Origin of the sequence: Gordonia malaquae (assembly GCF_037148075.1) — a bacterium.
GTDB lineage: Bacteria > Actinomycetota > Actinomycetes > Mycobacteriales > Mycobacteriaceae > Gordonia > Gordonia malaquae.
This window is the reverse complement of sequence record NZ_JBBCUB010000001.1, coordinates 110,698-166,351: the sequence shown is the minus strand read 5'-3', so window position 1 is coordinate 166,351 and position 55,654 is coordinate 110,698. Positions and strand designations below refer to the sequence as shown.

63 protein-coding genes (2 of these 63 running past the window's edge) are annotated in these 55,654 nt (G+C 66.2%); 27 read left to right on the top strand and 36 right to left on the bottom strand.

The window, feature by feature from the left end; genetic code table 11:
- Positions 1-443, bottom strand: partial view of a PaaI family thioesterase gene (locus tag WFK36_RS00880; protein ID WP_336788897.1) — the 5' portion only. 76 nt of this gene lie to the left of the window's left edge; the window shows 443 of its 519 coding nt (coding positions 1-443); the start codon lies at positions 441-443; its stop codon lies beyond the left edge, outside the window.
- Between the two features lie 66 nt (positions 444-509).
- On the opposite strand from WFK36_RS00880, the gene disA reads away from it, so the two are divergent.
- Entirely contained in the window at positions 510-1,607 is a 1,098-nt protein-coding gene (gene disA, locus WFK36_RS00875) for a DNA integrity scanning diadenylate cyclase DisA (RefSeq protein ID WP_008377443.1), read from the top strand.
- Positions 1,608-1,614: 7 nt separating this feature from the next.
- Here the strand turns inward: disA and WFK36_RS00870 are convergent, their stop codons facing one another.
- Positions 1,615-2,346, bottom strand: coding sequence for a hypothetical protein (locus tag WFK36_RS00870; RefSeq protein WP_336788895.1), 732 nt, complete (start codon positions 2,344-2,346; stop codon positions 1,615-1,617).
- A gap of 81 nt (positions 2,347-2,427) precedes the next feature.
- A complete protein-coding gene (locus WFK36_RS00865) occupies positions 2,428-3,084 on the bottom strand; it encodes a carbonic anhydrase (RefSeq protein ID WP_336788893.1) in 657 nt (218 codons plus the stop codon).
- Here WFK36_RS00865 and WFK36_RS00860 point away from each other — a divergent pair.
- Positions 3,083-3,979, top strand: a complete 897-nt coding sequence (locus tag WFK36_RS00860; RefSeq protein ID WP_008377440.1) for an HhH-GPD family protein — start codon at positions 3,083-3,085, stop codon at positions 3,977-3,979. The genes WFK36_RS00865 and WFK36_RS00860 overlap by 2 nt on opposite strands.
- A gap of 3 nt (positions 3,980-3,982) precedes the next feature.
- Here WFK36_RS00860 and WFK36_RS00855 read toward each other — a convergent pair whose 3' ends face one another.
- A complete protein-coding gene (locus WFK36_RS00855; RefSeq protein ID WP_336788890.1) occupies positions 3,983-4,783 on the bottom strand; it encodes an alpha/beta fold hydrolase in 801 nt (266 codons plus the stop codon).
- 48 nt (positions 4,784-4,831) lie between these two features.
- On the opposite strand from WFK36_RS00855, the gene WFK36_RS00850 reads away from it, so the two are divergent.
- From WFK36_RS00850 to WFK36_RS00830, 5 genes are all read left to right on the top strand, one after another.
- Positions 4,832-5,137: an antibiotic biosynthesis monooxygenase family protein gene (locus WFK36_RS00850; RefSeq protein WP_008377438.1), complete on the top strand. Its 306-nt coding sequence runs from the start codon at positions 4,832-4,834 to the stop codon at positions 5,135-5,137.
- A gap of 84 nt (positions 5,138-5,221) precedes the next feature.
- Positions 5,222-6,679, top strand: a complete 1,458-nt coding sequence (locus WFK36_RS00845; RefSeq protein WP_336788888.1) for an aldehyde dehydrogenase — start codon at positions 5,222-5,224, stop codon at positions 6,677-6,679.
- Positions 6,680-6,776: 97 nt separating this feature from the next.
- Positions 6,777-7,460 (top strand): response regulator transcription factor, encoded by a 684-nt coding sequence (locus WFK36_RS00840; RefSeq protein ID WP_336788886.1) that lies wholly within the window; start codon positions 6,777-6,779, stop codon positions 7,458-7,460.
- A complete protein-coding gene (locus WFK36_RS00835) occupies positions 7,457-8,758 on the top strand; it encodes a sensor histidine kinase (RefSeq protein ID WP_336788884.1) in 1,302 nt (433 codons plus the stop codon). The genes WFK36_RS00840 and WFK36_RS00835 overlap by 4 nt, the downstream gene beginning before the upstream one ends.
- Positions 8,759-8,814: 56 nt before the next feature.
- On the top strand, positions 8,815-9,501 hold the full coding sequence (locus tag WFK36_RS00830; protein WP_336788882.1) for a hypothetical protein: 687 nt from the start codon (positions 8,815-8,817) through the stop codon (positions 9,499-9,501).
- A gap of 83 nt (positions 9,502-9,584) precedes the next feature.
- Here the strand turns inward: WFK36_RS00830 and WFK36_RS00825 are convergent, their stop codons facing one another.
- From WFK36_RS00825 to WFK36_RS00770, 12 genes are all read right to left on the bottom strand, one after another.
- Positions 9,585-10,181, bottom strand: a complete 597-nt coding sequence (locus WFK36_RS00825; protein ID WP_008377433.1) for a hypothetical protein — start codon at positions 10,179-10,181, stop codon at positions 9,585-9,587.
- Positions 10,181-11,071, bottom strand: coding sequence for a hypothetical protein (locus tag WFK36_RS00820; RefSeq protein ID WP_336788879.1), 891 nt, complete (start codon positions 11,069-11,071; stop codon positions 10,181-10,183). Before WFK36_RS00820 ends, WFK36_RS00825 begins: the two co-directional genes overlap by 1 nt.
- Entirely contained in the window at positions 11,035-12,459 is a 1,425-nt protein-coding gene (locus WFK36_RS00815; protein WP_008377431.1) for an MCE family protein, read from the bottom strand. The genes WFK36_RS00820 and WFK36_RS00815 overlap by 37 nt, the downstream gene beginning before the upstream one ends.
- Positions 12,459-13,736 (bottom strand): MlaD family protein, encoded by a 1,278-nt coding sequence (locus WFK36_RS00810; protein ID WP_336788877.1) that lies wholly within the window; start codon positions 13,734-13,736, stop codon positions 12,459-12,461. The genes WFK36_RS00815 and WFK36_RS00810 overlap by 1 nt, the downstream gene beginning before the upstream one ends.
- Positions 13,733-14,989, bottom strand: coding sequence for an MCE family protein (locus tag WFK36_RS00805; RefSeq protein WP_336788875.1), 1,257 nt, complete (start codon positions 14,987-14,989; stop codon positions 13,733-13,735). The genes WFK36_RS00810 and WFK36_RS00805 overlap by 4 nt, the downstream gene beginning before the upstream one ends.
- Position 14,990: 1 nt before the next feature.
- Positions 14,991-16,166, bottom strand: coding sequence for an MCE family protein (locus WFK36_RS00800; RefSeq protein ID WP_336788873.1), 1,176 nt, complete (start codon positions 16,164-16,166; stop codon positions 14,991-14,993).
- Positions 16,154-17,209, bottom strand: a complete 1,056-nt coding sequence (locus WFK36_RS00795) for an MCE family protein (RefSeq protein WP_008377427.1) — start codon at positions 17,207-17,209, stop codon at positions 16,154-16,156. The genes WFK36_RS00800 and WFK36_RS00795 overlap by 13 nt, the downstream gene beginning before the upstream one ends.
- Positions 17,202-18,377, bottom strand: coding sequence for an MCE family protein (locus WFK36_RS00790; RefSeq protein WP_336788871.1), 1,176 nt, complete (start codon positions 18,375-18,377; stop codon positions 17,202-17,204). The genes WFK36_RS00795 and WFK36_RS00790 overlap by 8 nt, the downstream gene beginning before the upstream one ends.
- A 3-nt stretch (positions 18,378-18,380) precedes the next feature.
- Complete coding sequence (locus tag WFK36_RS00785; protein ID WP_008377425.1) at positions 18,381-19,232, bottom strand: MlaE family ABC transporter permease; 852 nt, start codon at positions 19,230-19,232, stop codon at positions 18,381-18,383.
- Position 19,233: 1 nt separating this feature from the next.
- Positions 19,234-19,998 carry an MlaE family ABC transporter permease gene (locus tag WFK36_RS00780; RefSeq protein WP_008377424.1) on the bottom strand — a complete coding sequence of 255 codons (765 nt, stop codon included), beginning with the start codon at positions 19,996-19,998 and terminating at the stop codon, positions 19,234-19,236.
- 94 nt (positions 19,999-20,092) lie between these two features.
- Positions 20,093-20,983 carry a 3-oxoacyl-ACP reductase gene (locus WFK36_RS00775; protein ID WP_336788866.1) on the bottom strand — a complete coding sequence of 297 codons (891 nt, stop codon included), beginning with the start codon at positions 20,981-20,983 and terminating at the stop codon, positions 20,093-20,095.
- 125 nt (positions 20,984-21,108) lie between these two features.
- Positions 21,109-21,297 carry a ferredoxin gene (locus WFK36_RS00770; RefSeq protein WP_008377422.1) on the bottom strand — a complete coding sequence of 63 codons (189 nt, stop codon included), beginning with the start codon at positions 21,295-21,297 and terminating at the stop codon, positions 21,109-21,111.
- A 123-nt stretch (positions 21,298-21,420) separates the two neighbouring features.
- Between WFK36_RS00770 and WFK36_RS00765 the strand changes: the two genes are divergently transcribed.
- Genes WFK36_RS00765 through WFK36_RS00755 form a run of 3 tightly spaced genes read left to right on the top strand, consistent with a single transcriptional unit; the run spans position 21,421 to position 25,241 of the window.
- Entirely contained in the window at positions 21,421-22,605 is a 1,185-nt protein-coding gene (locus WFK36_RS00765; protein WP_008377421.1) for an acyl-CoA dehydrogenase family protein, read from the top strand.
- A 33-nt stretch (positions 22,606-22,638) separates the two neighbouring features.
- Positions 22,639-23,742, top strand: a complete 1,104-nt coding sequence (locus tag WFK36_RS00760; RefSeq protein ID WP_336788862.1) for an acyl-CoA dehydrogenase family protein — start codon at positions 22,639-22,641, stop codon at positions 23,740-23,742.
- The gene (locus WFK36_RS00755; RefSeq protein WP_336788860.1) at positions 23,739-25,241 is read left to right on the top strand and encodes an AMP-binding protein; all 1,503 of its coding nucleotides are present in this window, start codon (positions 23,739-23,741) and stop codon (positions 25,239-25,241) included. The genes WFK36_RS00760 and WFK36_RS00755 overlap by 4 nt, the downstream gene beginning before the upstream one ends.
- On the opposite strand, the gene rpsR is transcribed toward WFK36_RS00755, so the two are convergent.
- The 4 genes from rpsR to rpmB are packed head-to-tail and all read right to left on the bottom strand — an operon-like array spanning position 25,238 to position 26,170.
- The gene (gene rpsR / locus WFK36_RS00750) at positions 25,238-25,438 is read right to left on the bottom strand and encodes a 30S ribosomal protein S18 (RefSeq protein WP_052005335.1); all 201 of its coding nucleotides are present in this window, start codon (positions 25,436-25,438) and stop codon (positions 25,238-25,240) included. The genes WFK36_RS00755 and rpsR overlap by 4 nt on opposite strands.
- Positions 25,439-25,464: 26 nt before the next feature.
- Positions 25,465-25,770 carry a 30S ribosomal protein S14 gene (gene rpsN, locus WFK36_RS00745; protein WP_336788858.1) on the bottom strand — a complete coding sequence of 102 codons (306 nt, stop codon included), beginning with the start codon at positions 25,768-25,770 and terminating at the stop codon, positions 25,465-25,467.
- Entirely contained in the window at positions 25,770-25,937 is a 168-nt protein-coding gene (gene rpmG / locus WFK36_RS00740) for a 50S ribosomal protein L33 (RefSeq protein ID WP_008377416.1), read from the bottom strand. The genes rpsN and rpmG overlap by 1 nt, the downstream gene beginning before the upstream one ends.
- Positions 25,934-26,170, bottom strand: a complete 237-nt coding sequence (gene rpmB, locus WFK36_RS00735; protein WP_336788855.1) for a 50S ribosomal protein L28 — start codon at positions 26,168-26,170, stop codon at positions 25,934-25,936. The genes rpmG and rpmB overlap by 4 nt, the downstream gene beginning before the upstream one ends.
- A 107-nt stretch (positions 26,171-26,277) precedes the next feature.
- Here rpmB and mrf point away from each other — a divergent pair, with 107 nt between their 5' ends.
- The gene (mrf, locus tag WFK36_RS00730) at positions 26,278-27,591 is read left to right on the top strand and encodes a ribosome hibernation factor-recruiting GTPase MRF (protein ID WP_336788853.1); all 1,314 of its coding nucleotides are present in this window, start codon (positions 26,278-26,280) and stop codon (positions 27,589-27,591) included.
- 1 nt (position 27,592) lies between these two features.
- Positions 27,593-27,847 carry a type B 50S ribosomal protein L31 gene (locus WFK36_RS00725; protein ID WP_008377411.1) on the top strand — a complete coding sequence of 85 codons (255 nt, stop codon included), beginning with the start codon at positions 27,593-27,595 and terminating at the stop codon, positions 27,845-27,847.
- A 111-nt stretch (positions 27,848-27,958) separates the two neighbouring features.
- Here the strand turns inward: WFK36_RS00725 and WFK36_RS00720 are convergent, their stop codons facing one another.
- Positions 27,959-29,092 (bottom strand): NAD(P)H-dependent flavin oxidoreductase, encoded by a 1,134-nt coding sequence (locus WFK36_RS00720; protein ID WP_008377410.1) that lies wholly within the window; start codon positions 29,090-29,092, stop codon positions 27,959-27,961.
- 32 nt (positions 29,093-29,124) lie between these two features.
- A complete protein-coding gene (locus WFK36_RS00715) occupies positions 29,125-30,813 on the bottom strand; it encodes an acyl-CoA synthetase (protein ID WP_336788848.1) in 1,689 nt (562 codons plus the stop codon).
- 85 nt (positions 30,814-30,898) lie between these two features.
- Between WFK36_RS00715 and WFK36_RS00710 the strand changes: the two genes are divergently transcribed.
- From WFK36_RS00710 to WFK36_RS00700, 3 genes are all read left to right on the top strand, one after another.
- Complete coding sequence (locus WFK36_RS00710) at positions 30,899-31,702, top strand: crotonase/enoyl-CoA hydratase family protein (RefSeq protein WP_008377407.1); 804 nt, start codon at positions 30,899-30,901, stop codon at positions 31,700-31,702.
- 65 nt (positions 31,703-31,767) lie between these two features.
- Positions 31,768-32,682, top strand: a complete 915-nt coding sequence (locus tag WFK36_RS00705; protein WP_336788845.1) for an RNase H family protein — start codon at positions 31,768-31,770, stop codon at positions 32,680-32,682.
- 84 nt (positions 32,683-32,766) lie between these two features.
- Positions 32,767-33,234: a hypothetical protein gene (locus tag WFK36_RS00700; protein ID WP_008377403.1), complete on the top strand. Its 468-nt coding sequence runs from the start codon at positions 32,767-32,769 to the stop codon at positions 33,232-33,234.
- A gap of 285 nt (positions 33,235-33,519) precedes the next feature.
- Here the strand turns inward: WFK36_RS00700 and WFK36_RS00695 are convergent, their stop codons facing one another.
- The gene (locus WFK36_RS00695) at positions 33,520-34,554 is read right to left on the bottom strand and encodes an LLM class F420-dependent oxidoreductase (protein ID WP_336788842.1); all 1,035 of its coding nucleotides are present in this window, start codon (positions 34,552-34,554) and stop codon (positions 33,520-33,522) included.
- A gap of 62 nt (positions 34,555-34,616) precedes the next feature.
- On the opposite strand from WFK36_RS00695, the gene WFK36_RS00690 reads away from it, so the two are divergent.
- From WFK36_RS00690 to WFK36_RS00680, 3 genes are read left to right on the top strand one after another with little or no spacing between them, the layout of a single operon-like run.
- Complete coding sequence (locus WFK36_RS00690; protein ID WP_336788840.1) at positions 34,617-35,648, top strand: Zn-ribbon domain-containing OB-fold protein; 1,032 nt, start codon at positions 34,617-34,619, stop codon at positions 35,646-35,648.
- 23 nt (positions 35,649-35,671) lie between these two features.
- Positions 35,672-36,712 carry a thiolase domain-containing protein gene (locus WFK36_RS00685; RefSeq protein ID WP_336788838.1) on the top strand — a complete coding sequence of 347 codons (1,041 nt, stop codon included), beginning with the start codon at positions 35,672-35,674 and terminating at the stop codon, positions 36,710-36,712.
- Positions 36,712-37,887 (top strand): thiolase domain-containing protein, encoded by a 1,176-nt coding sequence (locus WFK36_RS00680; RefSeq protein ID WP_336788836.1) that lies wholly within the window; start codon positions 36,712-36,714, stop codon positions 37,885-37,887. Before WFK36_RS00685 ends, WFK36_RS00680 begins: the two co-directional genes overlap by 1 nt.
- Positions 37,888-37,968: 81 nt before the next feature.
- On the opposite strand, the gene WFK36_RS00675 is transcribed toward WFK36_RS00680, so the two are convergent.
- Positions 37,969-38,319, bottom strand: coding sequence for a winged helix-turn-helix transcriptional regulator (locus WFK36_RS00675; protein ID WP_336788834.1), 351 nt, complete (start codon positions 38,317-38,319; stop codon positions 37,969-37,971).
- Between the two features lie 58 nt (positions 38,320-38,377).
- On the opposite strand from WFK36_RS00675, the gene WFK36_RS00670 reads away from it, so the two are divergent.
- Positions 38,378-38,806 (top strand): DoxX family protein, encoded by a 429-nt coding sequence (locus WFK36_RS00670; RefSeq protein ID WP_008377395.1) that lies wholly within the window; start codon positions 38,378-38,380, stop codon positions 38,804-38,806.
- Between the two features lie 70 nt (positions 38,807-38,876).
- Here the strand turns inward: WFK36_RS00670 and WFK36_RS00665 are convergent, their stop codons facing one another.
- The 3 genes from WFK36_RS00665 to WFK36_RS00655 form a co-directional block, all read right to left on the bottom strand.
- On the bottom strand, positions 38,877-39,362 hold the full coding sequence (locus WFK36_RS00665; protein WP_336788831.1) for a DUF1877 family protein: 486 nt from the start codon (positions 39,360-39,362) through the stop codon (positions 38,877-38,879).
- 92 nt (positions 39,363-39,454) lie between these two features.
- Complete coding sequence (locus tag WFK36_RS00660) at positions 39,455-39,895, bottom strand: nuclear transport factor 2 family protein (protein ID WP_008377392.1); 441 nt, start codon at positions 39,893-39,895, stop codon at positions 39,455-39,457.
- Positions 39,892-41,184, bottom strand: a complete 1,293-nt coding sequence (locus WFK36_RS00655) for a cytochrome P450 (protein ID WP_419717211.1) — start codon at positions 41,182-41,184, stop codon at positions 39,892-39,894. Before WFK36_RS00655 ends, WFK36_RS00660 begins: the two co-directional genes overlap by 4 nt.
- A 154-nt stretch (positions 41,185-41,338) precedes the next feature.
- Here WFK36_RS00655 and WFK36_RS00650 point away from each other — a divergent pair, with 154 nt between their 5' ends.
- Positions 41,339-42,502, top strand: a complete 1,164-nt coding sequence (locus WFK36_RS00650) for a steroid 3-ketoacyl-CoA thiolase (protein ID WP_336788829.1) — start codon at positions 41,339-41,341, stop codon at positions 42,500-42,502.
- 4 nt (positions 42,503-42,506) lie between these two features.
- On the top strand, positions 42,507-42,986 hold the full coding sequence (locus tag WFK36_RS00645; RefSeq protein ID WP_336788827.1) for a nitroreductase family deazaflavin-dependent oxidoreductase: 480 nt from the start codon (positions 42,507-42,509) through the stop codon (positions 42,984-42,986).
- A 15-nt stretch (positions 42,987-43,001) separates the two neighbouring features.
- Here WFK36_RS00645 and WFK36_RS00640 read toward each other — a convergent pair whose 3' ends face one another.
- Both WFK36_RS00640 and WFK36_RS00635 read right to left on the bottom strand, forming a co-directional pair.
- Complete coding sequence (locus WFK36_RS00640; RefSeq protein ID WP_008377384.1) at positions 43,002-43,421, bottom strand: MepB family protein; 420 nt, start codon at positions 43,419-43,421, stop codon at positions 43,002-43,004.
- Positions 43,418-44,344 (bottom strand): hypothetical protein, encoded by a 927-nt coding sequence (locus WFK36_RS00635; RefSeq protein WP_336788825.1) that lies wholly within the window; start codon positions 44,342-44,344, stop codon positions 43,418-43,420. The genes WFK36_RS00640 and WFK36_RS00635 overlap by 4 nt, the downstream gene beginning before the upstream one ends.
- Positions 44,345-44,464: 120 nt before the next feature.
- Here WFK36_RS00635 and WFK36_RS00630 point away from each other — a divergent pair, with 120 nt between their 5' ends.
- Positions 44,465-44,878, top strand: coding sequence for a hypothetical protein (locus tag WFK36_RS00630; protein WP_008377380.1), 414 nt, complete (start codon positions 44,465-44,467; stop codon positions 44,876-44,878).
- Between the two features lie 79 nt (positions 44,879-44,957).
- Here the strand turns inward: WFK36_RS00630 and fadD8 are convergent, their stop codons facing one another.
- Positions 44,958-46,583, bottom strand: a complete 1,626-nt coding sequence (fadD8, locus tag WFK36_RS00625) for a fatty-acid--CoA ligase FadD8 (protein ID WP_336788823.1) — start codon at positions 46,581-46,583, stop codon at positions 44,958-44,960.
- Positions 46,584-46,732: 149 nt separating this feature from the next.
- On the opposite strand from fadD8, the gene WFK36_RS00620 reads away from it, so the two are divergent.
- Entirely contained in the window at positions 46,733-47,395 is a 663-nt protein-coding gene (locus tag WFK36_RS00620) for a GNAT family N-acetyltransferase (protein ID WP_336788821.1), read from the top strand.
- Positions 47,396-47,636: 241 nt separating this feature from the next.
- Here WFK36_RS00620 and WFK36_RS00615 read toward each other — a convergent pair whose 3' ends face one another.
- Both WFK36_RS00615 and WFK36_RS00610 read right to left on the bottom strand, forming a co-directional pair.
- Positions 47,637-48,530 carry an SDR family oxidoreductase gene (locus WFK36_RS00615; protein ID WP_336788819.1) on the bottom strand — a complete coding sequence of 298 codons (894 nt, stop codon included), beginning with the start codon at positions 48,528-48,530 and terminating at the stop codon, positions 47,637-47,639.
- Positions 48,531-48,550: 20 nt separating this feature from the next.
- The gene (locus tag WFK36_RS00610) at positions 48,551-49,333 is read right to left on the bottom strand and encodes an SDR family oxidoreductase (protein WP_336788817.1); all 783 of its coding nucleotides are present in this window, start codon (positions 49,331-49,333) and stop codon (positions 48,551-48,553) included.
- Between the two features lie 60 nt (positions 49,334-49,393).
- Here WFK36_RS00610 and echA20 point away from each other — a divergent pair, with 60 nt between their 5' ends.
- The 4 genes from echA20 to WFK36_RS00590 are packed head-to-tail and all read left to right on the top strand — an operon-like array spanning position 49,394 to position 52,909.
- Entirely contained in the window at positions 49,394-50,155 is a 762-nt protein-coding gene (gene echA20, locus WFK36_RS00605) for a (7aS)-7a-methyl-1,5-dioxo-2,3,5,6,7,7a-hexahydro-1H-indene-carboxyl-CoA hydrolase (protein WP_336788815.1), read from the top strand.
- Between the two features lie 2 nt (positions 50,156-50,157).
- Complete coding sequence (locus WFK36_RS00600; RefSeq protein ID WP_008377370.1) at positions 50,158-51,048, top strand: CoA transferase subunit A; 891 nt, start codon at positions 50,158-50,160, stop codon at positions 51,046-51,048.
- Positions 51,045-51,830 carry a CoA-transferase subunit beta gene (locus WFK36_RS00595; RefSeq protein WP_336788813.1) on the top strand — a complete coding sequence of 262 codons (786 nt, stop codon included), beginning with the start codon at positions 51,045-51,047 and terminating at the stop codon, positions 51,828-51,830. Before WFK36_RS00600 ends, WFK36_RS00595 begins: the two co-directional genes overlap by 4 nt.
- Positions 51,827-52,909, top strand: a complete 1,083-nt coding sequence (locus WFK36_RS00590) for an NAD(P)H-dependent flavin oxidoreductase (RefSeq protein ID WP_008377366.1) — start codon at positions 51,827-51,829, stop codon at positions 52,907-52,909. The genes WFK36_RS00595 and WFK36_RS00590 overlap by 4 nt, the downstream gene beginning before the upstream one ends.
- Before the next feature lie 197 nt (positions 52,910-53,106).
- Here WFK36_RS00590 and WFK36_RS00585 read toward each other — a convergent pair whose 3' ends face one another.
- The 4 genes from WFK36_RS00585 to WFK36_RS00570 all read right to left on the bottom strand — a co-directional run.
- Complete coding sequence (locus tag WFK36_RS00585) at positions 53,107-54,105, bottom strand: sigma-70 family RNA polymerase sigma factor (protein WP_336790902.1); 999 nt, start codon at positions 54,103-54,105, stop codon at positions 53,107-53,109.
- Between the two features lie 26 nt (positions 54,106-54,131).
- Entirely contained in the window at positions 54,132-54,566 is a 435-nt protein-coding gene (locus WFK36_RS00580; protein WP_336788810.1) for a VOC family protein, read from the bottom strand.
- Positions 54,567-54,668: 102 nt separating this feature from the next.
- Positions 54,669-55,211, bottom strand: coding sequence for an MOSC domain-containing protein (locus tag WFK36_RS00575; RefSeq protein ID WP_336788808.1), 543 nt, complete (start codon positions 55,209-55,211; stop codon positions 54,669-54,671).
- A gap of 26 nt (positions 55,212-55,237) precedes the next feature.
- On the bottom strand, positions 55,238-55,654 hold the 3' end of the coding sequence (locus WFK36_RS00570; protein WP_336788806.1) for a LacI family DNA-binding transcriptional regulator. It continues 588 nt past the right edge of the window; 417 of the gene's 1,005 nt are visible here — the last part of the coding sequence; the start codon falls outside the window, past its right edge; the stop codon is at positions 55,238-55,240.

The window sequence follows — 55,654 nt, the reverse complement described above, 5'->3', positions numbered from 1 at the left end:
CTGGCCACGACCTGCTCGGGATCTCCCAGATGCGCCGATGCGGCGAGGTAGATCTTGCGGCCCTGTTTGCCGAGGATCCGAGCCTCGAAGTGGAGAGTGCTTCCGAGCGGAATCGGCTTGGCGAAGTCCACTTCGAGATGGACTGTGACGACCGGCGCGCCGATCAGCAGCGGCGCGGTCCCCGTGACCTCATCGAACGCGGCGGACAGCACGCCCCCGTGGATCACCCCTGGTCCACCTTGCATCCAGTCGACAACGGGCATCTGCGCGGTCACCGACAGGTCGTCGCCCGCGATCACCTTGAGGTGCAGGCCGAGCGGGGTGTCGTCGCCGCAGCCGAAGCACGTGCTGTGGTGCAGCCCGATGTGCTGCCCGGGCCCGGTGGCCTTCGGGTGGCGGACAAGTGGCTCGAGGTCTGCGGGCGGAACAAAAGCATGCTTCACGTCCAGTTACGCTAGTACGGTCCCGGCGTTCGCCGGAACCTCAAGTCCCACGATTGCCGAGGTGCGATGAACGACACGTCAAATGCCGACGCCGACCGCGCCGATCTGACGCGCGAGACGCTGCGTCGGGTGGCGCCGGGAACCGCACTGCGCGACGGCCTCGAACGCATTCTGCGCGGCGGGACCGGCGCCCTGATCGTCGTCGGATACGACGACGACATGGAACGCATCTGCGACGGAGGATTTCACCTCGACGTCGAGTTCGCTCCCACCCGACTTCGTGAGTTGGCGAAGATGGACGGCGCGGTAGTGCTGTCCGCCGACGGCCGCCGCATCGTCCGCGCGAACGTCCAGCTGGTGCCCGATCCGTCGATCCCGACCGAAGAGTCCGGCACCCGCCATCGTGCCGCCGAGCGGACCGCGATCCAGATGCGGGTACCGGTCATCTCGGTGAGTTCGTCGATGTCGATCGTCAGCGTGTACGCCGACGGGCAGCGTCGAGTCGTGGAGAACCCCGACGCCATCCTGTCGCGTGCAAACGTCGCACTGTCGACGTTGGAACGGTACAAGTCCCGCCTCGACGAGGTGTCTTCTCAGTTGTCTCGCGCGGAGATCGAGGACTACGTCCTGCTTCGCGACGCGATGAGCGCCGCGCAACGCATGGAGATGGTCCGGCGCGTGTCGGTCGAGATCGAGGAGTACGTGCTCGAGCTCGGCGTCAACGGTCGCCAGGTGGCGCTGCAGCTCGAAGAGTTGATCAGCGACAACGACACGATGCGTGAGCTGCTGGTCCGCGACTACCACGCATCACCGGAAGCTGCGGGCACCGAACAGGTGCGCCAGATCCTCGAATCGGTGGAGTCGTTGTCGGATGTCGATCTCCTCGACCTGACCATGGTGGCGGGCGCTTTCGGCTACCCCACGACTCTCGAAGCGCAAGACACTGCGATGAGTCCGCGCGGCTACCGCCTGCTCGCACGCATCTCGCGACTCCAGTTCGCGCACATCGATCGCCTGGTCCGTCACTTCGGCACCCTGCAGGCGCTCCTCGCGAGCAGTGCCGCCGACCTGGAAGCAGTCGAAGGCATCGGCAGCATCTGGGCCAGGCACATCCGAGAAGGTCTCTCACGCCTCGCTGAGAGCTCGCTCGAGCGGTTCGACTAGAACTTCCCTACTGCTGGGCGGGTTTGACGACGTTGAACGTGATCGGCGCGGACTCCTTCTCGCCGATCTTGGCGACGGCCTGGTAGCCGCCTGCGGGGATCTGAACGCGGGGCTTCTTGCAGCCCGCGCTGCTCGTCGTGCCCGACCAGGTGATGGTGTCGCTGAACTGCTGGCCCGGCTGCAGAAGCTGGTTGTTCACCGTCTTGTCCGGGGCGCAGTCTTGTGCCGCCCACAAAGTCCGCGCACCGTCCAGTGAGCGGACGACCACGTTCTGTGCGTTCTTTCCCAGATCGCGCGAGCATTCGCTGAGTCCGCCGTTGGTCACGACGACGGTGAACACCGGCTGATCCCCGACGGTGTACGTCGGCTTGTCGGTGTACAGGACCACCGAGAGACTCTGATCGGCGCACACGTTCTGCAGCGCCGGGTCCGCGGGCGGAGGCGGCGCGGGTGCAGTGCTGCTCGGGCCCCCGTCAGAACCGTGGTCTCCACCGCCGGAGACCGGCTCACTCGTTGTCGGTCCCGGAGTGCTCGACGCAGGCGGCGGCAGTGGCGCCACCGCGCTCGACGACGTCGACGATGCGGCGGCCGCGTTCTTCGGCGCCGAATCGTCGGAGGAGCTGCCCGCCCAGATGATCAAGGCGATGACTACGACGATCGCCACCACTCCAGCGGCGACCGCCACGAGGCGGCGACGCCAATACACCTCGGAAGGCAGGGGTCCCTGTGGTTCGATCACGATTGCAACGGTATCGCCGCCGAGCCTCGCACGGCGGCGTCGAACTTCGGCGTGTCGCGGATTCGTCGACGCCGCGGCGGGTTATTCTCCCGCGCCGGCCTTCCGCGGGTCGGTCTCGGGCTGTTCGCCGATGTCGCCGATGACCTCGACGAGGTGCACCTGGCCGTCTTCGAGACGGTAGCTGAGACCGACGATGGCGAGGTCGCCGTCCTTGACCCGCTTGGCGATGATGCGGCTGCGCTGCATGAGGACACGGCTGGTCTCCTGCACGTGGCGGGTGACGAACTCGAAGTACTCGGTGAGCCCTTCGCTGCGGCCGACGAGGATGCTCGGCGCGACCTTCTCGACGACGTCGCGGACGTAGCCGCCGGGCAGATTGAGGTTGTCGAGGGCGTCGAGGGTCGCACCGACCGCGCCGCAGCTGTCGTGACCGAGCACGATGATCAGCGGCACGTTCAAGATGTCGGCCCCGTACTCGATGGTGCCGAGCACCGCCGAGTCGAGGACGTGACCCGCAGTTCGGACGACGAACATGTCGCCGAGTCCCTGATCGAAAATGATCTCGGCGGCCAGGCGCGAGTCGCCGCAGCCGAAGAGCACCACGTGCGGCGACTGGCCGTCGACGAGCGCCTCACGGTCGGCGATACCCTGGCTCGGGTGGATGGGGCGACTCTCGACGAATCGCTGGTTCCCTTCCTTGAGAACTGTCCAAGCCTGCGCGGGGGTGAGATCCTTCATGACATCGAGTGTGCCACCGGCCACAGTCCTGGATTGGTTCGGGTCCGCCGAACGCGACCTTCCGTGGCGTTCGACGGATCTGACCGGTTGGCACGTCCTGATCAGCGAGATCATGCTTCAGCAGACCCCCGCCGCACGGGTGATCGAACCGTGGACGCGATGGGTGGAGCGCTGGCCGACGCCGTCGGCCATGGCTGCCGAGTCGACGGGCGAAGTGGTCCGCGCGTGGGGGAAGCTCGGCTACCCGCGCCGCGCGATGCGACTCCACGAATGCTCGAAGGTCCTCGCCGACCAGTACGACGACGTGGTTCCGTCCGACGTCGACACCCTTCTGGCGCTCCCCGGCATCGGTGACTACACGGCACGTGCCGTCGCCTGTTTCGCGTACGGGCAGTCGGTGCCGGTGGTCGACGTGAATGTGCGCCGCGTGATCGCCCGCGCCGTCCACGGCAGACAGCATCCCGGCAACCCCGGGCGACGCGACCTCACCGACGCAGAGGCACTGTTCCCGCGGACCGCGGACGGCGACCCCGCACCCGAGACTCCACGGTTCTCGGCCGCGCTGATGGAATTGGGCGCTCTGGTGTGCACCGCACGTGAAGCTCGCTGCGACGAGTGCCCGCTCGAACCGACATGCGAGTGGGTTCGGCTCGGTCGCCCCGAGCACGAAGGCCCCGCACGGAAGGTCCAGAAGTTCGAGGGCACCGACCGCCAGGCGCGTGGACGACTCCTCGACGTGCTCCGCGGAACGTCCGGACCGGTGGAACGAGCAGCGCTCGACCTCGCGTGGGAGCGTGACCCCGGCCAACGCGCTCGCGCCCTCGACTCCCTGCTCGTCGACGGTCTCATCGAGTTGACCGACGACGGCCTGTTCGCCCTCGCAGGCGAGGGCTGAGACTCAGCCGAGGTCGCTCAGGAACGCCTCCACAGCGCCTCGGTACACGCCGGGCGCGTCATCGTGGACCAGGTGACCCGCTCCATCAACCCGGACGTACGACGCCGACGGCTTACGCGCGGCCATTTCCGCCATCTGCCCCGGCGGCGTCACCGAGAAGCCAGCTTCGAGGAGGAGCGTCGGAACTGCGAGATCATCCCATTGATCCCAGAAGTGCCTCGTCCCCCACTCCTCGGCGATGTCGGCCCAGACCGGGATCGAGCCGTGCAGTCGTCCGTCGTCGAAGGCCTCGTAGAAGTAGCGACCCGCGACGTCCCCGAACATGTCCACGGCCGACTGCAGATCGGGAAACCTGTCGGGCCAGCTGTTGAACCACGGCTGCCAGGTGCCGGTGGTACGTCCGCGGAAATCGGGCGCCATGTCCTCGACGACGAGCGCCGACACGAGCTCCGGGTAGCCCGCTGCCGTGCACCAGGCGTGCAAGCCGCCCATGGAGTGCCCGATCAGCACTGCGGGGCCACGATCGATCCACGTGATCACTTCGGCGAGATCGGTGACGAACCGCTCGGTCGAGATGTCTGACGCGTCGATCGAATCGGCGCCTTGGTGGTTCGCCGAGTCGAACGTGAACACCCGCCCGTAGTCGCGCAGCCACGGGATCTGACGTCGCCACGTGCGGCCGCGTCCCATCAGACCGTGGACCAGGACTATTGCTCCGAAGCCTCCGTCAGCGACGTCGAGGCCGCCGTGATCGAGCAGGCCGGTGTCGGCGATCGCGGGCGCATCGAGCGAGTCGGGGTTCACAGCGTTCGACCCTATCGGCCCGCAGCGGCTGCGCGTAGCGTCGGCTGCATGGCAATTGTGAAGATCAACGCGATCAGCGTCCCCGAAGGTGCAGGCCCCGAGTTGGAGAAGCGCTTCGCCGCGCGTGCCGGCACCGTCGACGGCGCGGCAGGTTTCCTGGGGTTCCAGCTCCTCCGGCCGGTGAACGGTGAGGACCGCTACTTCGTCGTCACCCAGTGGGAGGACGAGGCGAGTTTCCAAGCGTGGGCCGGCGGCGACGCACGCGCTGCACATTCCGGTGATCGCAAGCCCGTCGCGACCGGCGCGAGCCTGCTCGAGTTCGAGGTTGTCATCGACGTCGAACCGACTGCCTGAATCGACCTCACCAAGATTTTTCTAGAACGTGTTCTAACTGTGCTCTAGTATCGGAGGAAACCCCTCGCGATCCCAGGAGCACGCATGATCGACCCGATCGAGACCACACAGCTGTACATCGGCGGAAAGTGGGTGGACCCGCACTCCACCGAAGTGCTGGAGGTGTTCTCGCCCGCAACCGGCGAGAAGGTCGGGTCGGTCCCGTCCGCGGATGCGACGGACGTCGACAACGCCGTCCGCGCAGCGCGCGAATCGTTCGACGCGGGCGTTTGGCGAAACACCCCTCCGGCCGAGCGAGCTGCCGTTATCCGTCGTGCAGTCGAGCTGATCAACGAGCGCGGCGCAGAGATCGGCGCACTCGTCTCGGCGGAGATGGGCGCCACCCCCGGCGACGTCGCCACCCTCCAGCAGCTCGCCGGAACCGGCTGCCTCGCGGCGTATGCAGACGCCGCGGAGTCGTACCAGTGGGAAGAGACCCGCACCGGCATGTTCGGCGAGACCCTGGTGGTTCGCGAGGCCGTCGGCGTGGTCGGCGCGATCATCGCGTGGAACGTTCCGCTGTTCCTTTTCTGCAACAAGTTCGGCCCGGCCCTCGCCGCGGGTTGCTCGGTGGTCCTCAAGCCCGCCCCGGAGACCCCGCTGAATGCGAACATGCTCGCCGAGATCTTCACCGAAGCCGGCGTTCCCGAGGGAGTCATCTCGATCGTCCCCGGCGGCGTCGAGACCGGCAAGGCCCTCGTCGACCATCCGGACGTCGACAAGATCACCTTCACCGGCTCAACGCTCGCCGGACAGTCGATCGCCGCGCGCTGTGGCGAACAGCTCAAGCGTGTCTCACTGGAACTCGGCGGCAAGTCGGCCGCCATCGTCCTGGAGGACGCCGACGCGGCCGCCAGCGCCCCGATGCTCGTCTTCTCCGGCATCCTCAACTCGGGACAGGCCTGTGTCGCCCAGACCCGCGTCCTGGTCCCCCGTTCGCGTCACGACGAGATCGTCGACGCGATGGTCGCCGTGGCATCGACCTTCACTCCCGGCCTGCCCACCGATCCGGAGACCAAGCTCGGCCCGATCATCAACGAGAAGCAGCACGCGAAGGTGACCGGCTACATCGCGAAGGGCAAGGAAGAGGGCGCGACCGCAGTCCTCGAAGTCGACGCTCCCACCGTCGGGACCGGAAACTTCGTCGGCCCGACCATCTTCACCGGCGTCACCAACGACATGACGATCGCTCGTGAGGAGATCTTCGGCCCGGTCATCAGCGTCATCGCGTACGACGACGTCGACGAGGCCATCAAGATCGCCAACGACTCCGACTACGGACTCGCGGGTTCGGTCTGGACTTCCGACGTCGCGAAGGGCGTCGAGGTCGCCAAGCAGGTTCGCACCGGCACCATGGGCATCAACTGGTACGCGATCGACCCGTCGTCGCCGTTCGGCGGTTACAAGAAGTCCGGCATCGGCCGCGAGAACGGCAAGGAAGGGCTTGAGAGCTACCTCGAGCACAAGGCCATCCTCATGCCGATGGGCTACACCTCGGCGTAAGCCTCACGCACAGGAATCGCTGCGCGGCACACCACCCGGTGTGCCGCGCAGCGTTCGTTCAGGCTCGCTTCAGGCGTTCTCGGTCAGACTGGTGATCATGCGGATCCTTCTCGTCGACGACGAAGTCCGGCTCGCCGACGGGATCCGTCGCGGCCTCGAGGCAGAGGGGATGGTCGTCGACGTCGCACACAACGGACTCGACGGTGTCCGCCGCGCGACCGACGGCGACTACGACGCGATCGTTCTCGACGTGATGATGCCCGGCATGAGCGGCTATCGGGTGTGCCAGACGCTCAGGGCAGACGACGTGTGGACTCCCGTCCTGTTCCTCACTGCGAAGGACGGCGAGTGGGACGAAGTCGAGGGACTCGACACCGGCGGAGACGACTGGCTGACCAAACCCTTCTCCCATCCCGTACTGGTCGCCCGGCTCCGCGCGCTCGTGCGCCGCGGCGGCCGAGAGAGGCCACCGATCCTCACGGCTGGTGATCTGCGGCTCGATCCGGCTGCGAGACGCGTCTTTCGGGGCAAGGTCGAGCTGTCGCTCACCGCCCGTGAGCTGTCTGTGCTCGACTACCTCCTCCGACGCCGCGGCGAAGCCGTGTCCAGGCGCGAAGTGATCGCGAACGTGTGGGGCGGCGACTTCGACGGTGACGAGAACATCGTCGAGGTCTACGTCGCCCATCTGCGGGCGAAGATCGACAGGCCGTTCGGCCGCGAGTCGATCGAGACGGTCCGCGGAACCGGCTACCGATTGTCAGCGAACGGGGGCCAGAAGTGAAAGCCCGTCCGCGGATCACCCGATCGATCCGCGCGAGGGTGACCGCCGGCGCGTTCGCGGTGACCGCCGTTGTACTCGGCGTCGCAGCCGTCTCGACTGTCATCATCGTCCGGGACGCGTTGACGGACGGCGTGGCCGTCGCGCTGGAGCAGGATCTCGACTCCATCGGCGACCGCGCAGAGGCAGATCCCGACACCGTCCGGTCGATCGACGACGATCTCCTGGTCAGGCTGGACGGCCCGACTCCAGTGGCTAACGACGACGACGCCTCGTCGATTCCCTCCGTCAGCGAGACACCGTCCCGAGTGACTGTCGACGGAGATTCGTTCCTCGCCGCATCCGACGACACCGAACGCGGACGCCTGACCGTCGCACGGCCGCTCGATCACGTGGACGATTCCGTCAGCACGACCACCGTCCTGTTGGCGGCAGGCGTCCCGGCGGTCGTCGTATTGATCTGCATCGTGGTCTGGGTGGTCAGCGGGCGTGCACTCGCCCCCGTCGAGCGCCTCCGCAGGGAAGTCGACGCCATCGGCGCCGACGATCTGGCGGATCGTGTCGAGGCGGGGCGAGACGACGAACTGGGCGAACTCGCGTCGACCATGAACCGACTCCTCGACCGGATCGAGCAGGCTCGGCTGACACAACGGAGGTTCGTCAGCGACGCGTCGCACGAACTGCGGTCTCCGCTGGCCACGATTCGACAGCACGCAGAGGTCGCTGATGTTCACCCGTCGTCGACGTCCCTCTCCGAACTCAGCGGAGTGGTGCTGGCGGAGGGCGCCCGGATGCAGGATCTCGTCGAGGGACTCCTGATTCTCGCGAGACTCGACGAACATCGAGGTCACACGGTCAACGCGGTCGACCTCGACGACATCGTACTCACCGAAGCGCGTCGGCTCCGGGGCATCGGCGTCGATGTGGACACGCGAGGTGTCGGGGCCGCGCGGGTCGAGGGAAACGAAGCTCTGCTCAGTCGTGTCGTGCGCAACCTCGCCGACAACGCCGCCCGCCACGCGTCACAGACGGTCACGCTCCGGCTGAGCGCAGGCCCCGGGAACGTACGTCTCGAAGTCGAGGACGACGGCGCCGGCATCCCGCTCGAACACCGAGAGCGGGTCTTCGACCGGTTCACTCGTCTGGACGAGGCACGAGCTCGCGATTCCGGCGGCAGCGGTCTCGGCCTCGCGATGACCAGGGAGATCGTCCGCAGTCACGGCGGCGACGTCGTGGTCTCCGACGGTTCCGGCGGAGGCGCGCTCCTCACGGTGACGCTTCCCGGCGACGGTCGACCCTGAAAAGACCTTCAGGTCGCTTCAGAACTCGTTAAGCGCGTCGACGCGAGGATGGACGCATGAACGAGAACGAAGACACCCGCCCTCTGCCCGAAGCAGACCCCACGACGACTCCGAACCCAAGCGGCCCGGGACCGACGTCGCCCGCATCGGGATCGACTCGACGACGCACTGCGCTGATCGGCTCGGCAGTGGTCGTCGTGCTCCTGGCCGGTGGCGGTGTGGCGTATGCGCTGTCCTCCGACTCGGACGACACCGCGGTCACCGTCTCCGAGACGTCGAGCATCGCCGACGACGTTGATCCAGATGACGTCGACGACGGATCGGCGCATCAGGAGAAGGCCACGACAAGTGTCGCCGCGTTGCGGGACGCCGCGCGGGCTGCGGTCGCCGCGACCGGCGCCGACGGCGCCACATCCGTTGACGTCGAGAGGAACGGATTCGACGTCGAAGTGCGCCTGCCGGACGGCCGTGAGCAGGACGTGCACGTCCGCGCGGACGGCGGTGTCGCGAAGGAGCCGCTCGACTCGACCGACGACCCCGGCGACGTGCTCGACCTCGACCGCTTCGATGCAGTCGCCGCGGCCGCGACGGCCGCCGTCGGACGTGGCAGCGTGGAGTCGATCTCGTCGAGCGACGACCGAGGAGTCCGGTACGAGGTCGGTGTGCGACTCGCTGACGGACGCGACGCCGATGTGGAACTCGCGGACGACCTCAGAGTCGTCAGCAGCGACATGGACGATTAGTCGGAACGCGGTATCCGACGACAAACGAGGCATGCATGCATGCCTCGTTTGTCATTGAATGCTGCGGGAACGCCTGCCAAGAGTCAGGACGTCGGAGCGGGCGACGCCGGTGCGCTCGGCGCCGCGGACGGGATGGGAACAGCGCCCGACGGCGGCTCGTCCGTCTTCTGGACCCGCGAACTGAGCGAATCGTCGCTCAGGATGTCCATGCTCGTGATCAGCCACTTCCCGTCACGGCGGACCATGTCGTACACGATACGACTCGGGTCGATCTGGACGTCTTCGACAGTGTTCCGGGTACTCGACTGGTTGATGAAGACCAGGACCTTCGCAGTGTCACGAGTGTTGGTCATCACGGCGGCGCCCTGCACGGTCACCGTGGTGACGATCTTCTGCGCCTTGACGGTCGTCGCGATGTCGTTCTCGACGACCTGCTTCTGGTACTCATCTTTCGCGGTACCGGTCATGAAGCCCATGGCCTCGTTGATGTTTCCGGACACTGTCTTCGAATCCCACGAGAACATCGTCACCGAATACTCGGTGGCCGCGGACAGTGCGGTCTCGCGCGCCTTCTCCTCGGCGTTCAAGCTCCAGTAGCGGACACCGGTGAAGACCGCCGAGGCGACGAAGATCAGCGTGAGGACCACTCCGCCGATGATGAACATCTTGGACTTCGACATCAGTTGACCCACTCGATGTTCGTCATTTTCAGCGCGTCGTTGATTCGGGTGATGGAGACACGCGAGCGGAACGACTGCATTTCGGGCTTCTCGGGCGCTTCGGGGGCAGTGCCCTCCCAGACGAACACCACAAGCACCGAGCCGGAATCTTGGTCGGCCTTCTCAACCGCCGATGCAACGATGGTGGTCGTCGTCTTCATGTTGTCTTCGCGAATCAGGTCGGTTGCCTGTTTCATCGACTCACGGAACTGTTGCTGCGCACGGCCGCTCGTGTTGTCCTTCATGAACTGGAGCATCTCGTCGGCGTTGTCTTTGGTGAGCGTCGTCATCTTGACGATCACCTCCTGCGCGAACTGGTCGTAGCTCGCGCGGAGTTCACGCTCATCGTTGATCTTCGACGACTCGTTCAGGAACACCGCCGTCAGCACGATCGACACCACGACGAGAACCGCGGCCACGGCCATTCCGATGGCCGGAAGCCACCCGCCCTTGATGGACGGTGCCGCGACCGAGGACTTCGTCGATGCACGACGAGCCCGGTACGACACGCCCTGCGCGGGAGTGAACGCAGCATCGTCGCCGTCCTCATCGGACGCCACGTCCTCCGACGTGTCCGGGCCCGCCTTCTCCAGGCTCGGCTTCTCGACGACCTCCGCTGCGGCGTCATCTGCCACCACGTCGTCGTCGGAGACCTGATCAGACACGTCGTCGTCGCCAGAGGGTTCAACGAGGTCAGTCGTCTCCTCGGGGACTGCCGGAGCCCCCTTGCCGGACGACTTGCGTCGCCGCGAGACAGGGCTTGACTTGCGGACCGTTCCCGCAGTCTTCTTGGCGACGCCGTCGGATTCCGGCTTCAGGACTTCACCGTCTTCGTGATCAGTTCGTACCATTTCGTCTTCTGGTTGCTGTTGTCAGCTGCGGACTGCGTCTTGTACTTCTTGCCGTCCGGGCCGATGAACTCCCCCGTCTCCGGATCGTACGTGGTCGCGTACGTGGCAGGCGAAGCGTCGTAGTCGGACGGCGTCGCAGGCACCACGTGACCGGCGGGCTGACGCGGCAGGTCGGTTCCCGGGAACCCGTTCGGAAGCGCGACGTTGTCGCGCTTGGACGGAACAAATCCGGTCCGGCACTCCGCGGGCGTCGGAGCACGACGTCCGGGGAACTCGACACACGGGAAGTTGCGGGCGCCGCGAACCGAGCTCTGTGCGTCCTGCGGGAGACGGCACAGGAGTCCCGGCGGAAGGTCCTGCGGTGTCGTCGCCGACGGGAAGCGCCACTGGTCGGCAGGAAGGAAGCCGACAGTACAGGTCGGCGGGTCCTGGAAGCCGAGCGTGAAGTTCACGTTGGCGCCGTGCCGGTTCGAACCGGTGTTGATGGCCGTGATCAGCGCCGACAGCACCCGCGGGTACAGGACGATCGTCTGACGAAGGTTCGGCAGATACACCGCCATCGTCTTCGCTGCGACGCGCAGATTCGACATGCCGAGTTCAAATCCCGGCCCCATGTCGTCGAACAGACTCTTGGCCTGATTCGCGACACCCGGGCCCTTCTGCAGGATGTCGGTGATATCGGGGTTGTTCGCGCGGAGCTGATCGGTGACCTTGGTCAGATCGGCCGTCCAACTGCGGATCGCGTCTGCAGTCTGGTTCTGCGTCGCGAGGATCGGACCCGCCTGGCGCACCAAGTCGAGGGTGACGTCGACGTTGTCGTTCATCGCGCCGACGAACAGGACCATCGAGTCCATCAGCCGCTGCAGCTCGTCCGCGGTGCCGTTGAACGCTGCGAAAGCCTCGTCCATCACCGCCCGAACCTTCGAATTGTCCACGTCGGCCAACAGGTTGTCGGCCTGGTCGAGCATCGCGGAGATCTCAACCGGGACGTCTTCGGTCGACACCTTCGCGCCGTCGGACAGCATCGATCCGGACGGGTCGGCCGGCGGCGTGAAATCGACGAACTGCTCGCCGACAGCGGAGACGCTGCGGATCGCGACGGCCGAGTCGGCTGGAATGTCGGTACCCGAGTCGATGGTCAGGTCTGCGACCACGCCGTCAGAGGTGAGACGCACCCCGGAGACCTTGCCGACGTTGACACCGCGGAAGCTCACGTTGGCGTTCTGGTACAGCCCACCGGTGCTCGGCATGGCCACCTGAACGGAGTAGCTTCCGACACCGAACATCTGCGGGATGCGGATGTAGAACACGGCCATCACGATCAGCGAGATGACGGTGACGACGCTGAAGATCGCCAACTGCATGCGGACGAAACGAGTGATCTTCATCAGTTGCCACCGCTCTTCTTCGTGGTGGACGGCGTCTTCGACGACTTCGGCGTCAGTTCACCCGGTGTGGGATTCGCCGGGTCCTTGATCTTCGGCTGTGTGATGCCCGGGATCAGCGGCGCCTTGAACGGATCACTGCCACGCTTTGCGCCGTTCGCAGGCTTGCCGGTGACACCCTCCGGGTTCGTGACCGAGGCGACCATCGTCTTGTTCAGGCGGCTCCACGTCAGGTCGAGAACGAGGTCGGAGTTCACATAGTCGCCCTTGACGATGGTCGGGATCTTGTCTTCGAGGAACGGGAACGTGAGCAGGATCCGCAGTGAATTCGCGAGCGCGGGCCCGGTCATCGACAGCTGCTGCATGAGCTTGCGCATGTTCGGGACGATCGTCTTGATGTCGTCGCCGTTCTCACGAAGCACGTCGTTCACCGTCGCCGACAGGTCGCCGACGTTGTCGAGCGCAGTCGTGAGGTTCGTCCGCTGGTCGACGAGCAACTGCAGGATCTCCGGACCCGCATCGAGCGCACGCTGGACGGTCGGCGTCTGATCGTTGATCGCCTGCGTGAGCCGGTCCATCCCCTCCATCGCGGAGATGATGTTGTCGGTCTGACCGTTCAGATCGTTGACGAGCGTGTTGATCCTCGGGATGAGGGAACGGATCTGCTCGTCGTTGCCGCCGAGCGCATTGCTCAACTCATGGACGATGTCGCCGACCTGCGAGAGGCCGCCACCGTTCAGCACCACCGACAGCGAGCTGAGAACCTGCTCGGTCGTGGGGTACATGCACGGGTCCACCTGCTGGGCCGAGTTGATGTCGGCGACCGGCTTCGTGGCGGGCTTGGTGATGTTTCCCTGCTTCGGGCAGTTCGGCAGCGAGAGGCTGCCACCGGCCGACAAGTACTGTCCGGTCTTCTTCTCCGGCGGCACGATCGCGATATGCGACGAGCCGAGCACACTCGTCATGCCGATCATTGCGTGCGAACCCGTCGGGATCTTCACACCCTCGTTGAGGCGGAGCGTGATCTCAGCACTCCAGTCCTTGATGGCGATGTCACCGACACTGCCGATGGTCGCGTCGCTCATCATCACCGGGGCGTTGCGGACGAGACCCGCGGCGGACGGGATCCGCGCGCTGATCGTGTACGCGCCCGCACCGGTGCCCTCGGCGCCGATCGACGACAAGGACGTGACGGGATTGCCGCTGCACGCTGTGGCAACCGGTGCGAGGAGCAGGAGTCCGGCAGCCAGAGCGACGACGCGAGTACGTCTGCGCATCATCCTTCACCTCCGAACGGGACGAGCAGCTTGGTCAACGGGTCGGGCATCGCGGCACGACTCGCCTTGTCTCGCTCCACCACACCCTGGCGAGCGCGCGCCCGCACATCGGCGTTCTGATAGGTGATCTGGTCGGGCCTCGCGGTCCGGCCGATCACCGGATTCGCCATGAACGGCGGGTAGTTGACGACGATGTCCTTCATGATCGGCCCAAGCAGGTCGACGCACTGCTCCACATCGACCTTGGTGTCGCCGGGGCGCGCAGTCGACTGGAACGTGCCGCAGAGCAGCGAGATCAGGTTGTTGCCCATGCCGAGCCCGAACACGCCGTCGAGAGAGCCCGTCAGCGGGTTGTAGATGTTGAAGAAGTTCGCCAGCTGAGTGGGCGCCGAATGCAGCAGGCCTCGCAGCTGTTCGTCCTTCTTCTTCAGGGTTCCGGTGAGCTGCGCGAGCTTGTCGACAGTGGAGACGACCGTTGAGCTGTTCTCCCCGAGGAAGCCCTCGAGGTCGCTGATCGCGCCGTTCAGATTTGTCATCGCGTCACCGAGTTCGGTGCTGCTGCCCGCGAGGACGGAGCTGACCGACGCCATCCGACCGTTGAACTGAACGAGCTGCTCGTGACTCGTCGACAGTTGCTCGGTGAGCTTCTGCAGGCTCTTGACCGCACCGAACACGTCGTCGCGGTTGTCCGAGAGTGTGCCGACGACCGTCGACATCTGACGGATCGACTCTGCGATCGCCTCGCCGTTGCCCGAGAGATTCTTGTCGAACACGTCGACGGCGCGCGAAGCGGCACCACGATCGGCGCCCTTCGGACCGAGTGCGGTGCTCAACTCCGACAACTGCTTCTTGACGTCGTCCCACTCCATGGGGACGGCAGTCCGCTCCATCGGAATGTCGGCGTCGCCTTCGAGTTCCGGCCCTTTCGTGTAGCCGGGGGTCAGCTGGACGAATCGTCCGGACACCAGCGACTGCGCGACGACCACGGCTCGGACGTCTGCGGGAATGGGAGTGCTGCGATCGATCCGCATCGTCACCTTGACATCACCCGAGCGGGGTTCGATCGACGTGACCTTGCCGATCGGCACACCGATGACACGGACCGAGTCGCCCTCGAAGAGGCTGGCCGCGGTCGCGAAGTACGCGGTGATCGTGCGGGTGGTGGCGCGTTGGACGCCGAACCACACACCACCGGCGACGAGAGCTAGAACGACGACTGCTGCGACGGTCGCCCATACACGGCGAGAGATCCGCATGTCAGTTCCCTCCGTTCTGCGGTGTCGGGTAGGTGCGCTTGGGCTTGGGGCGGCTCACGTCCGGAGCGCCTGCGTTCGGTCCCTGGTTCCAGTTGTTCGGGAACAGCGGGTTTCCGGAGAACTCGTAGAAGTACTTCCACGCCTCGGGGTACTTGCGCTGCAGCACCTTCTGGAACGCTCCGAAGTAGTCGCCGAAAGTGGCGACGCCGACGAGCGAGCTGAAGTACGGTCCCGAGCTGACGGCCTCGCCGAGGATGTTCGCGTAAGGACCGAGGTTGTCGATGGCCTTGCTGAAGTTGTCCTCGTTGTCGTTGAGGATGTCCATGACCCTGTTGAACTTGTCCAGTACCGGGCGCAGCTGTTCGCCGTTGTCGTCGATGAATCCGCTCACCTCCGCCGTGAGGTCACGGGTCCCGGAGATCACCTGACGGACGGCGGCACGACGCATCTCGAGTTCGCCGAGCAGCGCGTTCGCATCGATCAGCATCGTCCGGATCTGCTCGCTGCGCTTGCCGACGACGTCGCTGACGCCTTTGGCGCGCTCCAGCAGGTCGTTGAGCGCGTTGTCGCGGTCGGCGATCGCCTTCGACACCCGGCCGACGCCCTCGACAGCGCCGCGGACGTTCGCGGGTGTCTTCGAGAACGTGTCGGTCATCGTCTCGAGGGCCTTGTTGAGCTGATCGGTGTCGGTCTCGCCCAGAGTGGTGGTCGCCTGATCGAGCGCGTCGGTCAACGAGTACGGCGACGCCGTGGACTCGACCGGAATAGATTGCCCCGGCTTGATCCGGCCGTCGCCGATCGGCGTGAGCGTCAGATTCCGGCGTCCGAGAACCGTCTCAGTCTTGATGGCCGCACGAGTCCGGTCACCGAGGGCGACGGTGTCGTCGATGCGGAAGCCGACCTTGGCCTGCAGACCGCCGTCGTTCTGCGCGATCGAGATGTTCTCGACCGTGCCGACCTTGACGCCCGCGACCATCACGACGTCGCCCGCGACGAGGCCGCCGGCATCGTCGAAGTATGCGTCGTACGTGCTGACCTGCGTGAAGAACGGCAGGCGATCCATGTTGAGTGCGCTGATCACGAGCATCGCGGTCAGCAGGAAGCCGATGACACCGACCGATGCCTTCGACCGCTTGGTCTTGCGGTCCGGAGTCTGTTCGCCGCTCACGTCGCGCACCTCCCGCCTGCGGTCGTCTTGTCGCCCATCACGTCGATGGCCGTGAAGTAGTACTGCGTGTTGCCCGGTCCGGGGAGGAGCAGGCGGATGCGGCAGAAGTAGATCTGCAGCCAGGAGCCGTAACTGCCCAGGTTGGAGAGCGTCTTGAAGTCCCCCGGGAGCCGTCCCAGCAGATCGCGGATGAACGGCTCGGCTTTGAGCGCTTCCTCCGACGTCTTGCCCAGTCCGGTGAGCGCCTTCTTCATATCGGGGCGGACGGTGCTCATCAGGTCGGCGAGGCCGGTGGTGGCCTTCGCGCTCTCGCTGATGGCGCGTCCGATGACGTCCTTGTCGCCCGCCAGGCCGCTGATCAGCTGCTGGAGTCGGTCGACGCTCTGGTCGAGTCCCTTGTGGTCGGCCTGCAGGGTGCCGAGCGTGGTGTTCAGGTTGTCGATGACCGAGCCGATCAGCGCGTCGCGGTCGGCGATCGTGTTCGTGAACTCAGCAGTGTTCGCGAGCAGCTTGTTCAGTGAACCGCCCTGCCCCTGGAACACCGCGATGAGAGCCGACGAGAGTTGATTGACCTCGTCGCCGCTCATGGTGCGGAACAGCGGCTTGAAGCCGCCGAGGAGCTTGTCCAGGTCGAGTGCTGGCTCGGTCTGCGAGATCGGGATCTCGTCTCCCGGCGACAGGGTGTCGCTCAGGGATCCATTGCCCGGCTGCAACTCCAGATAACGGTCGCCGGTGAGGTTCTGGTAGCGGATGAGAGCCACCGCGGTCTTCGGCAGACGGTAGTCGTCGTTGACGTTGAACTCGATCCGCGCCTGGTTGTCGCGTGTCAGTTCGATCTTGTCGACGGTTCCGACGTCGACGCCTGCGATCTGGACGACGCTTCCCGACTTCATCGCCGACGCACTGGCGAACATCGCCGAGTACGACTCCGAGCTGCCGCCTTGGTAGCGGCTGAACACCAGCACCAGTCCGGTGAGGACCAGCAGCATGGCGACGGCGAACGTCGTGAGCTTGATGACGGTGGCGCGGAAGGCGCGTGCGCGGCTATCCACGTGGCGTACCTCCGAACAGCAGATTGAAGAGCTTGCGCGACTCCACCTTCGGGGTGGTGCGCGGCTGGTAGGGCTGGTCCGCGTTGTCGATCACGTAGAACGGGATCTTCTCCTTGGACTGGATGTCCGACAGACCTGCCTGGCAGGTCGGCGGACCGTCGCCGCGGACCTCGGGGAGGTCCTGGGGGTACCGGTACGGGTCCTGGCCGGGGATGAGGCCTGCGTCGAGCAGAAGCATGCCGTTGCGATCTCCGAGAAGCGGTCCGGCGATGTCGACTGCGTCGCTGGCTGCGGTGATGAAACACCGCAGGCCGGGCGCCTGGTACCCGAGAAGCGACGTGACCGGGCTGAGGTCGCTCAGCGTCGAGATCAGGTCCTTCTTGCTCTTGGACAGCACACCGTTTCCACTGCGCGCCATGCCCGTGACGTTGATCAGCAGGCTGTCGAGGTTCGACGCGTTGTCGACGAGCGTGTCGCCGAGCACGGTCGCGTTGTCGACGGTCCGCATGAGATTCGGCATCGCGTCGGCGAAGACGTCAGTGGCCGACGCTGCTTCGGTGAACAGCCGATTCAGTTCGGGCAGGCTCTTGTTCGTCTTACCGAGGACGTTGTTCAGCTGGACGAGGGCGGTGCCGATCTTCTCGCCGCGTCCGGACAGCGCGTCGTTGACGGCGCCGAGGACCACGTTGAGACGATCGGGCTGCACCTGGGCCAGCACGTTGACCAGCTGCTGGTACACGGTGTTGAGTTCCACCACGACGTGATCGGTGTCGATCACCGCGCCCTTGCTCAAGGAGCCCTTCGGCCCCTCCTTCGGGACGACGAAGTTGACGGCTTTAGCTCCGAACACCGTGTTCGACTTGATGTCCGCGCGGACGTTTCCGGGAATCTTCGACAGTTGGTCGGTGTCCATGTCGAGGACCAGTCGCGCGGTGTCGCCGTTGTTCTCGACGCTTGCCACACGTCCGACGGTGACGCCGCGGAGTTTGACCTTCGCGTCCGGGTTCATCACCAGGCCGGCCCGCGGTGCGTTCAGGGTGACGGTGGTGGTGCTGTCGAACCAGCCGAGGAACTGACCGGATGCGAGTGCGACGATGCCGACGAGCCCGCCGACCATGATGGTGGCCGCGAGCTTGCGCACGCCGTTGCCACGAGTCTGCTTAGCCATGTCTCACCCGGCCAGGTTGAAGTTGCCGTCGGCGCCGTAGATGGCGAGCGACGTGAGGAGGGTGATGACGACGACCACGACCAGCGACGCGCGGACGGCGTTGCCGACGGCGACGCCCACGCCGACGGGGCCGCCGGAGGCGTTGAAGCCGTAGTAGGTGTGGATGAGCATCACGGCGACGGCCATGCAGATCGCCTGGACGAACGACCACAGGATGTCCGACGGGATGAGGAACGTCGAGAAGTAGTGGTCGTAGACGCCCGACGACTGCCCGTACAGCACCACGGTGGCGAATCGGCTGGCGATGAACGACGCGAGCGCGGCCAACGAGTACAGCGGGATGATCGCCACCAGGCCTGCGATGATGCGCGTGCTGACGAGGTACGGGATCGACGAGATGGCCATGACCTCGAGGGCGTCGATCTCCTCGCTCACGCGCATGGCGCCGAGCTGAGCCGTCGCACCTGCGCCGATGGTCGCCGCCAAGGCGATGCCCGCGATCACCGGGACCGCGATGCGGACGTTGATGAATGCGGAGAAGAAGCCGGTGAGGGCCTCGACGCCGATGTTGGCGAGCGAGCTGTAGCCCTGGACGGCGATGGTGCCGCCGGTGAACAGCGTCAAGAAGCCCACGACGACAACCGTGCCGCCGATCATCGCGAGGGCGCCGGTGCCCATGGAGATCTCTGCGATCAGACGCAGGGTCTCCTTCTTGTACAGACGGAGTGCACGTGGGATGGACGCGATCGAGTCCCAGTAGAAGAGCGCCTGGTCGCCGATCTTGTTCCAGTCGTCACCCGCACGCTTGAGTGCGACACGGGCGGTGAGAAGTCGTGTTGTGCCTGGAAGAACCATGTCAGCCCATCGTCGCTTTCAGTCCGACCGCGGTCACGACGACGTTCACCACGAACAGTGCCATGAAGGAGTAGACGACAGTCTCATTCACCGCGTCGCCGACGCCCTTGGCGCCGCCCTTGACGTTGAGTCCGCGGTAGCAGCCGACGAGGCCGGCGAAGAGTCCGAACAACGCGGCCTTGATCATCGAGATGACGAGCTCGCCGAGGCCGGTCAACAGGGTGAGGTTGGCGATGAACGCGCCGGGGTTCACGTCCTGCAGATATACGGAGAAGACGAACCCGCCCGCGATGCCGATGGTGCAGACGAGGCTGTTCAACAGAAGTGCGACGCCCGTCGACGCGATGACGCGCGGCACGACGAGTCGGTGGATCGGATTGATGCCGAGCACCCGCAGCGCGTCGATCTCCTCACGAATGGTTCGGGCGCCCAAGTCGGCGCAGATCGCCGTGGCACCCGCACCCGCGACGATCAGCACTGTCACGATCGGACCGATCTGGGTGATCGTACCGAGTGCTGCGCCTGCGCCGGAGAGGTCCTGCGCACCGATCTCGCGCAGCAAGATGTTCAATGTGAAACTGACAAGAACGGTGAACGGAATCGCGACGAGCAGCGTCGGGACGAGGGAGACGCGGGCGATGGCCCACGACTGCTCTATCGTCTCGCGCCACTGAAAGGGACGGCGGAACAGCTCCCTGGCTGATTCGACACCCAGTGCGACGAAGTCCCCCACACCGTTCATCGGGGCAGCAAGCTTGGTGAGCAAGTCCCCTCCTCCCACTTGTGCACGCAATCTAACACGCGTACCGGGCACGTCTGTGCCACTAATCGACATAGTTCCTGTTGACGCGTACTTCGGTTCAGCCGGTCAAGTCCGACGCCGAGAACGAGCCGCTACTTGTCGGTAGCGAGAAGTACTCGGACAGTGAACCGGACAATGCGTCGACAGTCCAGTCGTCTCCGTCGGCCTCGAACACCTCGCGAATGCGCGGTGCGGCCATCAGGGTGACCTTCGGGCCGTAGACGACGAACACCTGGCCGTTGACGGCCGCGGCCGCGGGGCTGGCGAGGTAGCGGACGAGCGTCACGACGTGCTCGGGCGACAGCGGATCGACGGTGCCCTCCGGAGCGTCGCCGAAGACGTCGGCAGTCATCGCGGTGCGTGCACGAGGGCAGATCGCATTCGCTGTGACCCCGTACCGGGACAACGCACGGGACGCCGACAGTGTCAGCGCGGTGATGCCGGCCTTGGCGGCGGCGTAGTTCGCCTGTCCTGCGGGGCCGAGCAGTCCGGCTTCCGACGACGTGTTGATGAGGCGGCCGTACACAGGTTGGCCTGCGGCCTTCGATGCTGCGCGCCAGTGCGCCGCGGCGTTGCGGTTGAGCAGGAAGTGGCCGCGCAGATGCACGTTGACCACGAGATCCCACTCGTCGTCGCTCATGTTGAAGAGCATGGTGTCGCGGGTGATGCCCGCATTGCTCATGACGATGTCGAGGCCGCCGAGGTCTTCGGTGGCGGTGCGCATGATCTCGCGCGCGGTCGCGGCGTCGGAGATGTCACCCGCCACCGGAACGGCCCTGCCGCCTGCCGAGGAGATGACGTCGAAGACGTCGCTGGACTGCAACGACCGATCCAGATCGTTGACGATCACGGTGGCGCCGTCGGCCGCAAGACCGATCGCCTCCGCACGTCCCAGACCTGCACCGGCACCGGTGACTACGGCGACTTTGCCTTCAAGCGACTTACCCACGGCGGACTCCTACTCTCCGGCGTCGCCCCGCGACGCTCGGTCTCTGACCCGAACAAGATTAGAACACGTTCTAACACTTCAGGTCGAGAAGTGAAGAAAGTACAACGCCCCGGACTAGTCGGGGATCATTCGATCGACAGCGCCGACCGAGGGCAGGAGGCGACCACCTGGCGCATCTCCTCGACCCGCTCGTCAGGGACGTCTTCACTGAGAATCACCAGGTAGTCGTTGTCGTCGAGCTCGAAGACGTCGGGAGCCATCCCGACGCAGACGGCGTTCGACTCGCACAGATCGAAATCGGCCTTGATTCGCATTGCATCCTCCTCGCGTCGCGTGCCCGGCGGTTGACGGACTCGGTGATTACACGTTAGAACGTGTTTCAGAAGTAGCCAAGCACACCGACGCCACGAGCGCCGGAAGATCGCAGGAGACACCGCATGCGGATCGCATACACCACCGAGCAGGAGGAGTTGCGCCGCGAACTGCGCAACTACTTCACCGGGCTCATGACCACCGAGCGCCGCGCCGCCCTGACCGGCGGAGACGGTGAACTCGGCGAGGGCGACGCGTACCGCGACGTGGTCCGCCAGATGGGCCGCGACGGCTGGCTCGCACTGGGTTGGCCGACCGAGTTCGGCGGTGCCAACCGGTCGATGATGGATCAGTTGATCTTCACCGACGAGGCGGCCATCGCAGGCGCACCGGTGCCGTTCTTGACGATCAACTCGGTCGCGCCGACGATCATGCACTACGGCACCCCGGAGCAGAAGGACTTCTTCCTCCCGAAGATTGCGGCAGGCGATCTGCACTTCTCGATCGGATACTCCGAGCCCGGAGCGGGCACAGATTTGGCGTCGTTGCGCACAACTGCGGTCCGCGAAGGCGACGAATACGTTATCAACGGCCAGAAGATGTGGACGAGCCTCATCCCCTACGCCGACTACGTCTGGCTCGCGTGCCGCACCGACCCGGAAGCCACCAAGCACAAGGGCATCTCGATGCTCATCATGCCGACGACTGCGGACGGCTTCTCGTACACGCCGGTCCACACGATGTCGGGTGTCGACACCAGTGCCACCTACTACCAGGATGTCCGTGTGCCCACCAGCGCACTGATCGGCGAGGAGGGCGGCGGCTGGTCGCTCGTCACCAACCAGCTCAACAATGAGCGCGTGGCGCTGTGCAGTGCGGCGCCCATTCAGACCGCGTTCAACGAGACGCTCGCATTCGCCCGTGAACAGAGCTACGGCGGCGGACGACTCATCGACGTCCCGTGGGTCCAGGCGAATCTCGCCCGCGTGCACGCCAAGGTGGAGTTCCTCAAGCTCGTGAACTGGAAGATCGCATCGATCGCAGCGTCCGGCGGGTCGCCGTCGCCCGCCGACGCCTCTGCCACCAAGGTGTTCGGCACCGAGTTCGCGACCGAGGCCTACCGCCTCCTCATGGAGGTCGCCGGGCCCGCAGCGACGCTGCGGCAAGGCACACCGGGCGCGCATCTCCAGGGTCGCCTCGAGCGGTTCGCCCGTACCTCGCTGATCCTCACCTTCGGCGGCGGAACCAACGAGATCCAGCGCGACATCATCGGCATGCTCGCTCTGAAGCTGCCCCCGGCCCGGCGCTGACCCCCGAACTTCCCCTCGACCAAGGAGCACTCCATGGACTTCACTCCCACCGAGGCGTCGGGCGATCTGACCGGCCTCACCACAGACATCGTCACCCGCCTCGCCACGCCGGAACGGACCGCGCAGCTCGAGGCGGACAACGCCCCGATCGATCGTGATCTGTGGCGCGAGATCGCGGCGTCGGGCTTGCTCGGCCTCGCCGCATCGTCCGCCACCGCCGGCGATTCCGCAGCAGACCTGACCACGCTGGAGACCACCGCGGTCGCGACCGCACTCGGTCGGGCGCTGGCTCGCGTGCCCTATCCGCAGCACGCCGTCGCCGCGGTTCCGCTGATCGACGCACACGGCCCGGCCGAGCTGACCGAGCTGTTGGTGCGTGCGGCCTCCGGCGACGCGGTGCTGACCGCGGCTGTCGAGGAGGACCTCAATTACGACCTGCTCTCACCGGCGACAACGATCACCGACGGCCGGGTGTCTGGCGTCAAGGTGAACGTGCCGTTCGCGTCAGCCGCCGACGCGTTCCTCGTCATCGCAGCGGGCGCCGACGGTCCGGTCGCCGCAGTCGTGACCGCCGGTGACGGTGTGGACCTCGTCGAAGTCCGCTCGACGGGCCTTGCTCCGACGTTCACCGTCAAGTTCGCCTCAGCCGAGGCCGTTGTCCTCGACGGCGGCGCCGCCACCGCCGAACTGGCGCGCGATCTGCTGCGTCTCGGCGTGGCCGCGGATCAGGCAGGTGTTGTCGCAGGTGCGCTCGATGCAACGGCCGAATACGCCCGCGACCGCGAGCAGTTCGGCCGCAAGATCGGCTCGTTCCAGGCGGTCGCGCAGCGTCTCGCCGACGACTACATCGATGCGCAGGCACTGGCACTGACCGTCGCGCAGGCCGCTTGGCTGCTGTCCGGTTCGGACGACGCCGACGCGGCCGCGGCATCGGATGCCGTCGGTACGGCCGCGTTCTGGACTGCTGAGGCCGGCCACCGCGTCGCCCACACCACGGTGCACGTGCACGGCGGCGTCGGCCTCGACACCTCGCATCCGGTGCACCGCTTCTTCCTTCGCGCCAAGCAGAACGAGTTCACCTACGGCTCAGCGCCCGTCGTCCTCGCCGAACTGGGCGGAGCTCTGGCGTCACGATGACCGGTCCGGCCGTCACTGATCCACGCACCATCGGCGAACTCCTCGAACCGCTGGCCGAGGTCGACGACCGCGGTGTCTGGTTCGAGGGCGAGTTCACCTCGTGGCGGGATCATCTGCTCGACGCCCGGCGTCGAGCAGCGGCCGTGCGGTCGATGCTCGATTCGTCGAAGCCGACTCACGTCGGCATCCTCCTGCCGAACTCTGTCGAGTTCTCCAGCCTCTTCGCGGCGGCTGCGCTCGGCGGGTTCGTGCTGGTCGGACTCAATTCGACGCGCCGCGGCGCCGCGCTGACGGCGGATGCGGTCCGGTCCGACTGCCAGTTGGTCCTCGTCGACTCGGTATCATCGGACCTGTTCGACCCCGCGCCCGGAATGACGGTGATCAACGTCGACTCTCCCGAGTGGTCCGACCTCGTCGCCGCGACGTCGGGGGCGGATTTCGTTCCCGCACGCACCTCGCCCGACGACCTGGTGATGCTCATCTTCACCTCCGGAACGACGGGCGATCCGAAGGCTGTCAGGTGCAGTCAGCGCAAGTTCGCCGCGGCCGGGGTGATGCTCGCCGATCGGTTCGGCATCGGGCCGTCGGACGTCGCCTATCTCGCGATGCCCATGTTCCATTCCAACGCGCTGATCGCGGGCTGGTCGGTCGCCGCCGCGGGCGGCGCGTCGATCGCGATCCGGCGGAGTTTCTCGGCCCGAGGGTTCGGCGACGACGTGCGCCGCTACGGCGTCACCTACGCGAACTACGTCGGCAAACCGCTCCACTACATCCTCGCGACCGAGGAACGTCCCGACGACCACGACGTGCCGCTGCGCATCATGTACGGCAACGAGGCGTCGGCGTCCGACCGCGCCGAGTTCAATCGCCGCTTCGGCGCACGGGTGATCGACGGGTTCGGTTCCACCGAGGGCGGCGTCTCGATCTCCCGGAGCCCCGAGACTCCGAACGATGCGCTCGGTCCGCTGGCCGCGCCGAACGCGATCGTGGATCCCGACACCGGCGAAGCGGTGCCGCCCGGTGTGGTCGGGGAGATCGTCAACACCTCCGGCCCCGGACTGTTCGACGGCTACTACGGCGACCAAGCCGCGACCGACGAACGTCTCCGCGGCGGGATGTACCGAACCGGAGACCTCGGATGGGTCGACGACGGCGGGTTTATACACTTCGCCGGCCGCATCGGCGACTGGCTGCGGGTGGACGGTGAGAACCTCGGAACTCGTCCCATCGAGACTGTGCTGCGCCGGCATCCCGCAATCCGCGAGGTGGTGGTCGTCGGCGTCCCGACCGAGATCGGCGACGCAGTCGGCGCGGTGCTGGTCGCACCGGGACTCGACCGTCCGGCACTGGACGAGTTCCTCGACGCCCAGTCCGATCTCGGACCGAAACAGCGCCCCACCCGTGTCTGGTTGGTGGAGGCGCTTCCCGAGACCGCGACGTTCAAGACCGCACGCGCCGCGCTCACCGCCTCGCTCGGCGCTCCCTCCTGGGTCGTTTAGAGCGCGCGACCGAACGGAAGCAGCGCCATCTCGCGCGCATTCCGGACCGCTGTCGCGAGTTGCCTCTGCTGCTGTGGAGACAATCCCGTGACATCGCGACGCCGGATCCGTCCGCGGTCGTTGAGGAAGCGCCTGAGCGTTTCGGTGTCTTTGTAGTCGAACGTCAATCGGGGATCGGCTCTGCGCCGGGCCTTGATCGACTTCGGAGTGGTCCTGGTCTTCTTCACCAGCTCGCCTTCCTGATTCCGGGGAGTTCACCGCGGTGCGCCATCTCGCGGAACCGGACCCGCGAGATGCCCGCCTTGCCGATGTAGCCGCGCGGCCTCCCGTCGACGGCGTCGCGGTTCCGCAGCCGAGTGGCACTGGCATCGCGCGGCTGACGCGCGAGTTCGGCGCGTGCGGCCTCCTTCTCCTCTGTCGACGCCGCGGCGTCTGCCATCAGCGCCTTCAGCTCGGCGCGCCGGGCCGCATACCGCTCGACGATCACCCTTCGCCGTTGTTCTTTGACGATCTTCGACTTCTTCGCCATCAGCGGCTCTCCTTGAACTCGACGTGCCGTTTCACGATCGGGTCGTACTTCCGCAGCGTGAGACGGTCGGGATTGTTCCGGCGATTCTTGCGGGTGACGTAGGTGTATCCGGTACCGGCGGACGACGTGAGTTTGACGATCGGACGAAGGTCGGTAGCGCGACTCATCGAAGCCTCCCCGCAGCAGCGATGCGCCCGACGACGGCGTCGATGCCGTCTCGGTCGATGATCTTGATCCCCGTCGCGCTGACCCGGAGCGTCACCCGGCGCCCCAGCGAAGGAACCCAGTAGGTCTTGCGCTGCACGTTCGGTCGCCACTGGCGCGACGTCCGACGATGCGAGTGCGACACCTGCTTTCCGAAGCCCGGGACCTTACCCGTGACCTGACATACGGCCGACACATTCACTCCTTCTTATTGGTAACGATTCGCATTAGCACTGGGAGCGAGGCTACAGTCGGAATGAAATAAATGGAAATCGTGTTCATTAACACGTGAGGAGGAACCACATGGCAGACGCACTGCAGCGCACCCCGGTGACGCTGGTGACCGGCCTGCACCGAACGACGAATGCGCGTATCGCGTACACCCTGCTGAGACCGGGCACCACCGTCGTCTCTCACGACCTCCGCGACGTCGCCACTGGACGCGTCACGCGGATCGAACATCGGATGGCGCCAGACGGCGTCGACAGCCTGATGATCGACGACATAGAACTCGAGCACGGCTGCGTGTCGTGCACTCTGCGGCTCGACCTGTTGCCGATGCTCAGGGCGCTGCACCGCGATCCCGATGTGGAGTGGATCGTGGTCCTTCTCGATCCGGCTATCGAACCCGAGACGCTGAGTGTCGAGATCCGGCACACGATCGTCGAGGCTCATGGAGCCGTGCCCGCACCCGCGGGGACCGACGTCGAGATCGTCGCCACCGTGTGCGGGATCGACGCACCGACCTGGCTCGCCGATGCGACCGGCGACCTGACGCTGCACGAGTCCGACCTCGTCGCGTCTGAGGACGAGCGCACCATCGCCCAGGTGACCGTCGGACAGACTCGCTTCGCCGACGCGATCATCGTCGACAATGCGGACAGCTCAGACAGCGCATACGACCTCGCCCGCCTGCACGCGACACTGCTCCGGCTGGCACCGGCGGCCGGTATGCGGACTCTCAACAGTCAGCAGTCGTTGACCCGGGACATCGTCGAATCGTCGATCAGCACGGCGCAGCCGGAGTCGCCCCGAGGACGTCCGACTCACCCGTTCGACCCACTGCTCGCAGGCAGCCCGGAACTCGACTCGGACTGCGGGGTCGCACTGGTGCCGTTCGAGGCAGACCGACCGTTCCACCCGACACGACTGCACGACGCGCTAGACGTCCTGTTGGACGGAGTCGTCACAGCACGAGGCCGACTGTGGCTCGCGTCGGACCCGGACGACGTCATGTGGGTGGACTCGGCAGGAGGGGCACTCGGGATCCGGCACGTCGGAACGTGGATCGCATGCGCCGACGACTCGGCGCGCGTTGCGCCCGAGCACCGCGCGCTGGCCGCTCTCCGTTGGGACCCGGAGTACGGCGACCGGCACACGTCATTGACGGTGCTCTGCCACCGCGCCGATCCCGACACCATCGTCCGCACGCTGTCCGCAGCCCTCGTCACCGACGACGAGATGGCGCGCGGCCCGGGCTTCCTCGCTGCGTTGCCGTCCCCTTTCGGGCATGCGCACCGCGACCCGTGCGACGACCTGGACCGCCCCGGCGACTCGGCGGCCGACCCGATGACCACGACTCGAACCGAGTCGAGAACCGATCGAGAAGGAGAATGAAATGAAGACCGGAATCCACCCCGCATACGGCCCCGTCGTGTTCCGCGACGCCGCCACCGGCAAGGAGTTCCTGACCCGTTCCACCGCGACCTCGGAGAACACCGTCGTCTGGTCGGACGGCAACACCTACCCGGTGATCACCGTCGACGTGACGAGCGATTCGCACCCGTTCTGGACCGGCGCGCAGCGGGTCATGGACACCGAGGGCCGCGTCGAGCGGTTCCGTCGCCGGTACGGGCTCCCCACTGCTCCTTGAGCGCCTTTCGACTCGCAAGCTCGCTCAAGGAGCAGGGAAGCGAGTCGAAGCGCAGACGGCCGGACGATCGCCCTGTTCGATCGTCCGGCCGTCTGCGTGCGCTCGGTCGAATTACTCGACGGTCGCGTTCATGCGGGCCACCGCGTCCTTGTACTCGGAGACGAGCCCGTCGATGAGCTCGGCCACCGGAGTGATCTCATTGCACCGCCCGACGATCTGACCGGCAGGCATCGCGACTACACCGGGATCGTCGGCGAGCGAGATCCGGGCGTGCGCCTCACCGACGAGCAGGTTCTGCAGCGGCATGGGCAGAGCGTCCGGCGCACCCGGGGCGTCCCACGCGTCGGTCCACTTGGTCTTGAGCAGTCGTGCCGGCTTCCCCGAGTAGATGCGGCGTCGAACGGTGTCGCGCGAGGTCGCCGCGAGCAGCGCTTTCTGCACCGTGGACGGGCCGTCACCCGTCGCACCGAGGTTGTACTCGGCTGCGGTCAGCCAGTAGGTGCCCATCCAGACGCCCTGCGCACCCATGGCGATCGCCGCGGCGATCTGCCTGCCGCTGCCCACACCGCCTGCCGCGAGCACCGGCGCCGAGTCGCCGAGGGCGTCGACGAGCTCCGGCCACAGGATCATCGACGTGACCTCACCCGTGTGGCCGCCGCCTTCGTAGCCCTGGGCGATCACGATGTCGACACCTGCGTCGACGTGGCTCAGTGCGTGCTCTTTGGCCCCAGCGAGGGCCGCGACCTGAACGCCGTTCTCGTGCGCGAGGTCGATGACGTCCTTCGGCGGTGAGCCGAGAGCATTGGCGATCAGCTTGATCTGGCCGTACTTGCGGGTGTGCTCCATCGCGACGTCGACGTGCGAGCGAGCCACCGAGTGCAGCCAGCCGAGAACACCCGTGTTGATGCGATCGCCGCCGTCTGGCAGTGCCGGAACGCCGAGATCGTCGAGCGTCCGCTCGACGAATGCGCGGTGCTCCGGCGGAATCATGGTGTCGAGGTCGACTTTGGAGCCCTCGGTCGGAATCTTGGCGGGCATCACCACGTCGACGCCGAACGGCTTGCCGTCGGTGTTCTCGTGCATCCATTCGAGGACGGCGTCGAGCTCTTCGGGCTCGTTGAACCGCACGCAGCCCAGCACGCCGAGCCCACCCGCGCGGCTGATCGCCGCTGCGACGTGCTCACTGGGCGTGAAGCCGAAGATCGGGTATTCGATGCCGAACTTCTCGGCGAGATCAGTCTTCATGAAAGTCCTTCGTTGTCGGGGCACTGCGGGGTCTAGAGAGCTTCGTCTGCGGGACGCGACGTGGTGACGCTCGACGCCCAGCGGTAGTCGGGCTTGCCCGCGGGCGAACGCTTGAAGTCGTCGACGAACCACACGCTGCGCGGGGTCTTGTACCCGGCGAGTTCGGCGCGGACCACCTCGTTCAGCGCGGTCAACGAGGGGCGAGCCCCTTCGCGCGTGGCGATCACCGCAGCGACGCGCTGCCCGAAACGGTCGTCCGGGACGCCGACGACGCTGACATCGAACACCTCCGGATGGGCTTTCAGAGCCGCCTCGACCTCTTCGGGGAACACCTTCTCGCCGCCGGTGTTGATCGACATCGAACCGCGGCCCAGCATCGTGATGGTGCCGTCGGCCTCCACTCGGGCGTGGTCGCCGGGAAGGGAGTACCGGACGCCGTTGAACTCGACGAACGTGCCGGCGCTCTTCACCGGATCGTTGTGGTAGCGGAGCGGGATGTGCCCGGTCCGGGCCAACATGCCGGTCTCGTCGCTGCCGGGCTCGATCTGGGTGCCGTCCTCGCGGAGCACGTGGGTGTTGGGGTCGGCCTTGACCGTCGGCGCGCCGACCCTGCTCTGGCCCTTGACCGCCATTCCCATGCCGCCGAAGCCCGTCTCCGATGAGCCGATGGCGTCGACGATCACCGCGTTCGGGAACGCCTCGAGGTAGCGATCCTTGACCGACGGCGAGAACAACGCCGCCGACGACGCCACGGAGAACACCGACGACGTGTTGTACTCACCGGCTTCGAGCGCGTCGATCATCGGACGACCCATCGCGTCTCCGGTGATGAAGACGACGTTCACCTGGTGCTTCTCGACAGCCCGCCAGACGGCTTCGGCGTCGAAGTCGGGGTAGACCACGGCCTTGCCGCCGGCGAACAGCGACTGGAAGATGGCCCACTGGCTACCACCGTGGATGAACGGCGGAATCGGGAAACGCACCAGCTGGCCGCCGTCGGCTCCGGTCTTCGCGTGTTCCCACTCGTCTTCGATCGGGCGGCCCGAGTACCAGTCGATGCCGCCGCCCAGCACGCGCCACACGTCTTCCTGCCGCCAGACGACACCCTTGGGCTTACCCGTGGTGCCGCCGGTGTACAGCATGTACAGGTCGTCGTTGCTGCGCTCCTCGAAGTCGCGTTCGCTGGACGACGACGCGATCGCATCCTCGTAGTCGAGGACGGTCACCCCCGCTTCTGTTCCTTGAGCGGAGTCGTCCTCTGCTCCTTGAGCGGATTCGTCTGCTCCTTGAGCGGAGTCGTCCTCTGCTCCTTGAGCGGAGTCGAAAGGGATCACGATGCGAGCAGTGATGTCGTAGCTCGAATTCGAGAACACGTTGCAGACGCGGTCGGAGTACAGCCCCTCGTGGATGAGCACCTTCATGCCGGAGTCGGCGAAGATGTGCTCCAGTTCGGCTTCCACGTAGCGGTAGTTGACGTTCACCATCACCGCGCGCGCCTTGAAGATGGCGATCATCGCCTCGACCGACTCGATCGTGTTTCTGCTGTACAGACCCACTGCGTCGCCGGGCTGCACACCCAGCTCTCGAAGCTTGTGGGCGAGCGCGTTCGAACGCGCCTCCATCTCGGCGTACGTGCGCTGCTGGTCGCCGGATTCGAGCGCGATGCGGTCGGGCATCAAGTCGACGGCGTGCTCGATCAAGTCGGCAATCGTGAAGGCCATACGTCAAAACTAGAACGTGTTATCGTTCGCGGCAAGGATTTCGTGACACTCGGCGCATCCCGCCCAGTCGACCACAGGAGCAACCATGACCACCGAGACCCAGACCGCGCCGGAATGCCTCGTCGAGAAGCGCGGGCACGTCCTGATCGTCACGATGAACCGCCCGCAGGCGCGCAACGCGCTGTCGGGCGAGATGATGCGCATCATGGAAGACGCCTGGGATCAGGTGGACGCCGATCCGGACATCCGCGTCGCGATTCTGACCGGAGCAGGTGGGTACTTCTGCGCAGGCGCCGACCTCAAGGACATGAACAAGAAGGCGCCGGGCGACAAGTTCGCCGAGGGCGGCTGGGACTTGACGCGACTTCCCGCACTGCTCAAGGGTCGCCGACTGACGAAGCCGCTGATCGCGGCCGTCGAGGGTCCGGCAATCGCGGGCGGCACGGAGATCCTGCAGGGCACCGACATCCGCGTCGCGGGTGAGAGCGCCAAGTTCGGCGTCTCCGAAGCCAAGTGGGGCCTGTTCCCGCTCGGCGGCAGCGCCGTCCGCCTCGTCCGGCAGATCCCGTACACGATCGCCGCCGACATCCTCCTGACCGGCCGTCACATCACCGCGGCCGAAGCCAAGGAGTACGGCCTGATCGGCTACCTCGTCCCCGACGGCTCCGCTCTCGACAAGGCCCTTGAGATCGCCGATCAGATCGCCGCCAACGGCCCTCTCGCCGTGCAGGCCATCCTCAAGACCATCCGCGACTCCGAGGGCCTTCACGAGGAAGAGGCGTTCAAGATCGACGCCGAACTCGGTGCCGCCGTGTTCAAGTCCGCGGACGCGAAGATCGGCCCCCGCGCGTTCGCGAATCGCGAGAAGCCGGTCTTCACCGGCGAGTAAGACTGTCGTAGGGCGTCGATACGCTCCTGGCCACACCTCGATGAGAGAAGTGGAAGGAGACCTCGATGACGCCCGTTCCGACGGCGATCCCGCTGGCCGCAGGCGTGATCATGCCGCGTGTCCTGCCCGTCCACGACGTGCATCTCGCGGTGATGCGCTTCGACGCCGACCGTTGCCGCTACCTGGCGATGTCCGGACTCGGCACGTGGTCCGCCGAAGTGCACACGCGGTGGCCGCGGGTCGCGGCGATCGATGCGCTCCACGCTCTGCGGAGTTCGATCAGCTCCGATGTCTCGATCCGAGTTGTCGCCGACATCGAACGCCCTCGACCTACGCCCGGTCACGCCCGCGAACTGGAGGCCTGCTTCCCGCGTGTACGTCTCGAATCGGCACACGCCGCCGACCATCGGCCGCTTGAACTGGTGGCGTCGGCCCTTCGCAAATGGCTCCGTCGGGCAGCCGCGACCCTGCCGGCGATCGTCGTCGCGACCGACGGCTCGGTGAAGGGTGCCGCGATCGGATCTGCATGGTTGGCCGCGAACGGTGAGTACGGATCACTGGGCCGGGTCGACCGGAGTCGCCACCCTCACATCCGTCGGGTTCTGATCGCCGAGCTCGAGGCTGCGGCAGCGGCGGTCGACGCGATTCCCAATCGACGCCTGGACGTGCTGATGGACTGCAGCGACGCACTCGACGTGATCGCAGCGTGGCGTCGAGGCGGCCCCGGCCCGGCATGGTTGAGCGCCGCGTCGCCGGACATCTCTGCGTTCCGCAGAGCCGTCGCCTCCGATCGGGGCCGTCTGGCATTCCGCTGGGTGCCCGGACACGACGGCATGCTGCTGAACGAGGGTGCGGACAGTTTGTCGAAGATCGCGCGGCGTCGCGCCGAAAGAGTTGTGACCACGTCCGACGCCCGTCGCCGGTCGGCCGACATCGCCGCCGCGTTCGCACCGCAGGCGCTCGTCCCGGAAGCATCCTGACTGAGAATCCGACGAACGGACTAACAAATCCGTGCCAGGCGACGACAATCAGGACATAGGCCGTTCAACCCAGGAGGTCCCCTCATGTCCGTCCGCACCCGACTCGCCGCGGGAGCCGTCGCCGCGGCCGGTGCCGCAGCTCTGATTCTCGCCCCCGCGGGCGACGCGTCGGCCGTCACCAAGACCTACCCGATCGGCGACTGCACCAATCTGAGTCCGAACGTCGTCGACATGCCGTACCAACCGAACCGAGTGTTCGTGTCGGAATATGCGGGGACTGTCTACATGCAGATCACGTACGGCAGCCTGTGGCTCGGGCTCGGCTACGACTCCCACGCACGTCTCGCGTGGAAGAACCTGCAGACCGGCCGCAACGGCGTCCTCGTCGACAACAGCATCGTCCGCCCGCCGAACACCGGCGTCCACAACTTCACCGTCAAGCGCTCGACGTTCGGCCCCGGCAAGGTGCGTCTGACCCTGACGACGACAAACCGGAACGCCGTCTGGGCCGTTCCTGCCCGCACCTGCACCTCGACCGTCGTCGCGCCGTAGGGCCGGCTCGAAGTCGGACACCGGGGTGCGGCTCTCGTCATCAGCACAGCGAGGCCCGTCACCACACGAGAGGAACCACCGATGCCCGAACACGACACAATGGCTGACGCCTAGCCTACGAGGCCAACCCTGCCGACAGCCGACGAGGTTCTGTCTGTGACTGTCGAAGACTAGTGCCGACGGCCCGCCGCTGCGCAATGTTCCCCAGTTCGACCATCAACCGCGATATTCGGTGCGTGAACGACGGAATCGGGGAACATTCGGCGCTGTCGTCGCAGTCGCCGGTCAGACGAGGGTCGCGAGCTCCCGGATGGTGTCGGTGTCGCGGGCGGTGACCATGAGCGTGGTGACGCCGGAGGCCTCCCATTCCTTGATCTGCTCACGGACCTGATCCTTGGTTCCGACGAGCATCGTCTCGCGGACCATCTCGTCCGGCACTGCGGCGACCGCCTCGGCCTTCTTGCCGGAGAGGAAGAGTCGCGTCACCTCGTCGACCACGTCGCCGTAGCCCATCCGGCGGTACAGGTCGGCGTGGAAGTTCTTCTCTTTGGCGCCCATCCCGCCCACGTACAGGGCGGCGGAAGGCCGATAGCGATCGAGAGCGGCGGCGACGTCGTCGGTGATCACGCACTGGGCGTTCGCGGCGATCTCGAAAGTCTCACGCGTGCGCCGGGCGCCCGGCCTCGCGAAGCCCTCGTCGAGCCAGCCGTTGAACATCGGCGAGATGCGCGGGGTGTAGAACACGGCGAGCCAGCCGTCGGCGATCTCCGCCGTCTGCGCGACGTTCTTCGGCCCTTCGGCGCCGAGCCAGATCGGGATGTCCGCACGAAGCGGATGGGTGATCGGCTTGAGCGGCTTGCCGAGACCGGACACGCCGGGCCCCTCGGCGAGCGGCAGCGGGTAGTGCGGGCCGTCGTTCCGCACAGCGCCTTCACGCGCGAGGACGTCACGGATCACCTGAACGTACTCGCGGGTGCGGGCGAGCGGTTTGGCGAACGGCTGGCCGTACCATCCCTCCACAACCTGCGGACCCGAGACGCCGAGTCCGATGATGTGCCTGCCGCCGGAGAGATGGTCGATGGTCAATGCGGCCATCGCGAGCGCGGTCGGCGTGCGGGCCGACATCTGTGCGACAGCGGTCCCGAGGCGGACCCGGGACGTCTGCGAACCCCACCAGGCGAGCGGGGTGTACGCGTCCGATCCCCATGATTCGGCAGTGAAGACCGAGTCGAATCCAGCCTCCTCGGCGGCACCGACGAGTTCCGCCGCGTTGGGGATGGGACCTTGGCCCCAGTAGCCGAGTTGCAGACCGAGTTTCACGCGCGCTCACCTTTCGCAGAACATTCCTTGCCAGCAATACTAGAACGTGTTCTACTTCGAAGGTGACCACTAGTGCAGAACACATAAGCCCCGAAGTGGCGGTGCCCGACCCGGAGTCGGTGATCCTGTCCGCCGAGCTGAAGAACTCCTTCGACTACACGAGGTCGCTCGGCCCCGTCCTGTCGCAGTTCGCCCTCGCACTGCGCGACGGCCGAATCGTCGGAAGCCGCGGATCCGACGGCCGCGTCAGCGTCCCTCCGACAGAGTTCGATCCGACGACGGGCGCCGCTACGTCCGACATCGTCGACGTCGCCTCGGTCGGAACCGTCCAAACCTGGACGTGGCAGCCGTCGCCATCACCCGAACAGCCCCTCGACCAACCGTTCGCATGGGCTTTGATCAAGCTCGACGGCGCCGACACCGCACTGCTGCACGCAGTCGCCGCCGACTCGGCGTCCGAGTTGAGCACCGGCGCACGGGTCCACGCCGTCTGGCGTGAGGTCCGCACCGGCCGCATCGACGACATCTCGCACTTCGCGCTGGGCGAACCCCTCGACTCCGCTCGGGGAACGGGAGACGACTCCGCGGCGGGCTCGGAATCGATCGCCGACGCCGACGGCAACGTCGTCATCACCACGCCCATCGGCATGACCGTCAAGCACACCGCGACCGAGTCGGAGTCCTGGTACCTCGAGGGTCTCAAGGCGGGCAAGCTCATCGGCGGACGCGTCGAGACCGGCGAGGTGTACTTCCCTCCGCGTGTCGTGTCGCCTGCCGACGGGTCGCTGACCACCGAGCGCGTCGAGCTCGCGGACACCGGCACGATCACCACGTTCTGCATCGTGAACGTGCCGTTCCTCGGCCAGCAGATCAAGCCGCCCTACGTGGCGGCCTACGTACTGCTCGACGGTGCCGACATTCCGTTCCTGCACCTGATCCTCGACGTCGAGGCGGCGGAAGTCCGAATGGGCATGCGCGTGAAGGCCGTCTGGCGGCCCGAGGAGGAGTGGGATCACACCCTCCGCAACGTCAGCCACTTCGCGCCGAGCGGCGAACCCGACGCCGACTTCGAGTCGTACCGAAACCACCTGTGACCCGCGAGAGGAGAGAAACACACATGAGCACGAACTTCCCGCGGATCGCAATCGTGGGCTTCGCCCACAGCGCCAACGTCCCGGAGAGCACCGGCACCACCAACGGTGTCGAGATGCTGATTCCCTGCTTCAACAAGCTCTACGCCGACCTCGGCATCAGCCGCACCGACATCGACTTCTGGTGCAGCGGCTCGTCCGACTACCTGGCAGGCCGCGCGTTCTCATTCATCTCGGCGATCGACGCCATCGGCGCGGTCCCGCCGATCAACGAGTCGCACGTCGAGATGGACGCCGCTTGGGCGCTCTACGAGGCATGGGTCAAGATCGCCACCGGCGAGGTCGACCTCGCCCTCGCCTACGGCTTCGGCAAGTCGTCCGCAGGCGACATGGACCAGGTTCTCGCCCTGCAGACCGACCCGTACACCGTCGCTCCCCTGTGGCCCGACGCACCGTCGCTCGCCGGACTGCAGGCACGCGCGGGCATCGATGCCGGCGCATGGTCGGAGGCCGACATGGCCGCCGTCGCCGCCCGAGCCACCGGCGCGCACGTCGACGAGCTGCTCACCGCCGAGTATGTCCGCGAACCTCTGCGCGGCAGCGACATCGCACCATACGCGGACGCCGCAGCGGCAATCGTCCTCGCCAGCGAGGAGCGGGCACGCGAACTCGTCGAGAACCCGGCGTGGATCACCGGCTGGGATCACCGGATCGACACCCCGAACTTCGGGGCGCGCGACCTCACCCGGTCACCGTCGACGAAGCTGGCGGGCGACACCGTCTTCGGCGACCGCAGCCGCGACGTGGACGTCGCCGAGATCCATGCGCCGTACACGCATCAGGAACTGATCGTCCGCAACGAGCTCGGTCTCGGCGAGCGGACGCAGATCAACCCGTCCGGCGGCGTCATGGGCGGCAACGCGCTCTTCTCTGCGGGCCTGCAGCGGATCGGCTACGCCGCGCACGCGATCCACACCGGTCAGGCGCGCACCGCATTGGCGCACGCCACCAGCGGACCGCTGCTGCAACAGAACATGGTCGTCACTCTGGAAGGCGGAGACAACTGATGGGCCGCAATCGCGCCGCCGTGCTGGGCACGGGGCAGACCAAGTACGTCGCCAAGCGGAACGACGTGACGATGGCGGGCATGTGCCGCGAGGCCATCGATCGCGCGTTGGCCGATGCCCAGGTGAGCCTGGAGGACATCGACGCCATCGTCATCGGCAAGGCGCCCGACCTGTTCGAGGGCTCCATGATGCCGGAGCTCGCCATGGCCGAAGCCATCGGAGCCGTCGGCAAGCGACTGATCCGCGTCCACACCGCGGGGTCTGTCGGAGCGTCGACCGCCGTCGTCGGAACGTCGCTGGTCACCAGTGGTGTGCACCGCCGCGTGTTGGCCGTGTCATGGGAGAAGCAGTCCGAGTCGAACGCCATGTGGGCGCTGTCGATCCCGGTGCCGTTCACGATGCCGGTCGGCGCGGGCGCGGGCGGGTTCTTCGCCCCGCACGTCCGTTCGTACATCCACAACTCGAAGGCGCCCGGACACATCGGTGCGATGGTCGCTGCCAAGGACCGACTCAACGGTTCGCTGAACCCGCTGGCGCACCTGCAGCAGCCGGACATCACCGTCGAGTCGGTCCTCGCCTCGCAGATGCTGTGGGATCCGATCCGCTTCGACGAGACGTGCCCGTCGTCCGACGGTGCGTGTGCCGTGGTGATCGCCGATGAGGCCGCCGCCGACGACGCCATCGCCGAAGGCCGACCTGCCGCATGGATTCATGCGACCGCCATGCGCACCGAGCCGCTGTCGTACGCGCATCGCAACGTCGTCAGCCCGCAGGCGGGCCGAGACGCCTCGGCCGCCCTGTGGAAGGCCGCGGGCATCACCAATCCCCTCGAAGAGATCGACACCGCCGAGATCTACGTGCCGTTCTCGTGGTTCGAGCCGATGTGGCTCGAGAACCTCGGGTTCATGCCCGAGTACGAGGGCTGGAAGCTGACGGAGGCCGGCGACACTGCAATCGGCGGAAAGCTGCCGGTCAACGCATCGGGCGGCGTTCTGTCGTCCAACCCGATCGGCGCGTCAGGAATGATCCGCTGCGCCGAAGCCGCAATTCAGGTGATGGGCAATGCCGGGGCACACCAGGTCGCGGATGCCCGCAAGGCCTTCGGCCACGCCTACGGCGGCGGATCGCAGTACTTCTCGATGTGGGTGGTCGGCGCCGACAAACCGGAGCACTGATTCGCCCCCTCGACTCCGCTCGGGGAGCGGGAGGTGAATCCGCTAGGGGAGCTGGAGACACATGATGCGCGGCGTCGGAGTTCAGGCTCCGGCGCCGCGCGTCATTGCGTTCTCGACGGAGGCGATGAGGGAGCGCACGGCGAACGCGACGTCGTCGCCCGCCTCGGTGAGCTGGTAGACGGGGTGTCCAGGGCTGTCTGCCGGAACACTGCGGACCACGAGGTGATCGTCGCACAACGTCCGGAGCGTCTGGGTCAGCAGGCGATCGCTGATCCCGTCCACCTGCGCACGAATCTGACCGAAGCGCTGAGGGGTCCGCGTGAGACGTCCGAGGACGAGTGCGCCCCACTTACCCGTGACGTGTTCGAACACGCTGCGTGACGGGCACGCCTTGGCGAACACGTCGTACGGGAGGGCTGCAGATTCGGACACGCCGATCAATCTACGCCTCCGACTTGAACTTACAAAAGGTAAGTGGTGAGATCATGGCATGAATCCCCTCAAGCACGCGCAGGGCCTCTCCACGGCGATCGCCCGCATCATCCTCGGCATCATCTTCCTGGCTCACGGCTGCCAGAAGTTCTTCGTCTACGGCATGGACAACGTCGCCACCAACTTCGACATGATGGGCGCGCCGTTCCCGACACTGTCGGCATGGGTCGCTGCGATCCTCGAGTTCGTCGGCGGCATCGCCCTGATCGCGGGCATCGCGGTCCCGCTCTTCGCTCTGCTCCTGATCTTCAACATGATCGGTGCGATCTTCATCGCCCACATCGACTTCGGCTTCTGGGCCGGCGACGGCGGCTACGAGCTCCCGCTCGCCCTGATCGCGGGCCTGATCGCCGTCGCGATCGCCCAGCAGGGCGTCCTCTCGGTCGACGGCCACGTCGCCAAGCGGTTCACTCCCTCGCAGAAGTAGCCCGACCCCGCGACAACAGACATGGCGTGGAATCGACTCTCACAGGTCGATTCCACGCCATGTCTGTGTCTCACTCCATTCCGATGGCGACGTTCGCGCCCGCCGCAGCGGCACGTTCGTAGAAGGCCACGAGCAATCCGAACACTTCCGGGAGAACACCCTCGAGGCCCAGGTCCCAGATCCCGTCCGGGTACGTCGCCTCCCGAACCTTCTCCGACGGATTCAAGTGAGCGATCGTGCCATCGATGTCGACCGACCGCAGTGCAGCCAGGATCCGAGGCACGTCGCCCTTTCCGATCACCGCGACGAACTCGGACTCGTTGTCCTCGTCCAACTCACGCACACCGAGGATCGCCTGACTGAGAGGATCGCCGTCGTTGGCATCGAGGGTCGTCACTCCGGTCAGCGCGACGTGGAGTGCGTCCCAGAACTTGTCGAGGTCTTCCATCTCGTCGTCCCCGTACTCGAAGTCGTCCCAGCCGTCGGACTCCGGGCCGGCGAGCAGGCGGTCGAGAGCGCCGTCGTCGAGCATGACGTAAGAAGCGACAATTCCCATGCCTCGTAATGTAATCGGGCATCGACCGACGACGGAGCCCCGCCCATTCAGGTGAATGGGCGGGGCTCCGTTGCAGAGACTTCAGTGACGCATCAGGCCTTGCGCAGCGACTTCATCGTCGCCTCGACCTCCCAGAACGCGCGGAGAGCGAGCAGGTCGCCGTTGGCGTCGGCCTTGTAGGTGAAAACACCTTCGGCCTCGGAGATGTGGCCTGCGATATGAGTGACGATCTTGCCGATGTACGCCACCTCGTTGCCGCAGATCACCTCCTTGTCGAAGAGGAACTCGAGCTTCTCAGTGGTGCCGATCGTCTTGTCCCAGAACGCGGACAGTCCGTCCGCTCCTCGGTGACCGACGCCGTCCTCGTCGAACATCGACGGCCCGACGGGATCCTCGACGGATCCGTCGGCCGCGAAGTTCGCCAGCCACGCCTCCTTGTCGCGGGCCTCGACCGCTTCACGCGATCGGCGTCCGGCGAGCACCGCGGGATGATTCTCGCGGTCGATGTTCAGGTAGGCGGGAGCGTCGCTCAAGACTTCGTCCCGTAGTCGACCTGGAGTTCCTTGATGCCGTTGATCCAGCCGTGGCGGAGACGGTTCGGCTCCGCGAGCTTGGTGATGTCCGGAACCATGTCGGCGAGAGCGTTGAACATCAGGTTGATCTCCATGCGGGCCAGGTTGGCGCCGATGCAGAAGTGCGTGCCGTTGCCGCCGAAACCGACGTGCGGGTTCGGGTCGCGCAGGATGTTGAACGTGTACGGGTCCTCGAAGATGTCCTCGTCGTAGTTCGCCGAACCGTAGAACAGACCGACGCGCTGACCTTCCTTGATCTCCTGGCCGCCGACCACGGTGTCGCGGATGGCGGTGCGCTGGAAGCAGTTGACGGGTGTCGCCCAGCGGACGATCTCGTCGACTGCCGTCGCGGGGCGCTCCTTCTTGAACAGCTCCCACTGGTCCGGGTTGTCGAGGAAGGCGTTGATGCCGTGCGTGATCGCGTTACGCGTGGTCTCGTTGCCCGCAACCGTCAGCAGGATGAAGAAGAAGCCGAACTCGGCCTCGGTGAGTCCCGCGCCGTCGATGTCGGCTTCGACGAGCTGCGTGACGATGTCGTCGGCCGGGCACTTGCGACGCTCTTCGGCCATGTTGTAGCCGTAGCCGAGGATCTCCATGTTCGCGGTGAGCGGGTCGATCTCGAAGTCGGGATCGTCGCCGTTCATCATCGCGTTCGACCAGTCGAACAGCTTGACGCGGTCCCCTTCCGGGACGCCGAGGAGATCGGCGATCGCCAGGAGCGGCAGGTCGACGGCGACCTGCTCGACGAAGTCTCCGCTGCCGGCTTCAGCAGCCTTGCGGACGATCTCGCGTGCCGCGTCGTCGAGCTTCTCTTCGAGCGCGTGGACCGCCTTCGGGGTGAACGCACGCGACACGATCTTGCGCAGGCGGGTGTGCTCCGGCGGATCGTGGTTGATCAGGAGAGCCTTGGTGACCTCGATCTGCTCCGCGGGCATCTCGTCGTCGAATCGCATGATGACGCCGTTGGCGTTGGCCGACCAGTCGTCCGCGTTCTTGGAGATCTCCCGGATGTCGTCGAGCTTGGACACCACCCAGTAGCCACCGTCGTGGAAGCCGCCGCCCTTGCCGGGAAGCTGCGCGTTCCACCACACGGGAGCGGTCTTGCGGAGCTCCGCGAACTCCTTGACCGGCAGACCCTGCTGCAACATGTCGGGGTTGGTGAAATCCCAACCCTCTTGATGCATGAACGGGCACTTACCCGCTGATTCCTGGGACGAGCCCGCCGCATCGATGTCCTGTGCCTGGGTCACGCCATCACCTCATTCCAACGGTCGCGGGTCTCGCCCCTGTCAACGAGAACCCGTTACAATTTGCTGTAGGTCACACTCTGCCACACTGGATAGACGCGAACAAGAACTTGTTCTAGTTTTGACGCAGATAGTCATTCAGAGAAGAGGTCCTGTCATGGGTGTACCCGTCATCGTCGAAGCCGCACGCACGCCGATCGGCAAGCGCAACGGTTGGCTGTCCGGCCTGCACGCCGCCGAGATCCTCGGCGCGGCACAGCGCGGCGTCATCGATCGCGCAGGCATCGACCCGGCACTCGTCGAGCAGGTCGTCGGCGGCTGCGTTATGCAGGTCGGCGAGCAGGGCAACAACGTCACCCGCACCGCGTGGCTGCACGCGGGACTCCCCTGGCAGACCGGCGCGACCACCATCGACTGCCAGTGCGGTTCGGCCCAGCAGGCCAACCACATGGTCGCGGGTCTGATCGCGTCAGGCGCCATCGATGTGGGCATCGCCTGCGGCATCGAGGCGATGTCGCACGTTCCGCTCGGCGCAAACGTCGGCACCGACGCCGGCCCCCGCCGCCCGGAGTCGTGGGACATCGACATGCCCAACCAGTTCGACGCCGCCGAGCGCATCGCCAAGCGCCGCGGCATCACCCGGGCCGACGTCGACGCCCTCGGCGTCGCCTCGCAGGCCAACGCCAAGCGAGCGTGGGACGAAGGTCGCTTCGACCGCGAAGTCCTGTCCGTCAAGGCGCCCGAACGCACCAAGGACGGCCAGCTCACCGGCGCGATCCTGGACGTGAACCGCGACCAGGGTCTGCGCGAGACGACCCTCGAGTCGCTCGGCAACCTCAAGCCCGTCCTCGAAGGCGGCATCCACACCGCAGGCACGTCGTCGCAGATCTCCGACGGCGCCGCCGCTGTCCTGATCATGGACGAGGAGAAGGCGAAGGCCCTCGGCCTGCGTCCCCGCGCCCGCATCAAGAGCCAGGCCCTCGTCGGAGCCGAGCCGTACTACCACCTCGACGGCCCCGTGCAGTCGACCGAGCGAGTGCTCGCCAAGACCGGCATGAGCATGAACGACATCGACGTCGTCGAGATCAACGAGGCCTTCGCATCCGTTGTCCTCAGCTGGGCTCAGGTCCACAACGCCGACATGTCGAAGGTGAACGTCAACGGCGGCGCCATCGCCCTCGGCCACCCTGTCGGCAGCACCGGCTCGCGCCTGATCACCACCGCGCTGCACGAGCTCGAGCGGTCCGACAAGCAGCACGCGCTGATCACCATGTGCGCAGGCGGCGCGCTCTCGACCGCCACCATCATCGAGCGCATCTGACGTCATGGATGCCAACGCCCGTCCGGCGCAGCTTGATTCACCGATCGTCGGACGAATCATCAAGATCGGGTCGCGCCTCAACACGCGGCTGTACAAGCTGACCGGCGGGCGTCTCGGCGGGACGTGGCGGGTCGGCGCGGCACTCAAGAAGCCGACGCCGGTCTGCCTGCTCACGAGCACGGGCCGCAAGTCGGGCGAGGCCCGCACGGTTCCGCTGCTCTACCTCACCGACGGCGACGACATCGTGGTCGTCGCCTCGCAGGGTGGACTGCCGAAGAACCCGGCGTGGTTCTACAACGTTCGCGCCGACCCGTCGGTTCAGATCCAGATCGGCCCCGACTCGAAGGCGTACATCGCGCGCATCGCCGATGACGTCGAACGCGCCGAACTCTGGCCGCGCCTGGTGGAGTTGTACGCAGACTTCGACACCTACGCGGCGTGGACAGACCGCGTGATCCCGGTGGTCATCTGCTCGCCTGCTTGACGGCGCGGGTGGGCATCAGTCGTGTCGAGCGATGAATGCCGCCGCCTGCGCACGCTGAGTCCGCGTCGCCTGCGGATTGAGTCCGTCGACCCACTCCGGGTACACCCGAAAGCCGCGCTTTCCCGGAGACGTGGGTGATGCCGTGATCTTCAGACGTTCAAGATCGTTCAAAGTGAATGCGAATACACCCTCGTGATCTCCGTCCTCGACGAACACGAGAAGCCCAGTGATCGGTTCGTCTGAAGGAAACGGTTCCGTGCCACCGTCTGCTGCACGCCTCCAGACCGCGACGAATGCTCCCGGCTTCGTCGGAGTGATCCGCGCAGTCCGGACTCGCCACACCTCGCGACCGACTCGCGCAATCCGCCCCGCGTAGTCGATGTTGCTGGTGTCCGGAGTCAGTTCCGCATCGTCTCCGAAGTACCAGTCGCTCACCGTCGACCTGTCAGCTCCGCTACAGTGCCGTCTTCGGAACCGAGGACCAGCGAACGCTTGTCGGGTGTCAGTGCCACCGAGGTGATCGGACGGCCCGCGTTCACAGCGCAACGCTTGCCTGTCGGCAGATCGACGACGATCAATTGGCCGGTGGTGGTGGCCGCGGCGATCGTGCTGTCGCCCACGAGAGCGATGTCGTCGACAACTCCCGGCCACGGCGAGGTCAGGTCGGCCGCGACGCTCGTCTTACTCGGATCTTCTAGTGGAATCCGCAGGACACGACCAGTGAGACTCTGCGTCATCGTCACGTACGCGACTCTGCCGCTGATCACGATGCCGTTCATGCCTGTGCCGTTCACCGTTGCATTCGGCGCGAGGTTCTTGGGCGCGCGGGCAGTCCAGGTGCGGTCGATCGAGCCGTCCTTGCGGACCTTGACCACGCCGAGGTTCGAATCGGCGACATACATGGTTCCGTCGCGAGTGATCGCCATGCCGTTCGGCATTCCCAGGCCGCGCGCGACAGTGCGTGCCGTCGGCTTCGCCGCTGTCGGATCGAACGAGATGATGCGGCCACGAAGCGGCAGACCCGGAATCATGTTGATCGTGGTGTCTCCCGACGTCACGTACATCCGGCCGTTCGGGCCGAGCCGGACCGCTCCGGGCGAGTCGACACGAACCGTCCCCGTCTTTCGGCCCCGGGCGTCGTACCGTTCGACGACGTTCTGCTGCACCCTCGAGACCCAAAGGCTTCCGGCCTTGTCGTAGCCGAGGTTCTCCACCCAGCTGAGCACTGGAACAGGCGCCGGGATCAGAGTGCGGACAGACGACGTGGTGCATGCCGGCGACGCTGATGCAGTCGGCGCCCCAACCGTCGCCGCGGCCAGACTCGCTACCAGTACCGATGCCGCAATCGTCTTCCGCATGCCGCCCCCTTCGTCGCCGTCGACCCGAAAGGGACTGTACTGCGGTCGGCACGCCCCTGCACGGGCGTAGAGCGCGTCGTCCGACATGCCAGGATCAAGTGACGACTACAGGAGGCAGACGTGGATCCGACGCTCACCGACGGGCGGTACCGCAAAGCGACCGAACTCAGCTACGAACAGTGGTGCGAGGTAGGTGCCGCCGTCGTGGAGATACTCCGCAACACCCAGCGCAGCGACCTGCAGATTCACCGAGCCGAGATCATCAATACCGACCTGTATGTCCTGTTCACATACCTGAGTCACGACGACGGCGGCCGAATTCGAGGTATGCACACCGACATCACCCTCGGCGACTACGACTACGGTTACCCCGGCAGCCCACAAGAGTTCGCACAATGGCTCATCCTGATCGACGTCATGGAACCGGGCAAGACCCATCCCGCCGAACCCGGCGACATCGTCTGGTGGCATGTCCCCGCATTTCCTCCGGGTCCGAAGACGATGGCCGACTTCGACAGGATGTTTCCGCGGTAGTCCCGAAGGTCGGTCTATCCATTGAGGTCCGCCGGCACAGTGCCAGCGGACCTCAATGGATAGACCGATGTTTGGATCGTCAGCCGACGGAGCGGCCCTGGCCTTCCCAGAACTGAGCGCGGAGGGCCTTCTTGTCGGGCTTGCCGAGCGCGGTCAGCGGGAGGGCGTCGGCGAAGACGACCTGCTTGGGCGACTGCACAGCACCCTTGCGGTCCTTGACCGCCGACTGAACAGCAGCGGTGACCGCGGCCTTCGCGGCGTCGGACGAGTCGGCGTCCGGCCTAAGCACCACGACGGCGGTGACGGCCTCTCCCCACTTCTCGTCGGGAACTCCGATCACACCGACCTGCGCAACCGACGGATGCTCGGCGATCACGTCCTCCACCTCGCGGGGGAAGACGTTGAATCCGCCGGTCACGATCATGTCCTTGGTGCGGTCGACGATGAACCAGAAGCCATCTTCGTCCTCGCGAGCTACGTCGCCGGTGTGCAGCCAGCCGTCACGGAACGTCTCGGCGGTCTGCTCCGGAAGGCCGAGGTAACCGCCCGCGAGCAGCGGCCCGGACACACAGATCTCGCCCGGTTCGCCCTGCGCGACCGGCTCGCCGTCCGGTCCGGCGAGCTTGGTCCGCAGGAACGCCGAGGGCCGGCCGCAGCTGCCGAGTCGGGCCTTGTCGTGCTCGTCCTTGCGCAGATAGCTGATGACCATCGGACTCTCGGACTGGCCGTAGTACTGGGCGAAGATCGGGCCGAAACGCTCGATCGCCTCCGCGAGACGGACCGGATTGATCGGAGAAGCACCGTAGTAGACGGTCTCCAGCGACGACAGGTCGCGAGTCTGGGCGTCGGGGTGATCCATCAGCGCGTACAGCATCGACGGAACGAGCATCGTCGCCGTGATCCGTTCACGCTCGATGGTGGCAAGGACCTCGGCCGGGTCGAACTTGGCGAGCACGATCATCGTGCCGCCCTTGATCAACGTCGGCACGAAGAAAGCCGCACCCGCGTGCGACAGGGGCGTGCACATCAGGAACCGCGGACGCTCCGGCCACTCCCACTCGGCCAGTTGGATCTGCGTCATCGTCGACATCGCGCGGGCCGTTCCGACGACGCCCTTCGGCTTGCCGGTGGTTCCGCCGGTGTAGGTGATGGAGACGACGTGCTCGGGGTCGAGGACCTTCGCAGTCAGCGGCTGGACCGGGTATTCGGCCGCTGCGGCTATGACGTCGACAGCCGATCCGACAAGAGCGTCCGGCACGGGTCCGAGCGTGAGGATCTGGGTGAGGCTGTCGACCTTCTCCAGAAGTGCGACGGCGCGGTCGACGAACATCGGAACCGGGTCGATGATCAGCGTCGAGACACCCGCGTCCGAAAGAACGTACGCGTGGTCGTCGAGCGAACCGAGCGGGTGCAGTGCGGTGCGCCGCCAACCCTGCGTCTGACCGGCGCCGATGACGAACAGGACCTCTGGACGATTGAGCGCGAGCAAGCCGACGGCGGTACCGGTACCGGATCCGAGCGCCTCACACGCCTGGACGTACTGACTGATCGCATCGGCCATCTGACGGCCGGTGAGCTCAACGTCGCCGAGTTGCAGGACAGGACTGTTGGCGTGCCGTTTGAGTGCGGCGACCATCAGGTCGCCCAGATGCACGGGTGTATGCAGCAGCTGATCGGCTGCCAGGACTGACTGTTCTCCACTCATGAGATCCACACTAGAACGTGTTCTAACTTTGCGGAAGGCGAGACCGAGAACCCGCCACGGAACCGGCATGTTGCGAGCAGGTCAGGGGCCGGAAAACTACTCGTGGGTAGACGTGCAGGTAACCGAAGAAGCGTGTAACTATCGGTGACATGACTGATGTAGACCAGGCCACGACCCGACGCGACATCACCGACGCCCTGCTCAAGGCATTCGAGCGCAGGCACGAAGTCTTGGACGCGATCTTCGACGCCGACGATCGCGAGTCCGCGGCCGACGCGATCGCGACCTTACTCGACACGTCACGTCACGGCGTCGACGCCGTCCTGCACATGTCGCTCGACCAGCTCACCAAGGACTCGCGACGCAAGAACCAGGCGGCACTCGACGATCTGAACTCGGAGATCACGTTCACGCTCGCCGAGCGCCCGGCGAGCAGCGGCGACACTCTCGATCTTCGCCCGTTCTCCGCCGAAGACGACGCCGACATCTTCGCCGAGCGGACTGCCGAGCAGGGTGTGGCCGGCGACGGTTCGGGTGCTCCCGCCGGCGAACTGGGCGCAGAGATCTCCGCCGCATCCGACCGCGTCGACGCCGAGGACGCGGTCTGGCTCGTCGCCGTGGACGAAGGCGAGAAGGTCGGCATCGTGTTCGGCGAACTGACCGACGGCCTTGTCGACGTCCGCATCTGGATCCGGCCCGACAGTCGAAAGAAGGGCTACGGCGTCTCGGCACTCCGCCGCTCACGCAGCGAACTCGCCGGCTACTTCCCCGGCGTTCCGCTCACCATCCGCGCTCCCGGCGCCACCGCCTGATCTCCCGTCCGCACGTCGCGGAGACGATGAAGGCCGGACCCCTCGGGGTCCGGCCTTCATTCATTTCCGCACTTGATCAAGCTCGCCACTCACGCCGGACCAGGCGGTCGTGGAGATTCTCCCGACGAGCCCTCCGCAGCGCGCGAGGCGATAGCCGAGCCCGCGAGGACTGTCGAGGGAGGGGGAATCTCCACGACCGCCGACCAACGACAAACGACAAACGCCCAAGAGACCGAAGAGGTCAGCGAGCGCCGTAAGCCTTCACCTGCTGAGGAGACTCAGCAATGAGTCCGCGGACGACGTCACCGAGCTCCGACGGCTCCCAGCGAGCGCCCTTGTCCTTGCTCGCGGCGCGCTGCCAGCCGTCGAGGACGGTGACGGTCCCACCCTCGACCTCGAACAGTCGGCCCGAGATGTCGCCCGACTCTGCGGACGCCAACCAGACGACGAGCGGCGAGATGTTCGCCGGGTCCATCGCGTCGAACGATCCGTCGGCGGGCGCCGCCATCTGCTCGGCCATCGCTTCACCTGCGCCCAGCGTCATCTGCGTGCGCGCCGCCGGTGCGATGCCGTTGACCGTGATCCCGTACCCGCCGAGCTCCGCTGCGGCCTGGATCGTCAGCTCTGCGATAGCGGCCTTCGCCGCGGCGTAGTTGCCCTGGCCGACCGAGCCGAAGATGCCTGCGCCCGACGAGGTGTTGATGATGCGGGCCTGCGGCTTCTGGCCCGCCTTGGCCTGAGCGCGCCAGTACTCGGCGGCGTGACGCAGCATCACGAAGTGTCCCTTCAGATGCACGCGGACCACCGCGTCCCACTCGTCCTCGCTCAGTGAGACGAGCATGCGGTCGCGCAGGAACCCCGCGTTGTTGACGAGCGCATCGAGTCCGCCGAAGGTGTCGACAGCGGTCTTGACGATGGCGGCGCCGGTCTCCCAGTCGGCGACGTCCCCGGCGGCGACAACTGCTTCGCCGCCTGCGGCGACGATCTCGTCGACGACCGATGCGGCAGAGTCGGCGGCGTAGTCGTTCACGACGACCTTGGCGCCGTCAGCTGCGAACGCGAGTGCGTGCGCGCGGCCGATTCCCTGGCCTGCGCCCGTGACGATGATGACGCGACCGATGTTTGTCTTGCTCATGTGGGTGTTCGCTTTCTTTCTCAGACTTGGTTGTCGGTGTTGCCCGCGGAGAGGAAGGCCGGCTTCTCGCCGCCTCCGTGGACGGTGAGTGTGGAACCGGAGATGTACGACGCGAGAGGCGAGAGCAGGAACGCGACGGCGTTGCCGACGTCGGTCGGCTGCGCGAGACGGCCCATCGGAATGGTCTTGCCGACGGCCGCGACCCCGTCGGCGTCGCCGTAGTGCATGTGCGAGAGCTCGGTTTCGACGGGTCCGCAGATCACCGAGTTGAGGCGGACCGCGGGCGCCCATTCGACGGCGAGCGACTCGGTGATGTTGTCGAGGCCGGCCTTCGCCGCGCCGTAGGCCGACGTGCCGGGGGACGGGCGGTGGCCGCTGACGCTCGACACGTTGACGATCGCACCGCCGCCTTCCTGTCCGGCCATCACCGCGTGCGCGGCACGCGACACGATGATCGGCGCGAGCAGGTTGAGCTCGAGGATCTTCTGCGTGAAGCGGTCGGACGCGTCCGCGGCCATGGCAAACGGCGAACCGCCGGCGTTGTTGACGACGCCGTCGATCCGGCCGTGCGTGGCGACGATGGCGTCGATCATCGCGGCGACCGCGTCGGAGTCGCGGACGTCGCAGGAGTGGAACTCACGATCGGAGCCTTCGACCGGCCTGCGTGCGCAGACGACGGGGGTGGCTCCGAGCCCTTCGAGGACGTCGGCGATTCCGGCTCCGACGCCGCGGACGCCGCCGGTGACCAGGACGATTCGTCCGGTCAGCCCGAGGTCGACGGATGTGTGCGCTGCTGTGGACATGGTGCTACCCTACCAAACAACCAAGCATTTGCTTGGGTGAGCAGAATGTAAGGAGCAGGTGTGCCGATCACCACGGCCCGCGCCGAATCGGGCATCGTCACCGTCACGGTCGACTTCCCGCCGGTCAACGCGCTGCCCAGCGCAGCATGGTTCCAACTGGCCGACGAGATCCTCGCCGCAGGCGCCGATCCCGAGACCACCGTCGTGATCCTGCGTGCCGAAGGCCGCGGCTTCAACGCTGGCGTCGACATCAAGGAGATGCAGGCGACCACCGGCTTCGACGCCCTCGTCAACGCCAACAAGGGATGCGCAGCCGCGTTCTCCGCCGTGTACGACTGCGCCGTCCCGGTGATCGTCGCCGTCAACGGCTTCTGCGTCGGCGGCGGCATCGGACTGGTCGGCAACGCCGACGTGATCGTCGCCTCCGACGACGCGATCTTCGGACTCCCCGAGGTCGACCGCGGCGCCCTCGGCGCCGCCACTCACCTGGCCCGGCTGGTCCCCCAGCACATGATGCGCACCCTGTACTACACCGCGCAGAACGTGACGGCCCAGCAGCTCGTCCACTTCGGATCGGTGTACAAGGCGGTCCCCCGCGAAGATCTGTTGGAGACCGCCCTCGAGGTGGCCCGCATGATCGACGCCAAGGACACCCGCGTGATCCGCGCCGCGAAGGCGGCGATCAACAACATCGACCCCGTCGACGTGAAGACGAGCTACCTGCTCGAACAGCGCTACACGTACGAACTCAACCTCGCAGGCGTCGCAGACGAGCATCGCGATGCCTACGTGGAAACCGGCAAGACCCTGAAGGAGAAGTGACCGTGGCAACCGACAAGACGAGCACGCTCGACGACGTCGTCGCCGAACTGCGCGACGGCATGACCATCGGCATCGGCGGCTGGGGTTCGCGGCGCAAGCCGATGGCCCTCGTTCGTGCGATCGCCCGCAGTGACGTCAAGGACCTCACCGTGGTGACCTACGGCGGCGCCGACCTCGGCCTGCTGTGCGCGGCAGGCAAGGTCCGCCGCGCCTACTACGGTTTCGTGTCGCTGGACTCGGCGCCGTTCTACGATCCGTGGTTCGCGAAGGCCCGCACCAGCGGTGTCCTCGAAGCCCGTGAGATGGATGAGGGCATGGTCAAGTGCGGCCTCGAAGCGGCCGCTGCTCGCCTCCCGTTCTTGCCCATCCGCGCAGGCCTGGGCTCAGACGTGCTGAAGTTCTGGGAAGGTGAGCTCAAGACGATCGAGTCGCCGTACGCAGACGCCGACGGCCGGACGCAGACCCTGATCGCTATGCCCGCGCTCAAGCTCGACGCGGCGTTCGTCCACCTCGACGTAGCCGACGTCCACGGCAACGCCGGCTACACCGGAGTCGATCCCTACTTCGACGACCTGTACCTCGCCGCCGCCGACCGTCGCTACGTCGAGACCGACCGGCTCGTGAGCACCGAAGAGCTCGTCGCCGAACTCCCCGTGCAGCGCCTCATCGTCAGCCGCATGAACGTCGACCGCGTGGTCGAGACACCGAACGGCGCACACTTCACATTCGCCGGCGGCTACGGCCGCGACGAGGCGTTCCAGCGTTTCTACGTCGAGTCAGCCGGCTCGGACGACACCTGGGCCGCCTTCAAGACGCGCTTCCTCGACGTCGACGAAGCGACCTACCAGAACGAAGTCACCAAGTGGCAGTCCGAGCAGGAGGAAGCCAAGTGAGCACCCCTGACAGCACCAACGCAGCCAGCACCGATACCGAGATCACCCGCGCCGAGTACTGCGTCGTGTCGTGCGCAGACATCTTCACCGGCGCAGGCGAGATCATGGCGTCGCCCATGGCGCCGACTCCGCTGCTCGGCGCACGCCTCGCGCGTCTCACCACCGAGCAGGATCTGCTGATCACCGACGGTGAATCGCTGATCCTCGCGGACACCCCCGCCATCGGGAAGGTCGGCCCGATCGAGGGCTGGATGCCGTTCCGGAAGGTGTTCGACGTCGTCGCGTCGGGCCGCCGCCACGTTGTTATGGGCGCCAACCAGATCGACCGGTTCGGCAACCAGAACCTGTCTGCGTTCGGCCCGCTGCAGCAGCCGACCCGTCAGATGTTCGGTGTCCGCGGAGCCCCCGGCAACACGATCAACCACCCGACCAGCTACTGGGTGGCGCGTCACTCGTCGCGTGTGTTCTCGGGCGACGTCGACATTGTGTCAGGTGTCGGCTTCGACAAGGTCGATGAGCGCAACCCCGCGTTCGACTCGCTCAACATCCATCGTGTCGTCACCAACCTCGGCGTGTTCGACTTCAACGGCCCTGGCCACACGATGCGTGCTCTCTCGCTGCATCCCGGCGTGACCGCCGACGAAGTCGCCGAGAACACCGGCTTCCCGATCGCCGGACTCGACAACGCGCCGGTCACGGCCACCCCTAGCGACGAGCAGCTCCGGATCATCCGTGAGGTCCTCGATCCCAAGGGCGTCCGCAACCGCGAGGTGAAGTCGTGACGGCCGAGGGTTTGAGCACCCGTTTCACTGAACTGGTCGGCGTCAAGTACCCGATCGTGCAGACCGGCATGGGATGGGTCTCGGGGCCTTCGCTGACGGCGGCCACCGCCAACGCCGGCGGTCTCGGCATCCTCGCATCGGCGACGATGACGTACGACGAGCTCGAGTTCGCGATCAAGAAGACGAAGACGCTCACTGACAAGCCGTTCGGCGTCAACCTCCGCGCGGACGCGTCCGACGCGAACGAGCGTGTCGACCTGATGATCCGGGAAGGCGTGAAGGTCGCATCGTTCGCGCTCGCTCCGAAGAAGGAGCTCATCGCGAAGCTGAAGGATCACGGCCTCGCCGTGATCCCGTCGATCGGCGCCGCGAAGCACGCGGTCAAAGTCGCCTCCTGGGGTGCGGATGCGGTCATCGTGCAGGGCGGCGAAGGCGGCGGACACACCGGTCCCGTCGCGACCACGCTCCTGCTTCCGTCTGTGGTCGACGCTCTCGGCGGTGCCGGTGAGACGTCGATCCCGGTGGTCGCCGCAGGCGGCTTCTTCGACGGGCGCGGTCTCGTCGCGGCCCTGTCGTACGGCGCCGAGGGTGTCGCGATGGGAACCCGTTTCCTCCTCACGTCCGACTCTGCGGTGCCCGACAGCGTCAAGCAGGAGTACCTGCAGCGCAGCCTCAACGACACCGTCGTGTCGCTGAAGGTCGACGGCATGCCGCACCGCGTCCTGCGGACCGAACTGGTCAACGCACTCGAGAACGGATCGCGCGCCAAGGCCCTGATCGCCGCCGCCCGCAACGCCAACGAGTTCAAGCAGATGACCGGCATGCGGTGGACCACCATGCTCCGTGACGGCGCGTCGATGAAGAAATCGGGCGAACGCTCGTGGCAGCAGATCATCATGGCGGGCAACACCCCGATGCTCCTCAAGGCGGGCCTCGTCGACGGCAACACCGAAGCCGGCGTTCTCGCGTCGGGTCAGGTGGTGGGGATGATCTCCGATCTCCCGTCGTGTGACGATCTGATTCAGTCGATCATGACTCAGGCTCATGCCCGTCTGGATGCTCTGGCGTCGTTGCGTTAGTTCCTGATTTCGCCCGCGATGCGCCTCCACTGCTCCGTCGGTAGAGCGACGCCTCCACTGCTCCTTGAGCGAGCTTGCGAGTCGAAAGGTCTGCACGTCAAGGCCTTTCGACTCGCTTCGCTCGCTCAAGGAGCAGTCGGGGGCGCACGCTCAAGGAGCAGTGGGGGCGCACGCTCGGGGAGCAGTTGAGCACTCGGTCAGGGAGCAGTCGGACCCAACACCGACGGCAACCCGGCCAAGTCGAACAGAGACCGCTCGAAGAACGCACCCACGTGAACGATCTCGCCGTCGACGAACGTGACGACATCCATCTGAAACGGCCTCCACACCTCGCCGTCGCGCATGTACATGCCTGCCGCGGGCTGGCCGTTGCAGGTGGTCGGGACCATCTTGATGTCGCCCGCGGCGGCCGCGGGGCACTGGGTCGCGGTGAGCACTCCGATCTCGGTGTTGCCCTGGTACCAACCGGGGAACGGCGGCATCTCCCAGACCGCGTCTGCGGCGAGGACTTTCACCACACCGTCGATGTCGTGGTCCTCGAAGGCGCGGCAGAATTCGGCGAACACTGACCGTTCGCGGTCGGTGAGTTCAACGGCGCGGCGTCCATCGCGGGTCGTGCCGTCACCCATCGTCTTGCGGGCCCGAGCCAGGGCGCTGTTCGCCGACGCCACAGTGATGTCGAGCATCGCCGCGGTCTCCGCCGCGCTGAAGGCGAGGACGTCGCGGAGGATGAGCACGGCACGCTGACTGGCCGGCAGGTCCTGCATCGCCGCGACCATCGCCAGCCCCATGCTCTCGCGCCGAGTCGCCGCATCGGCCGGGTCTCCGAGTGCCGCGTCGGGAAGCGGCTGCAGCCAGAGTCGCTCCTCGTCGGCGACGACCGGTTCCCTCGGGTCGGACGCATCGGTTCCCAGGCCCGTCGGAAGAGGCCGCCTGGCGCGCCCTTCCAGTGCAGTGAGACAGGTGTTGGTGGCGATCCGGTAGAGCCACGTCCGCACCGACGACCGACCTTCGAAGCGATGGAACGCCTGCCACGCTCGGAGGTACACCTCCTGCAGCACGTCCTCGGCATCGGACGCCGAGCCGAGCATGTGATAGCAGTGCGCCAGCAACTCGGCGCGAAACTCAGACGTCGCCGCATCGAACGTCGTGTCTTCTGCGCGTGTCGTCATGTCCTCATCCTCGCATCGTGTCAGCCGCCGGCGGCCGGTTTCCAGGCCGATCAGCCCTGCTGGTCGGCGAACGCTTCGGGCCCGACTTCGGCGGCGGCCTGGTCCATCCACATGACCTCCCAGGTGTGACCGTCGAGGTCGTCGAACGCGCAGCCGTACATGAATCCGTGGTCTTCGGACCGACCGATGGTCGCGCCGGCAGCCTCCGCCTTGGCCTTGATGGCGTCGACCTCCTCGCGGCTCTCGGCGCTCAGTGCGACGAGGACACCGCTGGTGGAGGTGGCGTCGACAACAGACTTGCCCGGCACGAACGTCTGGTAGAAGTCGCGGCGCAGCAGCATGGCGACGATGTTGTCGCCGAGGACGAGGGCGGCCGCGTTATCGTCGGAGAACCGATCGTCGAACGTGTAGCCCATCGACTCGAAGAATGTGCGCGAACGTGCGAGGTCGGCGACGGGCAGGTTCACGAAGATCATCTTGTGCATGGGAGCCTCCAAGGTCTGCGGCATCTCTTCTCGATGCCGTCACAGATATAGACCGGCGGAGTCCCCGGAACTGATCGGTCGCAGCGAAAGAAAAGCCGAACTCTACGAAATTCCCAGGTCACGGATGGTCGGTGCGTCGTCCGGGACACTGATCACTACGATCTGATCACCCGCTGCGATCGATCCGCGGCGGATCACCCGAAAGTACGGACCGAGTCGATTCTCGGTCGCGAAGCGTTTCACCCAGCCGTGCCCGTCGTCGCCCATGCGTCGTGCGAAGGTCTGGCATGGGATCCGCGGACTCGTCACTTCGACGACGACGGTGTCGCCGATGCGCCACTGCTCGCCGACGCGGGCGGCGTTGACGTCGATGCCGACGGTGCGGAGGTTCTCCCCGAAGAATCCTGCGGGGATGTCGCGGTCGAGTTCATCAGCCCAGAAATCGGCGTCCTCCTGCGCGTATGCGTAGAGGGCCTGGTCGAGGCCACCGTGGTGTCTGCGGTCGGCCTGGACGTCGGCGTACGCGCCGTAGTCGCCGATGCGGACAGGACCGTCGACGGGTCGCTTGTCGATGGCGGTGACCCCGACCTGTCCGGAGTCCGGCAGGAGTGCATGGACGACGCAGATGTCGGACACGTGAGGCATGGCGTCATCGTACCGAGGGTGTGTACTCAGGTGGTGCCGCGGACGATCAGTTCGACGGGCAACCGGATGGTGTTCACCGGCTGCCCGTCGACGGCTTCGACGAGCGCTCGGCACGCTGTTGCACCTATCTCACGCGCCGGCGACCGCACGGTGGTGAGCGGGACCGGCAGTTGGGCGACGATCGGGATGTCGTTGTATCCGACGAGTGCGAGGTCATCGGGAAGGGAGAGTCCGAGGTCGCGCGCGACGCCGAGGACTCCGACGGCCATGACGTCGGAGACGGCGAAGATCGCTCGTGGGCGGTCAGGGGTGTCGAGCAGGGCCCGAGCAGCGCGCACGCCGCCGTCGACGTCGAGTGTCGACGGCACCACACGATCGGGTCGCAGTGCGACGCCGAGGTCGGTGAGCCCTGATTGGAAGCCGTGCACTCGGTCGAGCGCAGT

Coding starts and splice junctions, on each gene's coding strand:
- disA (WP_008377443.1), top strand. CDS start 510: ATGAACGACACGTCAAATGCCGACGCCGACCGCGCCGATCTGACGCGC.
- WFK36_RS00860 (WP_008377440.1), top strand. CDS start 3,083: ATGACATCGAGTGTGCCACCGGCCACAGTCCTGGATTGGTTCGGGTCC.
- WFK36_RS00865 (WP_336788893.1), bottom strand. CDS start 3,084: ATGAAGGATCTCACCCCCGCGCAGGCTTGGACAGTTCTCAAGGAAGGG.
- WFK36_RS00850 (WP_008377438.1), top strand. CDS start 4,832: ATGGCAATTGTGAAGATCAACGCGATCAGCGTCCCCGAAGGTGCAGGC.
- WFK36_RS00845 (WP_336788888.1), top strand. CDS start 5,222: ATGATCGACCCGATCGAGACCACACAGCTGTACATCGGCGGAAAGTGG.
- WFK36_RS00840 (WP_336788886.1), top strand. CDS start 6,777: ATGCGGATCCTTCTCGTCGACGACGAAGTCCGGCTCGCCGACGGGATC.
- WFK36_RS00830 (WP_336788882.1), top strand. CDS start 8,815: ATGAACGAGAACGAAGACACCCGCCCTCTGCCCGAAGCAGACCCCACG.
- WFK36_RS00825 (WP_008377433.1), bottom strand. CDS start 10,181: ATGTCGAAGTCCAAGATGTTCATCATCGGCGGAGTGGTCCTCACGCTG.
- WFK36_RS00820 (WP_336788879.1), bottom strand. CDS start 11,071: ATGGTACGAACTGATCACGAAGACGGTGAAGTCCTGAAGCCGGAATCC.
- WFK36_RS00815 (WP_008377431.1), bottom strand. CDS start 12,459: ATGAAGATCACTCGTTTCGTCCGCATGCAGTTGGCGATCTTCAGCGTC.
- WFK36_RS00810 (WP_336788877.1), bottom strand. CDS start 13,736: ATGATGCGCAGACGTACTCGCGTCGTCGCTCTGGCTGCCGGACTCCTG.
- WFK36_RS00805 (WP_336788875.1), bottom strand. CDS start 14,989: ATGCGGATCTCTCGCCGTGTATGGGCGACCGTCGCAGCAGTCGTCGTT.
- WFK36_RS00790 (WP_336788871.1), bottom strand. CDS start 18,377: ATGGCTAAGCAGACTCGTGGCAACGGCGTGCGCAAGCTCGCGGCCACC.
- WFK36_RS00785 (WP_008377425.1), bottom strand. CDS start 19,232: ATGGTTCTTCCAGGCACAACACGACTTCTCACCGCCCGTGTCGCACTC.
- WFK36_RS00770 (WP_008377422.1), bottom strand. CDS start 21,297: ATGCGAATCAAGGCCGATTTCGATCTGTGCGAGTCGAACGCCGTCTGC.
- WFK36_RS00765 (WP_008377421.1), top strand. CDS start 21,421: ATGCGGATCGCATACACCACCGAGCAGGAGGAGTTGCGCCGCGAACTG.
- WFK36_RS00760 (WP_336788862.1), top strand. CDS start 22,639: ATGGACTTCACTCCCACCGAGGCGTCGGGCGATCTGACCGGCCTCACC.
- WFK36_RS00755 (WP_336788860.1), top strand. CDS start 23,739: ATGACCGGTCCGGCCGTCACTGATCCACGCACCATCGGCGAACTCCTC.
- rpsN (WP_336788858.1), bottom strand. CDS start 25,770: ATGGCGAAGAAGTCGAAGATCGTCAAAGAACAACGGCGAAGGGTGATC.
- rpmG (WP_008377416.1), bottom strand. CDS start 25,937: ATGAGTCGCGCTACCGACCTTCGTCCGATCGTCAAACTCACGTCGTCC.
- mrf (WP_336788853.1), top strand. CDS start 26,278: ATGGCAGACGCACTGCAGCGCACCCCGGTGACGCTGGTGACCGGCCTG.
- WFK36_RS00725 (WP_008377411.1), top strand. CDS start 27,593: ATGAAGACCGGAATCCACCCCGCATACGGCCCCGTCGTGTTCCGCGAC.
- WFK36_RS00720 (WP_008377410.1), bottom strand. CDS start 29,092: ATGAAGACTGATCTCGCCGAGAAGTTCGGCATCGAATACCCGATCTTC.
- WFK36_RS00715 (WP_336788848.1), bottom strand. CDS start 30,813: ATGGCCTTCACGATTGCCGACTTGATCGAGCACGCCGTCGACTTGATG.
- WFK36_RS00710 (WP_008377407.1), top strand. CDS start 30,899: ATGACCACCGAGACCCAGACCGCGCCGGAATGCCTCGTCGAGAAGCGC.
- WFK36_RS00705 (WP_336788845.1), top strand. CDS start 31,768: ATGACGCCCGTTCCGACGGCGATCCCGCTGGCCGCAGGCGTGATCATG.
- WFK36_RS00700 (WP_008377403.1), top strand. CDS start 32,767: ATGTCCGTCCGCACCCGACTCGCCGCGGGAGCCGTCGCCGCGGCCGGT.
- WFK36_RS00685 (WP_336788838.1), top strand. CDS start 35,672: ATGAGCACGAACTTCCCGCGGATCGCAATCGTGGGCTTCGCCCACAGC.
- WFK36_RS00680 (WP_336788836.1), top strand. CDS start 36,712: ATGGGCCGCAATCGCGCCGCCGTGCTGGGCACGGGGCAGACCAAGTAC.
- WFK36_RS00670 (WP_008377395.1), top strand. CDS start 38,378: ATGAATCCCCTCAAGCACGCGCAGGGCCTCTCCACGGCGATCGCCCGC.
- WFK36_RS00665 (WP_336788831.1), bottom strand. CDS start 39,362: ATGGGAATTGTCGCTTCTTACGTCATGCTCGACGACGGCGCTCTCGAC.
- WFK36_RS00650 (WP_336788829.1), top strand. CDS start 41,339: ATGGGTGTACCCGTCATCGTCGAAGCCGCACGCACGCCGATCGGCAAG.
- WFK36_RS00645 (WP_336788827.1), top strand. CDS start 42,507: ATGGATGCCAACGCCCGTCCGGCGCAGCTTGATTCACCGATCGTCGGA.
- WFK36_RS00635 (WP_336788825.1), bottom strand. CDS start 44,344: ATGCGGAAGACGATTGCGGCATCGGTACTGGTAGCGAGTCTGGCCGCG.
- fadD8 (WP_336788823.1), bottom strand. CDS start 46,583: ATGAGTGGAGAACAGTCAGTCCTGGCAGCCGATCAGCTGCTGCATACA.
- WFK36_RS00620 (WP_336788821.1), top strand. CDS start 46,733: ATGACTGATGTAGACCAGGCCACGACCCGACGCGACATCACCGACGCC.
- WFK36_RS00615 (WP_336788819.1), bottom strand. CDS start 48,530: ATGAGCAAGACAAACATCGGTCGCGTCATCATCGTCACGGGCGCAGGC.
- WFK36_RS00610 (WP_336788817.1), bottom strand. CDS start 49,333: ATGTCCACAGCAGCGCACACATCCGTCGACCTCGGGCTGACCGGACGA.
- WFK36_RS00580 (WP_336788810.1), bottom strand. CDS start 54,566: ATGCACAAGATGATCTTCGTGAACCTGCCCGTCGCCGACCTCGCACGT.
- WFK36_RS00575 (WP_336788808.1), bottom strand. CDS start 55,211: ATGCCTCACGTGTCCGACATCTGCGTCGTCCATGCACTCCTGCCGGAC.